Source organism: Streptomyces mexicanus (assembly GCF_902506575.1).
Taxonomy (GTDB): domain Bacteria; phylum Actinomycetota; class Actinomycetes; order Streptomycetales; family Streptomycetaceae; genus Streptomyces; species Streptomyces mexicanus.
The window spans coordinates 2420084-2476803 of sequence record NZ_LR732544.1 but is presented as its reverse complement, the minus strand read 5'-3'; the positions used below and the strand labels follow the sequence as shown (position 1 = coordinate 2476803).

Below are 56720 nucleotides of genomic sequence, written 5' to 3'. Positions count from 1 at the left end.
GGGACGTGGCTCTCCATGAGCATCGTTGCCCGGCCGAACCCCTTGAGCGCCTCCTGCGCCTCCTGCGCCTCGCGCGACGTGAGCCCCCGGGGGCGGACTGGTTCCTGCCTTGCCCGGTCGTATGCCTCCTGCCAGGCAGCACGTGCCTCCCTGCTCTCCAGCAGTGCCCTGCGCATGTCGGCGTGATGCTCTCGGGTCGGTTCGGCGTAGTTGCGGAGCACCGCGGCCGCGTAGCGGCCGTTGGCGGCTAGCCAGTCCGCAAGCCGGCCCGGCAGCCGGGGTGTCTCCCATGCGGGGAACACCAGGTACGCCAGCATTGCCAGGGCCCCGCCGAGCAGGGTGAGCACCACCCGCTCCGGGACCGTCTGCTCCCATGCCTGGCCGCCCATGCCGAGCAGGAAGACGACGTACGCGGCGGTGAAGCACTGGGAGTAGGCGTAGCCGGTACGGATCAGCGTGTACGACAGGCCCGCCGAGACCACCGCCAGCACGCCGGACACATGGGCGTCCGGGCCCAGGCCCCGCACCATCCCGGTGGCGAGCGCGACCCCCGCCAGGGTCCCGGCGAGACGGGCCACCGCACGCGCGTACGTCCGGTGGAAGTCCGGCCGCATCACCATCACCGAGGCAATGGGTGCCCAGTAGCCGTGACCCAGGGGGAGCCGGGCGGCGATCAGATAGCCGAGCGTGGCCACCGCCGCCAGGCGGACGGCGTGCCGGAACACGGGCGAGTCCCGGCGGAGCTCACGGCGCACCGCCCGGACGACGACCGGGACCAGCCGGAACAGTGTCGGGCGTACCAGGAACTGGGCGCTCGCGGGGCCGGGCGGCGTGGGCGTCCTCCCGCGCGCGCAGCCGCTCCCGGCGATCTCCAACGCCTCGCCGAGCAGTTCCACGAGCCGCTCGGCGGCCTGCCGCGCGGGGCCCTCCAGCACCTCGTGCTCCTCGTCGACGCGCAGGACGTCCGTGCTCTCGGGCCGCACCTCGGCGGGGGTGCCGCGGCGGATCGAACGGGCGACCGCATCCAGAACGTCGGCGGCCGCGTCGAGCAACTCCCGCGCGCGGTCCCGCCCGGGTCCCTCCGCCGGGGCGCCAACGTCCGGGTCGGCGAGCGCGGCGACCACCGGCCGAATGCGCTCGGCGAGTCCCCGGGGGCCGTGCAGGACGGGGGGACGGGTGCGGGCCTGTGACGGCGTCACGGCGGCCGCGTCCCGGGCCGTCATCAACGGCTCCGGGTCGAACGGGGCGGTCGGGTCGTGCCGCAGCCGGCGGGCGTAGTCCGCCACGGCGGCCAGGGCGTCGGCGAGCGCGTCCCGATGCGCCCCCCAACGGCGGATCGGGAACAGCAGGATCAGCACGGCCTGCGTCACGCCCCCGAGCGCGATGACCCCGGCGTGCTCCAGGGCTCGCCCGAAGCTCGTGGGAAGGGTGATGGTCACCAGCATGCTGCCGACCGTCGTCGCTGCGACGATCCCAGCGGTCGATCCGACGGCCCACGCCATTCCCGCGGCAAAGGCCCATACGGCCAGCAGTGGGAGGAACGTCACGAGTCGCCCCGCCGCCAGGTAGCCCACGAAGGTGCTGAGCGCCAGACCCGCGCCCGCGCCGAGCGCGATCACCTTGCGTGGACGCCAGGTGCGCTGAAAGGTGGCCCCACCCGCGGAGTAGGCGCCGAGGGCGGCGGACGCGGCATACGCAGGGGAGACCAGCCACAGCGCCGGCCCGATGACGATGGCCACCCCAGCGGCCGTACGCAGCGCGAGCAGGGGTTCCAGCCGCGTCTCCTCGATCGTGAGCCCGGATCGCACGACCTCCCCGAAGGCCCGCAGCCACGTCACGGGTGTGAGCCTAGCCGGAACGCCCTGCCGGGTCGCGTCGGCCGCGCCGCCGCCTCCTGGCGGCGCCGCGCTCGGCGGACTCGCGATCCCGGGCCGACCTACACCCACAAACCGGCACCCTCGCGTACAGGGCGATCGGTGACCACACCCCCCAGCGCCACCTGTTCACCACCAGCTGCAGCGGCTCGACGTCGTCCTCGTGGCCGATCCGAGATGGCCAACGGAGGACACGAAGCGACTGAAGAACGGACCGGCCCTACCAGGACAACACTCGCCCCGTCATCGCCATGATCGGCCCGCCGGAGCACATCGTGCTGCTGTCGCTGCCCATGCTCAGCCTGATGCGCGCCGCCCACCGGCTGAGGGGCGCGGCCCTCGGCGTGATCGGAGCGCTGATCCCGGAGTCCGGCAACACCCTGCCACCCGGGAGGATCCAGTACACCAGCGAGGCACCGCACGTCCGCGGGCGTTTGCGGCTGCTAGGCGGGATGGTCCGCGTCAACCGGCCCTGGCTGTGCTGTTCACCGGCCTCTCCCGAGCGCTCGCCGGCGTGTTCGCCACCGCGGCGCTCGGCTTCATGAGCAGCGACATCTGGGGTCACCCTTTCCGTGGGGCAGCTCCGCGACACGGTGTTCTTCGCCCTGCTGTCGATCCGCACGCCCGTCCGACTACCCGGGCAGTCGGACGCCTGGGCCTGGCAGGCCAATACAGGGAGGCTAATTGGGCCCGACATGCGCATGCGTTCGCGCGCCCCGTCGGCCAGGCTGAACGGGAAGCCCAGGAGCCGGGAGCCCACCCGGCGCCCGCAGCCGGAGGTTGCCGTCATGACCGTGATGTCCATCGCCAGGTTCGAAAGGTTCTTCCGCGCGGCCGCGGGGCTGGACGTCGACAAGAACGATCTCAAGCGCTACAGCGACTTCGTCGACGCCAAGCTCTACGATCTGCTGACCGTCGCCCAGGCCACTGCCCAGGCCAACGGGCGCGACATCATCCGGACCTGTGACCTACCGATCACGAAAGGCCTGCAGGAGAGCATTCACCACTTCCAGAAGATCAACCAGGAAGTAGAACTCAAACCGATCCTGGAACAGCTCGCCACCCACCCCGCTCTGGACCGCACGCCCGACGAGGAGACCGAGGCGGCCTATCCGGACATCATCGGCGGACTCAGCCTGGCCCTGGCCCAGAGCTTCAAGATCCTCCACCCCGACCTGAAAAACCCCCAGACTCAGCACTGGGACGAGGCCCGCGCCGTCTTCGACCTCCTGCTGTGAGTCGCGACCGGACCAGACGGTGCAGGCCACGCCCAAACAGCGTCAGCGCGTTCTGCTTCCTCGGCTGCCGCAACGACCTGCTGGCTCGCCGCAGGCCCTCGTCCACGTCCAAGGTGGTGCCCAAAGCGGGTATGGGCGGTCAGCTGGCCGAGACCGCGGCGGGCACCCACTGCTGGAGTAGATCGCTGTGCGGCTTGCGGGCATCCGCACGATCCCCCGACCGGCTCGTGACGTCAGCCGATCCCGAAGCCCGGCCGATCCGCAAGGGCAAGCTCCAACACCCAGGCTGATCGGCTCACATCTCGGATGTCGGAGAGCTCAGATTGTGGCGGCTCGATCTCGCGGGGATCATCGAAGGCATGGACAGGAACATGTCCGTCGGGTCCGGTGAGCGGCTGCTGGAGGAACTGGTCAGAGCAGCCCAGCTGGCATCACCTGCGGAACTGCCCGTGGTCCTGAACCGGTATGCCGAGGCCATGGGTATAGGCAGGGCCGTTATCTATCTGGTCGACATCCAGCAAAGACTGCTGGTGCCGCTTGTCGAAAGCGAGCCGGAACTGGAGCTGGACACTTCGCTGGCCGGATGGGCCTACCGCACCGACTCTCTCCGAGTGGAAGAAGTCCCCTCCGGCGGGCTGAACGTATGGCTGCCCCTGGCCGACGGAGCGGAGCGGCTGGGCGTCGTGGAGCTGAACATGAGCACCCTGGACGGGCTCAAGCTGCGGCGCTGTCGAACGACGGCGCTGCTCCTCGCACTGATCATCACATCCAAGCGCACCTACAGCGACACCATCGCGCAGCGCATGCGTACCAGGCCGATGCACCTGCCCACGGAGATGGTGAGGGCTTTTCTCCCTCCCCGGTCGATCGGCACCGGGCGGGTCGTTTCGACGGCGGTTCTGGAGCCTGCGTACGAACTGGGCGGCGATGCTTTCGACCATGCGTTCACCGAGGACGTTCTGCACGCCACGGTCCTTGACGGCATGGGGCACGATCTGGCGTCCGGACTTGCCACCTCTGTCGCCATGGCAGGTTGCCGTAACGCCCGGCGCAGCGGGGCAGACCTGGACGAACTCGTGGGCACCATGGACGAGGCACTGGCGAAGTGGCTTCCGGAACAGTTCTGCACGGGTGTCTTCACCCAGTTGCACATGCCCACCGGTGTGCTGCGCTGGTGCAACTGCGGCCACCCGCCCCCGTTGCTCATCCGTCGCCACCGCCTGCTCCGCAATGCCTTGGAGCGGCCACCTGAGCCTCCTCTGGGTCTACCCGCCAGTCTCGGCGGGACCGCCCGTCAGGTGCACGAGGTCAGCCTCGAACCCGGTGACCGAATACTGCTCTACTCAGACGGCGTCGTAGAGTCACGTGACGAGGCAGGCGAAGAGTTCGGCCTGGAGCGCTTCACCGACTACATCATCCGGTCGACCGCAGCGGGGCAGAGCGCCCCGGAAGCGCTGCGCCTGCTCATCCACGCCATCCTCGAGCATCGGCACAACAAACTCAGCGATGACGCCACGATCTTGATGTTCGAGTGGCAGCCTCCTGATCCGTAACGGCAAGAGCCGCAGGGCGCAACTGGGCGCCGGTACTCCGAGGTCCAGACGCTGACGTCAGTGGATGCCGACACTCGGCAACCGCCCGCGACGTAGTGCTGGGACGCATTTTTCGTTGGCCGTTCGTTCTGGGCGCCTCACGGGCTCAGTCCGCAAGGTCGGCCTTGCCGAACAGGATCGCGTAACTGGACGGGAGTTGGCTGATGATCTGATTCAGTTCTCCGCCGGTGACAGCGTCGGCAACCGTGGTCAGGACCGCGCTGGCGTCCCACTGCGCCGTACGCGGCCGGGCATGGGTGCGCTCGGCGACCCGGCGGTAGAACTCTTCGATCCCGAAGCTCTGCGCCTGCTGCGGCGTGGCATGGTCCAGAACCTGTCCCAGCGGGCCGGGCAGCTGGGATGCGAGGTCCTTGACCTCTCCCGGACTGATCCGTTGGGCCAGCACTTCCAGTACGGCCTTGGTGACGTCCGCGGCTTCGTCCTGGTCCTTGTATCCGCCTCGCTCGCGTACTTGGGCGAGGAATCCGTCGTATTTCATCGCTGCTCCTTCTGCCCCGGTCACCGCTGGTCATGGGGGTCGTCCGGTGTGCTGTCGGACCGGCCGCATCCGTCCGTCGGCGCGTAGCTGCCGTTGGCAAGACTCCTGGCCCTGAACTCCCGCTCGGACTCACGCAGGGCACGGCGGAAGCGTCCGGTGCCCCAGGAACGACCGCCCACGGCCTGTTCGAGTTGGTCGCGGCTCGTCGGGCCGGTTTCTTCGAGCGCGTGGGTGATCTGTTCGATCTCGTCGTCGAGGCGTTGTTCGGCCATGGCGGACGTACGGCTTGCCGTGCCCGCGGTGCCGGCCATCCCTGGCGAGTACATCCTGCTGCCCGGTCCGGTGCCCGGGCGGTAGCGGCGGGCTCGGGTGCGCTCCCGCTCCCGGCGGCGGGCGGTGCGGTCGGTGATCCGCTGTTCCCGCTCGTGCGCGGCCTGCCGGACGTGCTCGGGCCGGAGGCGGTCTCGTGCGTCCTGCGGTGCGGGCTCGTTGCGCCAGTCTGCCTCGGCTTCCTCAGCGGTGAGTGGGCGGGCGATGTTCTCCAGGGACTGTTGTTCGGCCCGCACACCGAAGAAGACCTCGGCCACCCCGCCCAGCGCCATGGCTGCCGCTCCGACGAGGAAGCCGATGCCCACCAGGTTGGCATCGCCAGTGTGAATCAAGTGGCCGAACAGCAGCGGGCCGGTGATTGCGCCCACGGCCGTGCCGATCGCGAAGAACAGCGAGATGGACAGCGCTCGGGTCTCCATGGGGAAGACCTCGCTCACCGTCAGGTAGGCCGAGCTCGCTCCCGCGGACGCCACGAAGAAGGTCAACGAGACCAGCAGGAAGAACGACCAAGTCGTCAGGGAGCCGTTGATCAGCAGGGCGGCGAGGACGGCTGCCACGACCGCCGAGCCGAAGTAGGTGCCCGCGATCATCGGTTTTCTGCCAAGGGTGTCGAACAGTCTGCCGAGAAGGAGTGGGCCGAGGAAGTTGGCGATCGCGAAGAGGACAAGGAAGTAGGGGATCGAGCCGGAGCCGATGTCGAAGAAGCCGTTCAGGATCGTGCCCAGGTCGAAGACGATCGCGTTGTACAGGAACGCCTGTCCGACGAAGAGCGCCAGACCGAGAACGGCGCGACGTGGATACCGCCGCAGAGCCACGCCGGCGATCTCCGTGAACGGGATGACGTCGCGCTGCCGTACGGTGACCGCCTCGCCCGGTTCCGGCAGCTCACGGCCGGTCTCCTCGTGCACCTCGGCCTCGATCCGGTCGACGATGCGTTCGGCCTCGTCTTCATGCCCGTGGATGAACAGCCAGCGCGGACTCTCCGGCACATGGCGGCGTACCAGCATGATGCCCAGGCCCAGAACGCCGCCGAGGCCGAAGGCCAGCCGCCAGCCAAGGCCGGCTGCCAGCAGACTCTCGTTGAGAAGCAGCACGGCGACCAGGCTGCCGAGCGCCGCACCGACCCAGTAGCTGCCGTTGATGGCCAGATCCACCTGCCCGCGGTTGCGGGCCGGAATCAGCTCGTCGATGGCCGAGTTGATCGCGGCATACTCTCCGCCGATGCCCATACCGGTGATGAAGCGGGCGAGGTAGAGGTACCAGGCGTCGTGGGCGAACGCGGTCGCGACGGTGGCGAGTATGTAGATGCCGAGCGTGATCATGAACAGCTTCTTGCGCCCGTAGCGGTCGGTGAGCCTCCCGAACAGGAGAGCGCCCGCACATGCACCCGCCACATAGACGGCTGCGGCAGTGCCTATGTCGGCGCTGGTCACGTTGATGCCACTGCCCGGCTCGGTCATGCGGGCGGCAACCGCCCCGACGATCGTCACTTCGAGCCCGTCCAGAATCCAGACGGCTCCCAGACCGATGATGATCCGCCGATGAAATCGGGACCACGGCAGCCGGTCAAGCCGAGCGGGGACCTTGGTCGTGATGACACCGAACTCGGCGGTCCTGGTCATGCCATGCCTTCTCGTTCAGAGCCATGGGCTGTTGCCTGCAGAGGAACAGAACAGGCCGGAATGGGTCGGTCCGAATAGGGTGGTCTTCTGTGCTGCGTTGCCACCTTCTGGGACACCGTTTTCGCTTTCTCCATGAGGGCGACACGATGCTCTGGCACTGTGCCCGTAGGTGCGGAGCAGAGGGAAGCAAGCGATACCCGACGGCCCAGGATGCCGAGCGTTACGCGCGGGCATTCGACCGCGAGGACCAGGCGGACATGGGCCGGCGGGCACCGCTGGGTCTGCTCCCCCTTCGGTTCCTGCGCGCCTGGCGTCTGCGGCGCCGAAAGGAAGCCGGTGGGGAGCCGCGTGCCGCGGCTCCCCCGCCGTGAGGGGTTGCGATACGGGACGTCGTTCATGATCCGCCCCGGGGGTCGAGCCTCGTCGGCCCGGCCGCGGTGCCAGGTGGGTGCCTGGAACCGCGGCGTTCGCGTCTCAGCCGCTGCTCTCGGTGCTCGTCTCGCTGATCTCGATGTGCCGGGGCTTTGCGACCTCGGCCTTGGGGACGGTGATGGCGAGCACCCCGTCCGACATCTGCGCATTGATCTTTTCGGTGTCGACCTCTCCGGGCAGCCGCAGCCGGTACTCGAAGGCTCCGGTGCGGCGGGTGCTCCGGCGCAGGACGCCTTTGCGTTCCTTCTCCTTGATTTCTCCGGTGACCACCAGCTCCTGGCCGTTGGCTTCGACGTTGATGTCCTTGCTCTTGACGCCGGGGAGTTCGATCTCGACGTGGAAGGCGTCGTCGGACTCCGTGACATCCGCCAGGGGTGTCCACGCGACTGCGGGCGTCACGCCTCCCATCGTGGATTCGATCAGTCCGCTCATCTCACTGAGCAGTTGGTCGAACTCCGTCAGCGGATTGCGTGCCCAGCCAAGGGGCCTGTCCTGCATTGCGCCACCCCGGGGGCGCCGGACGGGCGTGGTCATTACCATCGCCTCCTTCTCCTTCTCGTGATCTCCTCGCCCGCTGGGTGTCATCCAAGCCAAGCGGACTCCTTCGGACGGGTGTACGGGGAGCTGTCGGTGCCGCCCGGCGCGGCCGCGTGGCCCAGGTAGCGGTGCACGAAGTGGATACTCATCGCGCCTTCTCCGACCGCGGAGGCCACACGCTTCACCGAGCCGCTGCGGACGTCGCCGGCGGCGAAGACGCCAGGCAGGCTGGTCTCCAACGTCAGGCAGTCGCGGCCCTGGCTCTGCCACAGTTCGGGAACGGAGCACGCCTGCGCCTCCGCGCCGGTGAGCACGTAGCCGCGCGCGTCGAGGGCGAGCGCGCCGGACAGCCACTCGGTGTGAGGGTCTGCGCCGGTGAAGACGAACAGGGCCCGCACCGCGAGGTGGCGGTGCTCGCCCGTATGGTGGTCGACCACGGTGATCGCCTCCAGCGCCTTGTCGCCGAGTGCCTCGGTCATCTCGGTGTGCAGCAGCACGCGCACCCGCGGGTGGCGCTCGATCTGATCGATCAGGTACCGGGACATGTGCGCCTCGAGGCTCGGCCCACGGACGAGCAGATACACCCGCGGTGCGTACCCGGCCAGGAAGAGCACGGCCTGGCCTGCGGAGTTGCCGCCGCCGACCACCGCCACCGGGTCGGTACGGCACTGCTGGGCCTCGTAGAGGGTCGCCGAGTAGTGGACGCTCGCGCCCTCCAACGGTTCGATGCCGGGCACATGGAGGCGGCGGTAGCGGGCGCCGGTTGCCAGGACGACGGTGCGGGCGGTGATCTCGCTGCCGTCGGCGAAGCTTACGGCGTAGTGGCCGCCCCGCGGTTCGAGCCGGGCCGCCTCCGCCGGGACGCTGATCCGGGCGCCGAACTTGCCCGCCTGGAGCACAGCGCGCTCGGTGAGTTCGGCGCCGGAGATGCCGGAGGGGAAGCCGAAGCAGTTGTCGATGCGGGAGGACATCCCGGCCTGGCCACCGGTGGCCATCGCCTCGACCACGGTCGTGCCGAGGCCCTCCGAGGCGGCGTTCACCGCGGCGGCGAGACCGGCCGGACCGCAGCCGACGATCAGGAGATCGCCGTGGCCGTTGCCCGACGGCAGGGGCGGCAGGCCGATGAACCGGGCCAGTTCGGCGTTGCTCGGATTGCGCAGCAAGGTCGTGTCCCGCCAGATCACCAGCGGCGTCTGCTCCGGACCGACCGCGAAGCGGCGCAGCAGCGCCTCGGCCTCCTCGTCCGTCTCCAGATCGATCCAGCGGTGCGGCAGCCGGTTGCGGGCGGCGAACTCGCGCAGCCGCCGGGTGTCGGGCGAATAGCGCGAGCCGATGATGCGGAAACCGGCGCCCTGCCCGACGAGCAGAGCACGGCGGCCCAGGCAGGCGCGCAGCACCACATCACCAAGGATGGAGTCCCGGGTCACCAGGTCACGCAGCTGGTCCATGGACAGGGCGAGAATCTCGCCGGGGTCCCTGACCACGGCGGTGTAGAAGGCCACCTGTCCGTTCAGGAGGCCGAGTTCGCCGATGAAGCGGCCGGGGCCGTGCACGCGTAGCAGGTGTTCATCGGGCGTGCCGTAGCCCTCGACGATGGCGACCGAACCACTGAGGACGACGTAGAACGTCTCGCACCGCTCCCCCTCCCGGATCAGCACGTCACCGGCGTCGACCGCGTGCCGCCGGCCGTGCTGCGCCAGGCGGGCCATCTGGTCGCCCGACAGGCGGGGATAGGCGCCGTAGATGTCGGGCGTCTCGAAGGGGACGCTCTCCTCCGCCTCGTCCGGCACAGGCGCTGCGCCGGGCCGCGTCTCGTCGCCGGACATCACACGAACGCCTCATGGACGAAGCACCACCGCCAGTCCTCGCCGGGCTCCAGCGACGCCACGATCGGATGGCCGTCGGCGGCGGCGTGACGGCGGGCGTGCCGGTTCGGCGAGGAATCGCAGCAGCCGACGTGGCCGCAGGTCAGGCAGAGCCTGAGGTGGACCCAGGGGGAATGCGTGGCCAGGCACTCCTCGCACCCCGGGGCACGCGGGGCGACGGGGCGTACGAGGGCGAGGTGGGGGTCGGTCCGTACGGTCATGGCCGATCACCCTTTCCCGGACGGTTCGCGGCCCGCGATCGACTGCTCCACCCACCGCCGTAGGGCAGGGGCAGGTGCGGCACCCGACTGCCGGGCGATGGTCTGTCCTTTGTCGAGGACCAGCAGCGTCGGTACCGCTTGGACCTCGAACCGCCGCGCCAGGCGCGGGTTCTTGTCGATGTCGACCTTGACCAGCTTGATCGTTCCCGCGAGATCGTCGGCGACCTTCTCCAGCGCGGGGCTCACCATGCGGCAGGGGCCGCACCAGGTGGCCCACAGGTCGACCACGACGGGGACATCGGCCCGCTCGGCGACCTCGGTGAAGTCGTCGTCGCCCGCGTCCACCATCCACCGTAGGGGCTGCTTGCAGTGGCCGCACCTGGGTCGGCCCTCCGCGGCTGCGGGCACCCGGTTGGTGCGCCCGCAGTTCGGACAACTGACGGTTGTCGCCTGCATCGTGCTCATGCCGCCCGCGCTCCCTTCACGTCGTCGGGCTGGGCATAGGTGACCACCAGCTCTCCGTGTTCGGCGTCGACGCGGACCGTCGCGCCGTCCTGAACGTCGCCGCGCAGCAGGGACCGCCCGACCAACGTCTCGACCTCGTGGGAGATATAGCGGCGCAGTGGCCGGGCCCCGTACACCGGGTCGTAGCCCTGGTGGGCGATCACTTCCCGGGCAGCATCGGTGAGTTCGACGGTGATGCGGCGTTCGGCGAGCCGGCGGCGCAGCTCGTCGAACTGCAGCTCCACGATCCGCTCGATCTGCCGCTCGCCGAGCGGTTTGAACAGCACGATGTCGTCGACGCGGTTGAGGAACTCCGGGCGGAAGTGCCCGCGCAGCTCGCCCAATACCAGGGCGCGGGCGTCCGGCTTGATCTCACCCTCGGCGGTGGCGCCGTCGAGCAGGTGCTCGGAGCCGATGTTCGACGTCATGATGATCACGGTGTTGCGGAAGTCGACGGTGCGGCCCTGGGAATCGGTGATGCGGCCGTCGTCGAGGACCTGCAGCAGGGTGTTGAAGACATCGGTGTGCGCCTTCTCGATCTCGTCAAACAGCACGACCGAGTACGGCTTGCGGCGTACGGCCTCGGTGAGCTGGCCGCCTTCCTCGTAGCCGACGTATCCGGGCGGTGCGCCCATGAGCCGGCTGACGGTGTGCCGCTCCTGGTACTCGCTCATGTCGAGGCGGACCATGTTCTCCTCGGAGTCGAACAGGGCCGCCGCGAGGGTCTTGGCCAGCTCGGTCTTCCCGACGCCGGTGGGGCCGAGGAAGATGAACGAGCCGATGGGGCGGCGCGGGTCGCGGATGCCGGAGCGGGCGCGGATGATGGCGTCGGCGACGAGTTTGACGGCCTCGTCCTGGCCGATGACGCGCTCGCGCAGGATCTCGTCGAGGCGCAGCAGCTTCTCGCGTTCGCCCTCCTGGAGACGGGCGACGGGGATACCGGTCCAGGCTGCGACGATCTCAGCGATCTCCTCCTCGGTGACGACCTCCCGCAGCAGCCGGTTCTGTCCCTGCTTGGCGGCCAGTTGCTCCTCCTCGGCCTTCAGCCGGCGCTCCAGGTCCTGGAGGCGGCCGTAGCGGAGTTCGGCGGCGCGGTTGAGGTCGTAGGCGCGTTCGGCCTCCTCCGCCTCGTGGCGGACCTGCTCCAGTTCCTGGCGCAGTTCCTGCACGCGGCGGATGGCCTGCCGTTCGGCCTCCCACTGGGCGTGTTTGGCGTCTGCCTCGCCACGCAGGTCGGCCAGTTCCTTGCGCAGTTCCTCCAGGCGGGCTTTGCTGGCGGGGTCGGTCTCCTTGGACAGGGCCGCCTCCTCGATCTCCAGGCGGGTGACGCGGCGGGTGATCTCGTCGAGTTCGGCGGGCATCGAGTCGATCTCGGTACGCAGCCGGGCGCACGCCTCGTCGACGAGATCGATGGCCTTGTCGGGCAGGAACCGGTCGGTGATGTAGCGGTGGCTGAGGGTGGCCGCGGAGACCAGTGCGGTGTCCTGGATCTTCACGCCGTGGAAGACCTCGAGGCGTTCGCGCAGTCCGCGCAGGATGGAGATGGTGTCCTCCACGCTCGGCTCGTCGACCAGGACCTGCTGGAAGCGGCGTTCGAGGGCGGCGTCCTTCTCGATGTGCTTGCGGTACTCGTCGAGGGTGGTGGCGCCGATCATGTGGAGTTCGCCGCGAGCGAGCATGGGCTTGAGCATGTTGCCCGCGTCCATGGCCCCTTCGGCGGCGCCCGCGCCTACGACGGTGTGTAGTTCATCGATGAAGAGCAGGATGCGCCCTTGGGCGGCCTTGACCTCGCTGAGCACGGCCTTGAGGCGTTCCTCGAACTCGCCGCGGTACTTGGCGCCGGCGACCAGGGAGCCCATGTCGAGAGCGAACACCGTCTTGTCGCGCAGGCCCTCGGGGACGTCGCCGCGAACGATGCGCTGGGCGAGGCCCTCGACGATGGCGGTCTTGCCGACGCCGGGGTCGCCGATGAGGACGGGGTTGTTCTTGGTCTTGCGGCTGAGGATCTGGGTGACGCGGCGGATCTCGGCGTCACGGCCGATGACCGGGTCCAGCCGCCCGGACCGAGCCTCGAGGACGAGGTCACGGCCGTACTTCTCCAGAGCCTCATAGGCCACTTCAGGGTTGGCGGAGGTGACGCGCTGGTTGCCGCGGACCTGGGTGAGCGCGCTCAGGAACGAGTCCCTGGTGATGCCGGCCTGTTTGAGCAGTCGCCCGGCGGCGGTCGTCGAGCCCTCCTCGGCCAGGGCGAGCAGGAGGTGCTCCACGGACACGTACTCGTCCTTGAGGCGTTTGGCCTCCCGTTCGGCGGCATCGAGCAGGCGGGACAGGCGCTGAGTGACGAAGACCTGGCCGGGTGCCGCGCCGGGACCGGTGACCTTCGGGCGGCGGGAGAGTTCCTCGCGCACGGCAGCGCGCAGCTCCTTCGGCTCAGTGCCGGCCTGTTGCAGCAACCGCGGGATCAGACCGTCCTCCTGATCGAGAAGCGCGAGCAACAGGTGTTCCCCGTCGACCTCGGTCTGCCCCATGCGGACGGCCGCGGTCTGGGCCTCCTGCAGGGCTTCCTGGGACTTCTGGGTGAGACGGTTCATGTCCATGGGGGTGTTTCACTCCTCACACCGGCGCGGCGCAGGGCGGCTTCGAGCAGGCTGATGCGGTCCAGCAGGTCCAGCACCAGGCCGATGGATGCGTAGTTGAGGCAGAGTCCGGAGCGCAGCCGCTGGATGCGGGCGAGGACCGCCGGGGCCGTGGGGTCGAACACCAAGTGCCCCGCGGCGTCGCGCTCGGCGTCGACCAGGCCCAGAGCGACGAACCGGCGGATGAGGTCGGGATGGACGCCGGAGCGGCGGGCCACGGTCTGCAGAGAGAGCCTGGGCACCGGCACGATCGCGTACCGGACGCGTGCCGACGCGGGAGCTGTCAGCCGAGACGCCTGGCGCGCCTCGGCGCGTGGGTCACTCATCGTGTCCTCCTGGGGTCGAAGGAGGAGGTGGCGGCGAGCTCCTCGAACAGTGCGCGCTCCCGGTCGCTGAGCCTGGGCGGCACCATGATCCGGAGCTCGGCGTAGAGGTTGCCGTTGGCGCCGCGCGGGTTCGGCATGCCCTCGCCGCGCAGCCGCAGGCGCCGGCCGCTGGAGGAGCCCGCGGGCACGGTCACCTTGGCCGTCGCCCCGCTCGGCGTGGGCACCGGGACCGTCGCGCCCAGTGCGGCCTCCCAGGCGGTGACCGGAAGCTGCACATGCACGTCCCGCCCTTCGAGGCGGAACTGGGGGTGCGGCTGGATCCGAACTCGCAGGTACAGGTCCCCCGCGGAGCCGTCGCCACTGCCCCGGCCGCCCTCGCCCGCCAGCCGGATACGCTGCCCGTCGACGACGCCGGGCGGCACGTCCACGTCGTAGCGCCGCGGCTGCCCGGTGGGACCGGCGAGCGTGACGGTGCGGCGGCCTCCGCGGTAGGCCTCCTCGACGGTGAGCGGCAGTTCGGCCTCCTGGTCGGCTCCGGGGACACGCACCCGTCCGGCGCCCCCGAAGAACGAGCCGAACAGGTCGTCGACGTCGACACCCTCCGCGCCGAAGCCACTGGTGGCGTACCGGACCCGGGGGCCGCCCCCGGTGGACCAGCGGAAGCCGCCGCCGGGTCCCGCGCCGGCACCGACCCGCTCCTCCCAGTCCTCGGGAACCTTGCGGAAGTCCTCGCCGAAGCGGTCGTAACGGGCCCGCTGGTCGGGGTCGGACAGGACACTGAAGGCCTCGTTGATCTCCTTGAACCGCTCCTCCGCCGCGGGGTCCTTGTTGACGTCGGGGTGGTACCTGCGGGCCAGCTTGCGGTACGCCTGCTGGATCTCGTCCTTGTCGGCGTTGCGCGGGACCCCGAGAACCTCGTAGAAGTCGCGTGCCATGGCCGCTCACTCCCGCTTGGCGACGGTCACGGCGGCCGGCCTCAGCTGCCGCTCGCCCTCGCCGTAGCCGGGGCGCAGCACCTTCGCCACGGTGTTCGGTTCGGCGTCGGGGTCCTGGACCACGCCGACGACCTCGTGCCGGGAGGGGTCGAACGGGACGCCGGTCTCGGCGTGACGCTCGTAACCAAGGCGTTCAAGGATGGACACGGCCTGGTCACGCACGGCGCGAACCCCCTCGACGATCGCCCCCGGGTCGGAGCCCGCGTGGTTCAGGGCCAGTTCGAGGTTGTCGATGACGGGAAGGAAGGCCGCGGCCGTGCGGGCGCGTTCGACCGCGCGCTCCCGGTCCAGTTCCCTGGCGTGTCGCTTGCGCAGGTTGTCCAGATCGGCGAGAGCACGCCGCCAGCGGTCCTCGACCTCCTTCAGCGCGGCCGCGTACTCGTCCTCGACCCCGGCCGGACCGGTAGCCGCGTCGGGCCCCGGTTCGGCCTGCGTGGCCGGCGGCGCGGGCTCGGGCAACCCCTGCGGCGGTTGTGCGGCGCCTTCGGGCGGCAGGTCGGACGATCGGTCCTGGGGAGGGATCGGCATGGCGGGTACCTCAGCCCTTGTCGAACTCGGCGTCGATCACGTCTTCGTCGGCGCCGGCACCGCCCTGCCCGGAGCCGTCCGGCCCGGTGGTGTCCGACGGACCACTCGCCGTCGCGGCTTCGGCCTGGTGGGCGGCGAGCCCGGCATAGACCTGCTGGAGTTCGGAGATCAGCGGCCTGGCCTTGTCCACTCCGGCCTCGTTCTTGACGGCGTCGCGGGCCTCTGCCACCAGCATCTCGGCGCGGGCCTTTTCGTGCGCGGGCGCGGCGTCGGCCAGTTCGTTCAGACGCTTTTCGACCTGGTAGGCGATCGCGTCGAGTTCGTTGCGGGCGTCGACGGCCTCGCGGAGTGCCTGGTCCTGGCCCCGGTTGCTTTCGGCCTCCTGGACCATGCGCTCGACCTCGCTCCGGTCGAGGTTGGAGCTCTCGCTGATGGTGATGCCCTGTTCCTTGCCGGTGTCCTTGTCGCGCGCGCTGACGTTGAGGATGCCGTTGGCGTCGATGTCGAAGGTGACCTCGATCTGCGGTTCGCCCCGCGGCGCCGGCCGGATGTCGGTGAGCTGGAACCGGCCGAGGACCCGGTTGTCGGCGGCCCGCTCGCGCTCGCCCTGGAGGACGACGATGTCGACGGCCGGCTGGTTGTCCTCGGCGGTGGAGAAGGTCTCGCTGCGGCGCACCGGGATGGTGGTGTTCCGCTCGATGATCTTCGTCATCACTCCGCCGCGCGTCTCCACGCCCAGCGACAGGGGGGTGACGTCGAGCAGCAGGACGTCCTTGACCTCGCCCTTGAGCACCCCGGCCTGGATCGCGGCGCCCAGGGCCACGACCTCGTCGGGGTTGACGCTCATGTTGGGTTCCTTGCCGCCGGTCAGCCGGCGCACCAGTGCCTGGACGGCGGGGATGCGGGTGGAACCGCCGACGAGGATGACCTCGTCGATGTCGCTCTCGCCGACCTTGGCGTCGGCCATGGCCTGCTGGACCGGACCGAGGCAGCGCTCCACCAGGTCGCCGGTGATCTGCTCGAACGTGGACCGCATGATCGAGTCGGTGAGGTGCTTGGGCCCGGAGGCGTCGGCGGTGATGAACGGCAGGCTGACCTGGGTCTGGGTGACGGAGCTGAGCTCGGTCTTGGCCTTCTCCGCCGCCTCGAAGAGGCGTTGCAGCGCCTGCGGGTCCTTGCGCAGGTCGATGCCGTTCTCCTTCTGGAAGTCGTCCGCGAGGTAGTCGACCAGACGCCGGTCGAAGTCGTCGCCGCCCAGATGGCTGTCACCCGCCGTGGAACGCACCTCGACCACGCCGTCGCCGACGTCGAGGATGCTCACGTCGAAGGTGCCGCCGCCCAGGTCGAAGACGAGGACGGTCTGGTGCTGCTTCTTGTCCATGCCGTACGCGAGGGCGGCCGCCGTCGGCTCGTTGATGATCCGCAGCACCTCCAGTCCCGCGATCCGTCCGGCGTCACGGGTCGCGGTGCGCTGGGCGTCGTTGAAGTAGGCCGGCACCGTGATGACCGCTTCCGTGACCCGTTCCCCCAGCTGCTTGGAGGCGTCGTCGGCGAGTTTGCGCAGCACCAGGGCGCTGATCTCCTCAGGCGCGTACAGCTTGTCACGCACCTTGAAGCGGGCCTCGCCGTTGTCTCCCGGGACGACGTCATAGGCGACGGCCTTGGCCTCGTCGGGGATCTCGTCGAAGTGCCGGCCGATGAACCGCTTGGCCGAGTAGATGGTGCCCTTGGGGTTGAGGATCGCCTGACGCCGGGCCAGCTGGCCCACCAGGCGCTCGCCGGTGTCGGTGAAGGCCACCACGGACGGTGTCGTGCGGTTGCCCTCGCTGTTGGGCACGACGGACGGCTCGCCGCCCTCCCACACGGCGATCACCGAGTTGGTGGTGCCCAGGTCGATGCCCACTGCCTTGGCCATGAGGAACTCCTTCCGCGGCGGTCGACGTCCGTCGGCGACCGTTCATCCTCCGGGCCCTGTCCGCCCGGCTTCGAAACTCGTTCAGCTGGGGGCGGGGTCGCCGCGCGGGCGCCGGCCCCTGGAGGAGGCGCTCTCCCTCTCCGTGTTCGCGCCGGCCCTGCTGTCCAGCCCGGCGACCAGCCGCACAGCCTCATCGGCAACGTCCTCGTCCACCACGACGTCGTACCGGCTGGGCTCCATCGAGCGGACCGAGGCGAAGTCCCGGCGGCCGCCCTGGGCCGCGTGCAACAGCACGCCGAGCAGCGCCCCGACGACCGCCCCGAAGATCAGCCCGTACAGGGCGAGGAGCAGACCGGAGACGACCGGATTCAGCCAGTTCAGCAGCCCGAAGATCCAGCCGACGAGTACGCCGGGCAGCGCTCCGGTGGCTGCGCCGTGGAGGGCGGCCTCGCCGTACCCCATTCGACCGATGACCTGTTCGACCAGGCGCATGTCCTGACCGATGATCGCCACCTTCTGAACAGGAAAGCCCTGGTCGGCGAGGTGATCGACGGCACGTTCGGCTTCCTGGTACGTCGAGTACGAGGCAACGGCCCTGCGGGCCTGCTCGGTCATGGTCACTCCTTCCGCCGACGGACCGCCGAGCGGTCCCGACAGGCCCCAGAGTGGCTGTTCACCCGGTCAACCCGCCTGCGCCCAGCGGGTCGAAAAGCGGCACCGGCGGTCGGTCTGCGAGGACAGGAAGCGGGACGACGATTCGGGTTCGCGGTTCGCGGCGGGGTACCTCAGGGTTCGGCCCGGCACGACGTGACCGGGCACGACGTGCGCGCCGCCGTCGCCATGAGCCAAGTCCGCAACATGCTGCGCGGCATCGCCTGCGACCGCCAGGAGCCCCCCAACGTGATTCTGCGCCGCCTGGACCTGGCCCAACACGCCCTGCTTCGGCACAAGGTAGTTACTGTCCAGGTATCGGGTACATGATCCGCATGGAAGTCGGGCGTGGTCGCTCTTCGGATACGGACAACGGCAGCGGGAACGACACCGCGGACACCTCCGCTGCGGGCGCGCCGAGCCCGGATGCCCTGCTGCCGACGCTCAGTGAGCGAGACCTGAAGATCCTGCGCTACGTCGGACGCGAGTGGGGGCAAGTGCTGGAGGGTCCGGAAGCGTGGCGATCCGCGCTGCCGGTGGATCCCAACCTCGGCGGCTACCCGGACGCCGTGCGCCCGAAGCGTTTCGGTCGCTTCGTACCCCTCACCGGCCTGCCCGCCGTCGAGGCAGAAGAGGAAGCTGAGGCCCCACCGTCGCCGCTCGGACGCGTCGGCCACCACGTCCGGCGGGTGCTGCTGGGCCCTCCGCTCGCGGGCACCGCGATCGCCGCCGAGCGGATGCGCAAACTGGTGGCCCTGCCGGTCCTGTCGGCGGACGCCCTCTCCTCGGTCGCCTACGGCCCCGAGGCAATGCTGGCAGTGCTGGTACTCGGCGGCGCCGCCGGACTGCGCTACTCCCTGCCGATCGCCGCGGTCATCGCCTTCATGATGCTCGCCGTCGGCGTCTCCTACCGCCAGACGATCCGCGCCTACCCGCACGGCGGCGGCTCGTACATCGTGGCCAGCGACAATCTCGGACGGGTGCCAGGTGTGATCGCCGCCGCCGGCCTGATGATCGACTACATCATGACCGTCGCCGTCTCGATCGCCTCGGGGGTCGAGGCGATCACCTCAGCCCTGCCCACGCTCGCCCCGAGCGCGGTGGTGATCGGTGTGGCGGTGATCGTCGTCCTGCTGGTGGGGAACCTGCGCGGAGTACGCCAGGCGGGTGCCGCCTTCGCGGCACCCACGTACGCGTTCATCATCGCGGTCTTCACGCTTGTGGCCGTGGGGCTGGCCGACGCGGCCGGCCGCGGATTCCAGCCCATACCGACGCCCCGGCTTCCGGTCACGGAAGGAGTCACCCTGCTGCTGGTCCTGCGGGCCTTCACCTCCGGATCCACGGCCATGACCGGTATCGAGGCGATCTCCAACGCCGTACCGGCATTCCGCCCGACGGAGTGGCGCAATGCCCGTACGACGCTGACCTGGATGGTCACCGTGCTGATCATCCTGTTCGGCGGCACGGTCGCGCTGGTCCACCTCGACGGGGTGGTGCCGCACGGCAACGAGACCGTCCTCTCCCAACTCGCCCGCCGTACCTTCGGCCCCGGAGTCATGTACGGCTATGTACAGGCGGCGACGGCCGCCATCCTGCTGCTGGCCGCCAACACCGCCTTCAACGACTTTCCCCGCGTGCTGTTCCTGCTGGCACGCAGCGGCCACGCACCGCGCCTGTTCCTGCGCGTCGGCGACCGGCTCGCCTTCAGCAACGGAATCCTGGCCCTGGCGCTGGCCGCGATCGCAATCTTCGCCGGGTTCGCCGGCAACACGCAGTCCCTGATCCCGCTATACGCCGTCGGGGTGTTCCTGGCGTTCACCCTGTCGCAGGCCGGCATGGTGGTGCACTGGCTGCGCCACCGCGATCAGGCCCACTGGCGCAAGAGCCTGGCCTTCAACGCCACCGGCGGCCTGCTGTCCGCCATCGTCTTCGTCACCGCAGGCATCACCAAGTTCACCGAGGGCGCATGGGTCGCCGTCCTCGTGATCGGACTCCTCGTCCTGCTTGCCCTGCGCATCCGCCGCCACTACGACCTCTGCACCCAGGCCCTCGCCCTGCGCCCCCACGTCATCGAACTGCCCCGACAGCCGGCACCGGGTTCCGGACCGCAAGTGCGGCCGACTGCCATGCCCCGTATGGCAGCGGACACCGAGACGGAGGAACTAGAGGAAGTCGAGAGTGAGGAACGCCCGGAGGAGGTCAACCACCTGGTCATCGTGCCCATCGCCCGGCTCGACCTCGCCGGCATGCGCGCCCTGGCATACGCGGCCTCCCTCGGACAACCTCTCCTGGCCCTGCATCTCAGCCCGACCGAGGCCGAGGCAGAACGCTTCCGCGGCTACTGGGCGACCTGGGGCGACCACCTCCCGCTCGAGGTCGTCGTCTCACCCCACCGCGCGATCGTCGCCCCGCTGGTCCACTACATCGAGACCCTCCACCACCAGCGACCCGACCTCACGCTGACCGTGATCCTCCCCGAGATCGTCGTGCGTCACTGGTGGCAACGCGTCCTCCACAACCAGACCGCCCCCCGACTGCGGCGGGCTCTGCGACCATTGCCGAAGATCGTCATCACGACCATCCCATTCCACCTGCCCAGATAGGCGAGCCGCCAAAAGGACGGGAAACCGCCGTAATAGCAGCCTGGCTACAGGGAGCAGGCGGGCTATCCCCCAGCCCTCCAGCACGACTCCACACCCGGTGCCGCCGTGCCCGGACGAGGACAGATATCACGGTGGTCTCGTCGTCGGCGGCATGTCGCGGCCAGCGGCATCTCCGTTCCGCACCGCCCGCCCCGGTCGGCGTGCCGGATGGTCAGCCAGCGGTGCTGTAGCGCAGTACGGCCCCGACGCCGTCCTGCAGGGGCAGTTCCGCTCGCGGTACAACCACCAGCTCAGCGCCGGTGCGTACGGCCGCGCGAAGCAGCAGGGCGTCGGCTGCCTCCTCCTCGGCCGAGCGCACGCCCTAGATGTATTGATCATCAGCGTTGTTGACACTGGGGGGTCTTGAACATGGCGAAGACCTCCGATGTGGTGGAGCTGTCTAGGAACGCACCGCACGGAGGTCTTCGTGTCCCACCGTAATGCCCGGCTGACTGTTCACGGCAGGCGGCTGCTCGTCGAGCGTGTCCGTTCGGGCCGTCCTGTCGCTCATGTGGCCGCCGAGATGGGCATCTCGCGGGCCACGGCGCACAAGTGGATCCGCCGCTGGCGCAGTGAGGGCGAGGTGGGGCTTGTCGACCGTTCCAGCAGGCCGCACCGAACGCCGCACCGCACCCCGGCGGCGGTGGAGGACCGGGTGTGCCGGCTGCGGCGGGACCGAAAGCTCGGCCCGGCCCGCATCGGCCCGGTACTGGGCCTGCCCGCCTCCACCGTGCACCGCGTCCTGACCCGCCACGGCCTCAACCGCCTGGCCTGGCTGGACCGGCCGACCGGCGTCGTGATCCGCCGCTACGAACGCGACCGCCCCGGCGAGCTGATCCACGTCGACGTGAAGAAACTCGGCCGCATCCCCGACGGTGGCGGCCACAAGGTCCGCGGTCGCGACGCCGGCCGGCCCATCCGCGGCATGGGCTTCGACTACGTCCACTCCGCCGTCGACGATCACACCCGCCTCGCCTACAGCGAGATCCACGCGGACGAGAAGGTCGCGACCTGCGCGGGCTTCCTCACCCGCGCGGCCGCCTTCTTCCACGCACACGGCATCACACGCATCGAGCGCGTCCTCACCGACAACGCCTGGGCCTACCGCAAGGGCCTGGCCAGGAAAAAGGCGCTCACCGAGATCGGCGCGACGGGAAAGCTGACTCGCGCCTACCGCCCGCAGACCAACGGCAAGGTCGAACGCTTCAACCGCACCCTGCTCGACGAATGGGCCTACCTGCGGCCCTACACCAGCAACGACGAACGCAGTGCAGCCCTGTCCGACTTCCTCCACGTCTACAACTACCATCGCTGCCACACCGCCCTCGGAGGCCAGCCACCGATCAGCCGTGTGAACAACCCTGCGGGTCAATACACCTAGACGGTGAGTTCATTGTGGGAGAAGGCAATCTGCGTCGGCTCGGGCCCCGTCCACAACCGCACCGTGAGGAGTCCCGACGCGTCGTTGGCCAGCAGCGTCTGAATCTGACGGCCTTGTGCGGCGCGGATCACGGCGAACAAGCCCTCGCGGGGCGCCCCGTCCCGTGACCGCCTCGCCAGATACAGTCGCCGTGGAAGCGGTCGCCTTCGCTGATCCCAGGACATCCGGCTCCCCGGTCGCGGGCCAACTACTCAACCGCGTTTGTGACCTGTCCCGCGGCGTGCTGCCACTCATCTGCCGGATGGCCGTAGGAGGCCAGTGGCTCCGGGGCGACAGCACTGGTGGGCCAATGGCCCGGCTGAAGGTAGGCGGCAATCGAGTCGTCCTGCTGTACCTCGGTGGGCACGTACTCGTCACCGTCCGCCTCGGGAAGCCGTTCCCGGCAGATGACCACTGCCAGGTACGCGATGTCCGGGGCGTGCTGCACGGCCAGCGGCATGGCATCGGGGATCCGGCTGTAGCGGCCGGTGTCACGAGCGGGCGACCGCGGCAGCACCTGCGCCAGGAGCAGTTCCCCCGCTGCCGCGAACAGCGCCTGACCGTGCCGTCCGGCCACATCACCGTCAGCCCCTACCGCATCAGCCAGCACCTTCGGGGTTGCGGGGCCAGCTCCCTCTGCTGCGAGGGCATCCCGTGCGTGCCTCCAGCGCAGCCGCTCGACGAGCCCCTTAAGGGTGACGGACAGGGGCAGGCGTGAGAGTTTCGGGGTCGAGGCGTTCTGCCAGCGCGTCGCCGAGCGCACCGACGCTCGTCCCCGCACGGCCGAGTGGGACGCCAGCGCGGTGCTGTCCAGCCTGGCCGGCGCGGTCTCCGGCGGCGAGCTGAACCAGATCATCAGCCAGCTGCCGTCCGGCTACGCCACCCTCTTCGGCAGGACTGACCTCGCTGGCCGATCCGGCCAGATAGTGGGCGCCCGCGGCTCCGCGAAGGCAAGCCCCGGGCGCCGGACCGTTCGGTCAGGGCTGGTTCATGAGGCAGTCCTGGACTCCGCAGGGAAGAAAGTGATCAAGGTTGCGGTGTCCTCCGGGTCCACCACTCGGACTGCTGCCCCAGCGGCGTCCGGCGTAGAGACGTCGACCTCCTTGGGGTGGGGGACCATATGGCGGAGGACGACCGGGTAACGCGCTGACTGACCCCCGACGGCGACGACCACCACGTCGTCCTTCGGATCATAGGTGAGATAGGAGAACGGCAGCCGCTCCGCTTCGTGCTGGCTTCCGATCGAGGGACCCACCACTTCAATGGTGACCAGTTCACCGCTGTGTGCATCGGTGACCTCGTCGAGCATGGACCGCCATCCCGCGCGGTCGGACATCGAGGTGTCGGCCATTGTGTGTTCCTTCCTCCGTGCACCTTGGATAGCTTCTGTCGTCAGTCGTCTCCACGATGCTGTCCCACGTGGCCACCGTCCGTTCCAGTGCTCTGCCGGTGCGGCGGCGTCTGCTTCCCTCAGGGCGACGAGCCGTCCGACGGACAACGTCCGTCCTGCTTTCCGATCCTTGGTTCGAGGGGACACCGGTACAACTCGGCTCCGGGCCGATCGGCCAGAGGCGTCAGTGGTCCCGGCTTGAGCTCACCATGAAGAGTGCTCCGTCAGGATCGCGCAGCGCCGCCTCGTGTTCGCTCTCCGCGAGGACGTCGCCGCCGTGCTCTCGTGCGGCTCGGGCACACCCCGGCACGTCTGCCACCACGAAGTGGACCTGCCAGTGAGGCCGGAGCGAGCGGTCGGGCGCTGTATCCACCGCGCCAGATTCGATGCGCGCCACGACGGAACCCTGGCTGCGCAGCACCACCTCTTCCCCTTCGTACTCCACCTCGCAGCAGCCAGAGCGACCCGAAGCCCAGCCGAGGATCTCGCCGTAGAAGATCGCTGCATCGAAAGCGTCGCGAGTGTGGAGGGTGACGAACACCGGTGCAGCCTGCCGCCACGCCTCCCACTCGGTGACGAGCCTGCCCTGCCATACCCCGAAGATGGCCCCGTCGCGGTCAGCGAGCAGTGCCGCCCTGCCGGGCGCAAAGGAGAGCGGCCCCACGGCCACGGTCCCGCCACGCTCCCGGACGCGGGCGACCGTCTCGTCCGCGTCTGCGACGGCGAAGTATGGCGTCCAGGCCACCGGCATATGCCAGACAGTGGCCATCCCTGCGACCCCCGCGACGGGTATCCCGTCCGCCAGCGCGGTCAGGAAGCGGTCACCCAGTCTGGCAGTGCGCCATCGCCAGCCCAGTACGGCACTGTAGAAACGCTGCGTCGTGTCGAGATCGCGGCTGGTCAGGCTCACCCAGCACGGTGCGCCGAACACGGAACCCGTGTGCACGACGTTCGTTCCAGTGGAAGAGCGTGTCGTGCCATGTTCCATGGGCATCGCACCCCGGTTTCCATGCAGGCAGCGAGCGATCTCACTCAAGTGTCCGGCCAGAGCTCTGGCCCCGCACATTGTCTGCTCTCAGCCTCGTCCGTCCCGGTCGGCCATGCCCCTTGCTAGCGGCTTCGCAACCACACCCATCCGGCGGACATCGCCCGCCTGGCGCCTCTCGTTGTTCTCCCGTGGCAGCACAGCGACCTGGCACAGGAGTGCCGTACACGGAACTGCGGGAGCGGCTGCAGAGTGTCCTGGCACTCAGCGAGCCCGCGTTCATGGGGCGGCTGGGTGTTGCCGGGGATGACAGCCCTACGGAGGACGATTCTCCGCGCTTGGAGGGGCGCGCGAAGATCGCGACGCCGTCGGACGCTGACATCTCCGCGTGAAGCCGCCCTTATGGCGGGTTTGAGGAACCCTCTTGGGGGCACAGAGGTCCGACTCGCTGTGCGCTCCTCGGCCGGGTCGGCCGCCTGTCCGGGATGCGATGGAGATCCTCGCGTGTGCACTGCTGCTAACAGCGGTGCCTGGCGGACCGTCCCATAGCCGGCCGGCAGGTTCGACTCGGTCTGCCAGCACGTCGTCTCGTGTGCAGCAAACGACAGTTGCGGGCGCCGGGGGCCGGGTGAGGGTGCACTTTTTCCGGCGCTGTCACCGGTTCCCGGCCCGCCTGCCGTCCAGCAGTCCGTGCAGGTGCGCGGCGGCGTTCTCGATGTCCGCGTATTTCTGCTGTCCGGCGCGGACCTCGGCAGAGAGCACACCGCAGCGGTGGACGCGCTCGAAATCGCCGTAGGGGAACTTGTACCGGCCCTTGGTCTCCTCTCCCATCTCGTCATCGATGCCCAGGTACCACCTGGCGTACGCCTTGAATCCGTGCTCCTCGAGGTAGGCATTCTCGTCCGCTGCCGAAGGCTGGTGCTCGCTCCACTCGTCCCGGTCGTCCAGGACGATCCGGCCCTCTTCGGTCAGTTTCTTTGCGTGGTTGTACGCCGTCGCGTTCAGTTTCACCGTCATGCCGTTTACCGTCCTATCGACAGTCGTGTTCAGATGTCGGCTGCTGCCGCCCGGATATCCTGTCGAGCCTGCCCCATCAGCTCGTTCAAGTCGCCGACGTCAGGATTGAGTTCCCGCGCGCGCGGGGCGATCTGCTGCAGCCATGCCGCAGTGGCCAGGGCCAGTTCGGCGGCCTCCCGGGTCCGCTCCTCGCCGAGCAGTTTCTCGATCTTGAAAGCAATGCTCGCGAGCGTGTCGTCATCGGTGGCGGGCACCAAGTAGGGCTCCAGGCTCGGCGGATACGGTGTCCGCTCCCGGTACTCACGCATCGCGGTCACGACCGCGGGCAGCGCGCTGTACCTGTCGAGGAGGCCCATGAAGACGTACACGCGGGCCACCAGCCGTGGCAGGCCGGGGTGCCGATCCAGCCAGGCCATCAGCTCGCGCTGGTCACCGACGTGGTCCATGATCTGCGACATCTCCTCCGCGACCTGGTTGGGCCAGGTCCAGTGGAAGGGCAGCAGCCGCGCCACCTGATGGGCGAGCGCCGCCTCGCCCTCCGCGTCCAGCGTGCCGGCGGCGAATTCGGCGACCTTCCTGTGGTCCAGTCCGTAGTCGGCCGGCGCCGCCCGGTCCTGTGAGCTCTGTGTCGAGTCGTGGCGCAGACGCAACAGCTGTGTGCCGATCTTGCTCAGTGTCCGGGTCCGCATTGTTCCTCCCAGCTCGCGATGTGTTCTTCATCGTCCGGAACGGCCGAACGACCAGCTCCTGCTCGGATCCACACGACCGTCGCACCACACCCGCAGTTCGTCGGACCGCAGCGAACGCAGCAGACCTCCCAGGCGTCGGCGCCCGGGCTCCCGGGCAGTCCTCGGTGTGCGAGACCCGCGGGCGTCTGTTCCAGTCGGTTCATGAGTCGTAAGGTCCGGCAAAGGGAGCGCAGGCCGACGGCGCAGTGCTCCATGGCGTTCAGACCGCTGCGCAGGACCAGCCTGGTGCCGGGTGCCGGACGTCCCCGCGGATTCAGGCGCAGTCTCTCCTCGGCCCTGGCCAGGGCCGCGTCCACATCGGCGGTCTGGTGATCCAGTCGCCGCGCCTCCTCCAGCCAGGCCGTCACATGGCGGGCGGAGGCGCCGTGTACCAGTTCGTCGCCGATCCGCAGGAGCAGCAGCCGCAGCCGTGCCGCGAGGTCCCTGGTCGCCTCGCCGGCAGGCCCCACGTAGACGGGCGGGGCCACAACCGGGTTGAAGGACGCCCACGGTCACGCCTACCAGGGTTTCGATGACGCGCCCGAGCGCCTCGGTCCGCTGCCCGCCGACGCCGAGGACGAGCATGTCCGTGACGGCGACCTCCTTCCCCAGGGGGCCAGATGCAGCAGGGGGCCGAGCTGGAGGCAGACCAGGACGAACAGTCCGAGGCTCCACCAGGTCAGTCCCACGGCGTCCGTGAAGCCGACGGCGATCAGCACGCCGGCGATGCGCCGGATGCCGAGAGTCGACGTCGCGTACAGCGTGACCTGCACGACGAGCAAGGCCGTCAGCGGAGCCAGCAGGGGCTGCGCATTGCCGGACAGCCACAGACCGGCGAGGTAGGCGAGGGCCGTGGCGGCGGTCGACCAGCGTCCGGACGACGACGCGTTCCTGCGCCGCCGGACTAGGTCCACCACCGGGGCCGGGGAAGTAAGCACAGTACCGGCCAGAGCTCACGCGCTGCGGTTCCGTTGAGTGCCGGATGCTCCGCCTGGCTTGCCGGGCCGGTCCGGCGGCGCGTAACGGTCGTCCGGCAGGTGGCGGACGCGGGACTCCCCGACGGCCTCCCGCAAGGCCCCTGCGAAGCGCCCGGGTCCCCACGACCGGCCATGGACGGCCTGCTCGAGCCCTTCGCGCGTGGCGGGCCCGCTCTCTTCGAGGGCCCGGACCAGTTCCTCGATCTCCTCGTCGAGGCGCTGCTCGGCCATGGCGGAGGTGCGGCTCGCGGCGCCTGTGGTTCCGGCCATCCCCGGCGAGTAGAAGGAACTGCCCGCGCCGACGCCCGGACGGTAGCGCCGCGCCCCGGTGGCTTCTCGCGCCCGGCGGCCGGCCGTGCGGGCGGCGATCCGCTGGTCCCGCTCGCGCGCGGCCTGCCGTATGTCCGCAGGGCGGAGGCGGTCGCGTTCGGCCTGGGGCGCCCACTCGCCCCGCCAGGCCGCGTCGGCTTCCTCAGCGGTCAGTGGCCTGGCGATGTTCTCCAGGGACTGCTGTTCGGCCTTCACTCCGAAGGCGACCTCGGCCAGCCCGCCGAGGGCCATGGCCGCCGCTCCGATGAAGAAGCCGGTGGCCACGAGGGTGGTGTTGCCGCTGTGAATGAAGTGTCCGAACAGCAGCGGCCCGGTGATGCCGCCCACGGCGGTGCCGACGGCGAAGAACAGGGAGATGGACAGGGCTCGGGTCTCCATGGGGAAGACCTCGCTGACGGTCAGGTAGGCGGAGCTCGCTCCGGCGGACGCGACGAAGAAGGCCAACGAGACCAGAAGGAAGAACGACCACGCCGTCAGCGAGCCGTTGACCAGCAGGACGGCAAGGACCACCGCCACGGCGGCCGAGCCGAAGTAGGTGCCCGCGATCATCGGCTTGCGGCCCACGGTGTCGAACAGCCGACCGAGCAACAGCGGGCCGAGGAAGTTGGCGATCGCGAAGATGGTGAGGAAGTACGGCACCGAGCTGGAGCCCACCCCGAAGAACCCGCTCAGGAGCGTGCCCAGGTCGAAGACGATCGCGTTGTACAGGAAGGCCTGGCCGACGAAGAGGGCAAGGCCGAGGAGGGCGCGTCGCGGGTACCGCTGCAGGGCCACTCGGGCGATCTCGGTGAACGGGATCACGTCACGTTGCCGGACGGTGACGGCCTCGGCCGGCTCGGGCAGGTCCTGACCGGTCTCCCGGCATACCTCGTCCTCGATCTGGTCGACAATGCCTTCGGCCTCATCCTCGTGACCGTGGATGAACAGCCAGCGCGGGCTCTCCGGTACATGGCGGCGGACCATCATGATGCCGAGACCAAGGATGCCGCCGAGGCCGAAGGCCAGTCGCCAGCCGAGGCCGGCCGGGAGCAGGTTCTCGTCGAGGAGCACCAGGGCGGCCAGGCTGCCGAGGGCGGATCCCACCCAGTAGCTGCCGTTGATGGCCAGATCCACCTGCCCCCGGTTGCGGGCGGGGATCAGTTCGTCGATGGCCGAGTTGATCGCCGCGTACTCCCCGCCGATGCCCATGCCGGTGAAGAACCGGGCGAGATAGAGGTACCAGGCGTCGTGGGCGAAGGCGGTCGCGACCGTGGCGAGGATGTAGATGCCGAGCGTCAGCATGAACAGCTTCTTGCGCCCGTAGCGGTCGGTGAGCCGGCCGAAGAGCAGGGCACCGACGCATGCGCCCGCCACGTAGATCGCGGCGGCCGTGCCGATGTCGGCGCTGGTGAGGTGGATGCCGCTGTTCGGTTCAGTCATGCGTGAGGCGACCGCGCCGACGATGGTCACTTCGAGCCCGTCGAGAATCCAGACGGTGCCGAGGCCGATGACGATCCGCCAGTGGAACCGGGACCACGGCAACCGGTCGAGGCGAGCGGGGACCTTCGTGGTGATGACACGGACTTCGGAGGTGGTGGTCATGCCGCCGCCGCTCCCACCTCGGGACACGGCCGATCCGCCGTACGGGCGAGGCACCGGACTCGCGCCCCGTGTCCGGCGTACCGTCCCTCCTTGTGCTGCGCTGCCGTCTTGTCGGACACCGGTTCCGCTTCCAGAGCGAGGGCGCCACCATGCACTGGCACTGCGAGCGCGATTGCGGGGCGCATGGCAGCAAGCGGTATCCGAGCGCCGAGGACGCGGAACGTTATGCGCGGGCGTTCGACCACGAGGACGCCGAAGACCTCGGGCGACGGGCACCGTTGGTAGGGCTCTTCCCCTTGCGCCTGCTGCGTGCTGTGCGGCTGGCACGGGCCAGGAGAGCCGGTTCGGCACCCAATGACAGACCCCCGGCGCCTTGAGACGTTGTCCTGCGCAACGGCATTCATGGCGTCACCTCGATCTCTGGCCAAACGGTCCACGGGGTGACGGCATATTCCATTTTATGACATTCTGCGCGGCTCGGTGGACATTCCGCTGCTGGTATCTCCCTTCGTCCGTCCAGTACAAGAGGCGAAGCCGCCATTTGATCCTGCAGGCGGAAGCGCCCGGACGAAATGCTCGACACTGTGAACACACGACACAACACGCGTCCGCTGCTTACGTCGTCGGCACGGTGACGGCGAGCGGTCCGTGCCCTGACGCACGGACCAACCGCCGACGACCAAAGGAATGCGAGGGCCCCCGGCACGGGACGCGAGCCGCGCCACGGCACTGGGCGCCTTTCCGGACAGTGGCGCTGCGCTCGCTCGGTCCGCAGATCTTTGCCGGTCGTCCCGCGCTTCGGCGAACTGCGGACCATGGGGACGAGCAGATCCGGGCGGCGAAGCGTGGGGACTCCGGTGCTCAGACTGACCTGCGAGCCAGCGGGCCAGCCGCTGACGGGAGGGATGTGGAAGATGTCCGATGGTACGGCCACCAGGCCCGCGGCGTTCGTCTTCGACCTGGACGGGACACTCGTCGACAGCGTCTACCAGCACGTCATCGCCTGGCAGCAGGCGTTGAACGAGATGGGCATCGGCCTGGCGATCTGGCGGATCCACCGGAGGATCGGGATGAGTGGTGGCCTGCTCGTCCAGGCCATGATGCGCGAGACCGGCGTACGGCTGACGCCGAAGGAGGCCGATGAACTGCAGAACGCCCATCACCGCCACTTCGAAGGCTGGACGAACGCCATCCGGCCGCTGCCCGGAGCCGCCGAGCTTCTTCGGACGCTGACGGACTGCGGCGTCCCCTGGACGATCGCCACCAGCGCCCGCCGGGACGACGCCGCACCCATGTTCGCCAGACTCGCCGTGCCGCATGACGTGCCAACGGTCACCCGTGAGGAAGTCAGCCGCGCCAAACCGGACCCCGATCTGTTCCTGGAGGGCGCGGCGCGGCTCGGAATCCCCGCCCGCGACTGTGTCGTCGTCGGAGACAGTGTGTGGGATCTGCTGGCTGCGCGGCGGGCGGAGGCACTCGGAGTGGGGCTGCTGTCCGGAGGATACGGGCAGGACGAACTGGAGCGGGCCCAGGCGTTCCGGGTGTACGCCGACCCCCTCGATCTGCTGGGGCACATCGACGAACTCGGCGTCCGGGACACGCACGGCGCCTGACCGCGACGTACCCCTCCCCGGGCGGTCCGGCACCCGGGGACGGATGAGGATGGCGGCACTGCTCAGGAGGCTGGTGCGGTTCCGCCGCCGGCCTCGCTGGTCTTCACGCGCACCACCACGTCTGCCGCCTCTTCCAGGCTGTGGTCCAGGTTGTTGAGGAACCGCGTCAGGCGGCGGCGAATGTGTTCGATTCGCTGTCCATGGGGCGTTCCGGCGTCTGCATGCCCTGCGGGGCGGATCAGTGCTGGTCGAGTTGGTCCTGGACCGACGGCTTGGGGACGTCACGCAGGTGCTGCGATTGGCCGGGGCGGCCGCTGTGCCGGGCCTGCTTTGCGCTGCGTCGCCAGGTCGGATGCCGGGTCGACGCGCACCGACCTGGCCATCATCCCGGTTGCCGTACTCGTCCGGGGGGAATGGCGTGAAGCGCCTTGACCACTTCCTCGGGCGCTCCGGCATTCTCGACGGCCTTGACCAGCTCCTCATTGTCCGCAGGGAAGTTGACGTCCTGCAGCGCGTCCAGCACGTCCCGTACGCTGGTGGAAGACATATCTCCTCCTCAGTTTTTGTCCCGAGGCACTTCGTACCCGTGCCCTACCTGTGGCATTCCCGGGAAACCGACTGCTGGCGATGTCGAAGCATTCCGGGGGGAATCCTGTGCCCGACGCCCGAATCCAGGGGAGATCACAATGTCCGGCAATATCGAACGTGCCGCCCTGCGCACCGCGGCTCAGGCCGCCGAGCAGATCCTGGTGAACGCCGCCGAGCAGGCCGAGCGGCAGCACCCGCAGGACCCGTACGCCCAGCGCGTCGCCGAGGTCGGGATACTCACCGGTGCGTTGAGGGTCCTGCTGGACTCGGTGCGCCCCTTTACCGAGGAAGGTGAAGAAGGCGGGCAGTGACTGGCGCACAGCGACGCGTTCATCCGGCTCGTCAGCTGGCGGGCCCATGTGCCCGAGAGGCAGGCTAGGGAGCTGAGCGGGGCCACGATGCTGACGTTGGCCGAGCAGATCACGGGCGGCGAGGCCAGGCACTTGGCCAGCGTCCTGCCCGCAGAGATCGCCCCGCCCCTGGTCCCACCGGAGGATGTCGCCCAGAAATTCGGCGTTGCCGAGTTCGTCCGGTGAGTGAGTGAGCGTGCGGGCGTCGATGAGGCCGTGGCGCGTGGGTGTTGCGGCGCCTTTCATGACTCCGGGAGAGGCCGGCCCCCACGACAGGGTGACCTGCGATTCCCGCGTGCCGCCTGGCGTGCGGTGGCTGCTCAGTCACGCCCCACTATGGTTTCCTCCATTCCCGTGTCGAACAGGACCAAGGTCAGCGCCGACATCGCCCGAAACCGCTGCGCGAACAACCGGCGCCGGTCGATGTCGACCTTGAGCTCGCCAGCGAGCTGGTGTTCGGGTCACCGAATTCAGCTCTGTCTTGGCCGTCTTGGCCTTGTCCGGAGCCGCGAACTTTCTTGTGCCCCGTGGCACACCCTCTTTCCTGGCCGGCGGTTCGGGTGCCGCCGACCGGCTACGGCAATACGGAGGCCAGTGAGTTCGGCAGACCGGATTTGAGGTGGTCCCACTCGCCTTCGCTGACGTGGCGTTCCAGAACTTCCAGCACGGTGCGAACGACTCGTTCGATGCCGCCGCTGACCGAGTAGGGAAAGTCGTCCCGGACGCGTTGGAGGAATTCCTCGCCGCTCAGCTTCACTGGTGTCTCGGACGGCTTCCATCCGTCGTAGTAGATGCCGCGGATCAAGGTCGGGAGCTGCGCCCCGAAGTGCGCGGCCCCGTCGACGGAGAGCCGGTCTCGTAGCCCGTGCAGGACGGCGCGCAGTGCGGCGTACGACTGCTTCCGGCGTTCCTTGGGCCAGCCGTTGGCCTCCTCGATTTCCCTGAGGAGCCGGTTGGCCTTGTCCACCATCGTGTCGAAAGAGGAGAAACCCGTTTCGGTCATCTCATGGCTCCTTTCGTTCCCGAAGCGCCCGACGGTTCTGGACTGTTGTCCTGCACCGCCGGGCTCCTCGGCTCAATGACCGCCGCTCCCGTTGATCTCGGTGATCCGAATGTGACGGGGCTTGGTGACCTCCGCCTTGGGGACGGTGACCGTGAGCACACCGGCCGACATATCCGCTGTGACGTTCTCGGCGTCCTCCCTCCGGGCAGTCTCAGCCGGTACTCGAAGGCACCGGTCCGGCGGGTGCCATGGCGGGGGACGCCCTTGCGCTCCTTTTCCTTGATCTCTCCGGTGACCACCAGGTCCTGTCCGTTGGCCTCGACGTCGATGTCCTTGCTCTTGACACCAGGGAGTTGGATCTCGACCTCGAAGGCGTCGTCGGCTCTGTGACGTCCGCGAGTGGGGGTCCACGCGGCTGCGGACGCGGCGCCGCCCACCGTGGACTCGAGCAATCCGCTCATGCGCCATCGCTTGCCCGACCCACGAACGCAGGACGAGCGCAGGTGCCGCGCTGGCCTTGCCGGCGAGCGTCTTGCCCTGGTCCAAACGACGAGGAGGGTCATCATCGCCTGCACCTCGAAGCCGCCGACTGCCCCATGGATATTGTTGATGTCGACCTTGATGGGCTTGATCCGTCCGGCGAGGTCGCGGGCGACCTGTCGAGGGCGGGGGGCTTGGTCATGCGGCAGGGGCCGCACCAGGTGGCCCACGCCGGGTTCCTACCGGTGCACAGGGAGATTCTCGAGCACTCCCCAGGGTGACGAACCGGGTGGCTCCACGCCTGCGCCTGGCGAGTCAGGAATGCACAGGTCCGGTCGCCCCACGAGTACGAAAGAAAGGAGCCACACATCTCGGGTAAGCCGGCCCCTGAGCGGGTACGCGAAACACCGCTCGCCTCCCTGTAGGGTTGGAGAGAACGGAGTGATCCTATGGTCGGCAGCCGGGCGCACAACCTGTACCGCCGGCGCTCCGACCGGGAGGGCAGCCTTCCGCGGGGCAGCGCCGGGCGGCACCCCTGGGCCGCGCGCAAAGAGCCTCGCCCGCTCGCCCCAACCCCAGCCGACCATGTCCCCCACGAACTGATGGCGCTCTCCCGCGCCCTGTTCGACACCCCGGACGAAGGCGAGATCCTTCGCTTGGCCATGGACCACGTAGCCGCCGCGGGGCCATACAGCGCCGAGGCCGGATACCTCAAGGTGGGCGACGACCTGGTCCCCAGCCCGAGTAACGGGGAGATCCATGCCCCGACCGTGGACTGCAGGGTGCGGGAGCTGGCCGGGCAAGACGGCCCTGTGACCGTACCCGGCCGGCCCTGGGGCCGGGCCCTGGGGCTCCGCGGACTTGAGAGGCTCCACGGCTACCTCGTGGTGACGTCCCGCTCCCGGCCCACCGAGGCCGAGTACTCCCTGCTCGTCACGCTCGTCCGGCACACCGCCGCTGCACTGTCAGTCGCCTTCGCACACCGCCGCCAACGCGAGGACGCGCTGGAACTGCACCGGCTGAGGGAGGAACGCACAACCCTCCAGCGGCAGCTGATCTCTGTGGTGGCTGAGCTGGGCTACGAGCGAGCCGTTCACGCTCTCATGGCCGACGTCGCTGCCTCGGGCGGCGGCGAGGAAGCTGTCACCCGCGCACTGCACGGGCTTACTGGGCTTCCCGCGCTGCTCGAGGACCGCTTCGGTCGACTGAGGTCCTGGACCGGTCCCGATCGCCCCGCCCCCTATCCGGAACCGGACCCCGTGCGCCAGGACGAAATGCTGCACGCCGTCGCCAAAGAGGCCGGGCCGGTGCGGATAAGGGACCGGCTGATCACCCTGATCCGCCCGCACGGCGAGATCCTGGGTGTGCTGGCGCTGGTCGATGCCCGGGACGAGGCCGACGAGCACACCGTACTCGCGCTTGGATACGCCGCCGCGTCGCTCGCCCTGGAGCTGACGCACCTGCGCAATTTGGCCGAAGTGGAGCTGAGGCTGCACCGCGAGCTGGCCGACGACCTCCTGGAGGGGACGGACGAGCCGAGCGCCTACGCCCGGTCCGAGGCAGTCGGACACGATCTGCACGGCAGCCACTACGTCGCCGTGGTGCAGTGGTCGAACCGGACCGCCGACGATTCCTTCGCGCAGACCGTGAGTCAGGCGGCCGTTGCGGTGGGCATGCGCTCGCTGCTGACTCGCCGCTCCGACCACGTCGTCCTCATCAGTGGCGACAGGCCGCACGCCCGCGCGTTGTACGAGGCGCTCGCTCGGGAGACCGGGACACGGTCCGGGACGATTGGGGTGAGCGCCCGTTGCGACTCCCTGGACGACATCCCCCACCGCTACCAGGAGGCGCAGCGCGCCCTGGAGGTGCGCCGCCAGTCCCGCGAGCGCTACGGCACGACGTTCTTCGACGAGCTTGGCCTCTACCGCATTCTGGGACCCGGCAACGATTACCGGGAACTGGAGACGTTCGTCCACGAGTGGCTCGGGCAGCTCATCGACTACGACTCCCGGCATCACGCGGCCATGGTGGAGACCCTGTCCCGGTACTTCGACTGCGGCGGCAACTACGACGAGACCGCCGAATCCCTCGCGATCCACCGCAGCACGCTGCGCTATCGGCTCCAGCGCATCCGCGACATCAGCGGCAACGACCTCGCGAACGTCGAGGACCGGCTGAACCTCCAGGTGGCGACCCGAGTGTGGAAGATCGTGATGGGCGGACACGGCTGACGCCTCGCTGGAACTCCTGTGGGAGTGGTGTCAGCAGCGCCGCAGTGGGTGGGCCGGGCGGCGGAGGCTGGGCCGCTCTGCGGATGCCGGGACGGCCGACGGCGACGCCTCCCTGGAGTCGGGTCACCTCGGGTTTCCACGCCCGGACCCGCTCACACATGCTGATTCGCCCCATGCACGGCAAGCCGTGGCACCCGGGTCGTCTGTGGTTCACGTCGAATGCGCAGAGTCGCCACCCGATTTCGGCTGCGTCGGCGCTCTCACGGTGTGGCTCTTGGCCTGTGTGCAGCACGACGAGCTCAACCTGGCCGGCGAGGCCCTGCAACACCACGGTGCACGGAGGCGTCAAGCCGTGGGTGGTCGTAGTCACCGCCGTCCGTGGGCGGGCGCGGGCCGGATCGGCGTGGCAGGCTTGCAGGGGATCCGCGCCGTTCGTCGCAACACAGCAGCGAAGGAGGACGACGCATGGATGAGCAGGAATTCGTCCGTACCGTCGCCGAGCGCACCGGACTGAGCCGGCAGGAGGCGGCGGACCTGACCTGGGCCACGCTCGAGACGCTGGCCCACAGACTGAGCCCGGGGGAGGCCAGGGACCTGATCACCGAGCTCCCCGAGGGCCTCGCGGAGGCGGTGCGCCGGGGAACCACGGACCGCATCGAGCGCTTCGGCCACTACGACAGCGTGCGGCGTGTGGCCGAACGCACCATGCTCAAGGAGGAGGAAGCCGACCGGGGTGTGCGAACCGTACTGGCCGTGCTCCGCGAGGCGATCAGCGAGAAGGAGTTCAACGACCTGATGTCGCAGCTCGGAACTGACTTCTCCCAGGCCCTCGAATCCGCCGGGTGATCCGGGGCCTTCGGTACGGCGCCCGTGTCACGGCGCCGGCGGCCCGGATGCTGCGTGTGCGCCGGGGCACGGTGGGTGACACTCGCGGATCGCCGGTCCCTCGCGGCCGCCATGGCGCGAGGCGCACGAAGGTGTGGTCATGACGGCTGACGTGCCCGAGACCTCCTCGGCAGATCCGTGCGTGTCGTGCTGTTGGCCGACCCCGGTCTGCCCTCGGAGATCGCGCGGGCTCTCGCCTCCCGGTTGGCCGATCATCTCCGCCGGGCAGTGCGTGCTCGGGGCGGATGGCAGGTCGACACGATGACCGCCCCGCTCAGCGTGAGTGAGTAGGCCGATGTGTGCGACATCGCCGATGTCGTCGGAAACCACCTGGACGGTGCCGAGTGGGACGTGGCGATCTTTCTCGCGACCTTCCGCGGCGGGCCCGGCTCTACCCGATCAGCGTCGAGGCCGACACCGCGCTCCGTGCCGCGCTCGTCCTCCTTCCCGCCCTTGTGGTTCGCCGCCTTCGGCGTCGGGTGCGGCAGGCCGTCGCGGATGTCGTCCGAGAGCCGGTCGCGCACGAGGAGACGTCCGGGCGCCTGGAGGTGATCGGCCGCCCGCGCGAACCGGTACCGGACACCCGTCCCGGCCCCGAGCAGCCCCGGCGCTACGTCGTGCCCGGCCTGCGCGGCCGCGCCCGACTCGTCGCCGGCACGGTGTACGCCAACGGCCCCTGGCGGCTGTTCGCTCCCTCTCCCGGGCCCTGGCGGGCGTGTTCGCCACGGCTACGATGGTCCTGTTCATCACCAGCGCCACCTGGAACCTCGCCACCGCACTCGGCGCCGTGCAGCATGCCGTCATCACCGCCCTCGGGATGATCGGCGGGGCCTTCGGCACAAGCCTCGGCGGGGACGAGGCCTACCAGGCGGCAGGACAAGGGTTATGAGGCAGCCCGACGCGGACACGAACGGCAGGAACCTGCGGCCCGTCCTGGCGCCGACCCGGGGTCTGCCACGTCGGCACCCGCCTGGAGGACGGCGACTGGGACATCAGCGTCTTCTTCACCGACCTGCCGAGCCGGGCGGAGCACAACCCGGTCCGCACCGAGTGCGACCCTGAGCGCAGGGTCGCACTCCGGGGCGGGCGCACCGTGCCGGAGGACGCGAGTGCACTGGAGGTGTGTGATGAGTGCTGACCGCTCCCACGAAAGCCGTGATGGTCACGTACTGGTCCTCGATGCCGGCTCTTCGAGCCTTCACATCGCTCTGTTCGCGGCGGACGGTGAACGGGTGGCGGATCGAGACTCCTCGGAGCCCCCGGGGCCTGCCGCGGCGGTGGAACTGCGGAACTTCCTCAGCGAGGTGCCCGCTCCTGCGGCGGTTGGTCACCGCCTCGTCCACAGCGGTCCGCACCTGACTGGACATACGCTGATCGACGCACGCGTACGGGCTCTGCTGACGGACGTCGCCGATCTCGCGCCGTTGCACGTGACCCCTGCCTTGCATGTGGTCGATGCCGCACGAGAACTCCTGCCCGACGTTCCTCACGTCGCCTGCTTCGACACTGTCTTCCACAAGGATTTGCCGGCACAGGCGCGCACGTACGCCGTGCCGGAGCGATGGCGAGCCGAATACGAGCTGCGCCGGTACGGCTTCCACGGGCTTTCCTACTCGTGGGCACTGCAGAGGACGGCGCAGGCCCTGGGCCGACCCGTCGACAACCTCCAGGTCGTGCTCGTGCACATGGGCGGCGGCTGCTCGGCCTGCGCCGTCCGGAACGGACGCAGCGTGGACACCACCATGGGCCTCACTCCGCTGGAAGGCCTGGTGATGAGTCGGCGCAGCGGCAGCCTCGACCCCGGCGCGCTGCTGTGGCTGCAGCGGCGGCACGGTCTGAGCACGGACGAATTGGATGACACACTCCACCGGCATTCCGGTCTGCTCGGCCTCTCCGGTACCTCGGGAGACACCCGGGACCTGGTGCGCGCCCGCGCGGAGGGTGATGCCGCGGCCGCGTTGGCGCTGGCGACGTTCACACTCAGCTGCCGCAGGGGCATCGCCTCGATGGCCGCCTCGCTGGACCGGCTGGACGCCTTGGTCTTCACCGGGGAGATCGGCGAAGACCAACCCGAGGTACGCGAGGAGATCTGCTCGGCCCTGACTGTTCTCGGTGTACGAGGCGGGCTGCTCGTCCCCGAACTGGAAGATTTGATGCGGGAAGGCCACCGACGCATCGATCAGGCGGTGAGAGGTGTCCCGGTCCTCGTGGTCGCAACCGGCGAGACGCAGCAGATCGCCGCCGAGACCCGACGGGTGCTCGGCGACATGTGACTGGCCAAGGCAACTGCCGGCACATCCACACTCACCTGGCCCGCGCAAAGTGAGTCACGAACCACCGCCCCCATGATAGGGCGTCAGCAGACTCGAAACCGACGCGCTGCCAGCACAAATGAAGAAACGCGGCTGGAGTACCAGTACCCCAGCCGCTGTTTGTACCAAGCGCGCAGTGCCTGACTGCTTGGACCCCCGGCCTTCCGCTCAACCATCCACCTGCTGTCTTCGTGGCCTCCTCGGGCGTCGTCGGCAGAGAGAACGGCCGCTCGCCCCCAGGGCCATGTGCCCCTGGATCCGCTCGGGATCGGAGGCAACCGCACACACCGTCACCGGAACTTCCCGGCTGCCCGGCTGCCCGCGGTGCGTCACCGGTGCAGGGACTCGGCGACGGCCAAGTCCTCGAGCACGGTGACGCACCAGGCGAAGTGCTCGTCACCGCCGCCCGGCGCGAAGGCGTCGCTCGTGGCCATCGCATAGGCGGCCCGGTACAGCAGGAGGTCGTCGACCGCGTAGCCGAACTCGTCGGCGAACCGCGTGGTGAGCTGCCGGGTGATCTCCGGGGCGTGCTCGGTGCCCGCCGGGAAGATGGCCGCGGCCACGGCGGCGTCGAACCGCGGGTCCCCGCCCGTGGACAGGAAGCCGTAGTCCACGAGGGCGAGCGGCCGCAGGTCGTCGTCCACCAGCACGGTCTCCGGGAAGACGTCACCGTGGACGACCACCTCATCGGTACGGGGCAGCGAGCGCAGCTTCCGAAGCAGCCGGGCGCGCGTGTCGTCGAAGTCACGGACATGCGTGGAGAGCCGGTCCGCGCACCGGCTGACCCGCCGGTCCACCAGGCCCGCCAGGGCGGATCCGAAAGTGGTGTGGCCTTCCCACAGCGGGCGTTCCTCGTCCAGCACAGGAAGGTGCTTGACCTCGTCGACGTCGTGGGCGTCCGCGAGGGCGCGCAGCACGCCGACCAGGCAGTCGACCGCTTCGGGCAGCACCTCGTCCGGGTCGTCGGTGCGGATCCTGCCTGCCAAGGGCTCGCCGGTCAGCTCCCGCTCCACGGTCATCGGGACACCGTCGATGTCCTCGACGGCGAGGATCTCCGGGGAGGCGAACGGCAGGTGCGCCGCGGCATCGGCGTAGAAACGCTGCATCCGCCGCAGTTCGGATCCCCGTCGGCGCTCCCACACCTTGGCCACCGTTCCGTCCCCGAGTCGGTAGACAGCTCCCTCCACCGCCGCCTCGACGGGCCCGGCGTCGGGATATCCGGCGTCGACGAAATGTCGTACGCGCCGGGCCGTGGTGTCCCGTATCGCATCGGACATCTCGTGCCTCCTTCCGCCCCGGCGTGAACGACCGGCCGGTCGGCGGGGCTGACGCCGGGACCATCTCCCACGGTAGGCCCCTCGCCCGCGCGACACCCGGTGACGGAGCGCTGCCGGGCGCCGTGCGGTCCCCCACGCGTATACGGCGGAACAGTGCCGGCGGATCCTGCGTATCCGGAGCCGACAGTGGCTGTTCCTTCGTACACTTGCGGCCGTCGCCCGCCCACGGGCACCAAGCACTGCGGCGGCCGTCGGCCGCAGCCCCTACCGCTAATCCGGCCGGGCCCGGGACGCAGGCCGAACTCAACCTTGGATCGGCCTGGAGCGCCGGCGCACCGCCGTGTACGCGCCCCCCTGGCTGCGGCTGGTCCAGCCTGGTGCGTGCCCTGCTGGTGCTGCGTGTGGCGCGCCGGCAGCTGCTCCGCCTGGAGGCCGAGGAGAACCTCGCCCCGGCCGGGCCGCTCGGAGCCGGCGGCGACGCCGACCGCGCGGCCCGGCTGTCAGCTGTCCAGCTCCTCCTCGATCGGCGGTTTCGGCACATCGCGCAGATGCTGGGACTGTCCCGGCCTGCCGCCTTCGCGGGCCGGCCTCTTGCATGACGAGGCCGGACCCGCCGCGTGCCAGGGAACCGAGATGGACCAGATGCCAGTCCTGCGGATAGCCGTCGACCGAGCTGTACTGGCACATGGGGGCCACCCAGGCCCGATTCGGAAAGGTCGTGCCGCGGAGGGTGAGCGGCGAGAAGAGACGGCTCATCGAAGGCCTCTCAGGGGGGACGTAGTACGCCGGGTGCCCCGCAGCCGTCGAGCCGTGACGGCCTGGGCTCCTGCGGGTGCCCCTCACGGTGGCTGCACCCGAGTACCCGGCCGCTCGTGGCAAAACCACGGCCAGGGGTGCTCACCCACGCGGATGTCCCGGTACGTGGCAGTCCCGGGCCGTGGCCGGGTCAGGCGGCATACCGCCGACGACGTCGACGCGCGCCGACATCGCCGCGATCGTTCGGGAAGAGAGTCCGTCATCGGTGCGGTCACCGGGCCGCTTGCCGCGCCCCGCACTTCTGATGAGCGTGGGCCGGCAGAGCAGCCTGGGACAGCGGGACGCTCAGCCTGGCCCCATAGACGGCGCACACGAGAACGAAAAGCGTCCCCCGTAAGGAAGCAGGGCATCGCCGCAGCTCAGCGGTCGACCGGCCACCGTGCTTTTCATCCGCCGTACGAGACCGTGCAACGCCTCGGTGTGTACCCTCACCGTTCGAATTCTCGGTACGCCGGGTGCCTCCCGAAGTGGTGAACGCCTGCTGCCCGTTCAGGGTTCTGGTCCAACTTCGTGGTGCGCTACTCCCTGTGACTGTTGCTCTTGCTGGTAGGTCTCTTGAGATCGTCCGGAGACAACCGGTGCCGACCGCCTTCGGGCTGATGGTTCTGGCCTGTGCGCGAGGTACTGCTCCGGCTGCAAGAGCTGCCCTTCCTGGCGGATCCGGGGATCAGGGTGGAGTCGGTGCAGGACGATGGCGAGGTGATCCGAGTGGGTGTCAGATGCCTGAGGGTTGGAGCTCGGTGCCCAGGCTGCGGAAGCTGGTCCGGGCGGGTGCACGGCTCTTACCTGCGTTTTCCAGCTGGCCTCCTCATGCCAGGACGGCAGGTCCCTTCGATGCCTGCCCCGGCGGGCTGCGGCCGCCGGTCACCTCGCCTGCCCGGTCAGCAGAATCGGGTCGATGGTCGGCTGGGCCAGCTGCTGGCGGCCTGCCAGGACGGCGGCGGCGGGGATCACGGTGAGGAACCGGTCCCGGTTTTCCCGCCCTCGGTCAGTGGCGGTCCTTTCTCAAGGGCCGGGCGGCTCGGGGCTGGCTGCGGCTGTCCGGGGTGCTTCCGGAGCATCTGCGGCGATCAGCCGACTGTTCTCGATCATCAGCCGCTGGTTGACGTTGCGGAGTGCCTGCATGGCGGTCTCTGCTTGGCGGCTGGCTGCGAGTGCGGCGTCTCGTTGCTCGCGCAGTCCCTCCAGCTCCGTGTCGCGCAGCGAGCGGGCGTTCAGGCCGTCGCGGAGGCGAGCACCCAGGTAGTTGGCGCGTAGCGTGCGTAGCTCGTTCTGAACTTCGTGAATCGTTCGTTGTAGGGCGGCGTTCTGTTCTAGGAGCATGCGGTTCTCGACTTCGAGGGCTGCCTCCTTGCGGGCGGCCGCTGCTGCCGCCGCCCGAGGCTGGTCTTGGGCGAGGTGGGCGCGGACGGACTCGGCTTCGGCTTTGAGGTCGCGGTGGCGTTGAAGGTACTGCGGGTTGACGGCTGCCCGCCTGGTGATCTCCGCATCGGATAGGACCTGGCGGCTCTTGCGCATCGCGGCCAGGACGTCAAGGACCCGCTGCCGGCACTGTTCGCTGTCGGCACGGCGCCGCTGAACGGCGGCCGCCCTGCCAGCATCGAGGACCTCGACCCGAGCGGCAGGGATCGTCGCCTGGCCAGGCTTCTTGCGTGAGGAGGCCGGGCGCGTCATCCCGTCGTCGATTCGGTGACGATCGGGTCGACGGTTGGCTGGTCCAGGCGCTGCCGTCCGGCCAGAACCGCTGCTACGGGGATGACGGTGAGGAACCGGTCCCTGGTGTGGAGCCAGGACTCCACCGTGGTCCGTTCCTCGGGGGTGAGGGAGCCGATGTCGGCTTCGCATTTGCCGACGAGTTCGTCGATCTGCTGGATCTCCCTGCGCAGCAGCTCCAGGTTCGCCGCGCTCAGCGGCCCCGCGGCAAGAACGCTGCCGTAGGCGCTCTCCAGCGCGGCGAGCTGCTCCGCCTTCCCGGCGCGCAATTGGCGCAGTTCGGGCAGGTGGGTGAAGTCGGTGGTGTAGAAGGTGCAGGAGAAGCAGCGATTGTACACCGGGCAGCCGTGTCCGTCGGCGCGGACGTTGTTCATCTCGTGGCAGCGTCCCGCGGGGACGGGCACCGAGCCAACGCCTGCGCGGATCCGGTCGGCAAGGTCATCGTCGGGGGTGCGGGCGCGGATCCGGCCGCCGGTGAGATCGAACTGGTACTTGGCTGCGATGGCGCGCACCGCTTCCACTCGCCGGGGGTGCGAGGGCCGGTAGTAGACCTGTGTGGTGGAGGGGTCCTGGTGGGCCATGAGGACTTGCAGGATGTCAAGCGGGACGCCGGCATCGGCGCGGAGCTGGGCGTAGGTGTGCCGGAAGGCGTAGGGGAACACCCGTGCCGGGTCGAAGGGCTTCCCGTCCTCGTCGGTTACGGCGAACTGGTCGAGCCAGGTCTCCAGCCAGTAGCCGATCGTGCCGCTGTCGTACGGCCGCTCGCCGAGCGCGTTGGCACGGGAGCGCCGAGGGGTGGGGAACAGCACCATGCGGGTGGAGCGGGGCCGGCCGTCTTCGTGGAACAGGTGCGGGGACTCGCGCCGCAGATGGTCCTGCTGGCGGGTGATGACCTCGGCGTCGCTGGGATGGAGCGGGAGTTTGTGCCGTCGGCGGACCTTCTGCATCCAGTACGCGAGGAAGGGGTAGGACCGGCGACGCACCGTCCCGTCCGGGTCCTCCACATCGATGTCGTGCCACTCCAGGCAGTCGAACTCCAGGTGGCGGAGCTCCCACGGCCGTCGGCCCACGCGCATGGCCAGCTCGACGCAGTTGCGGCGGTTCCCAGCCGGGAGCAGGGCGAGATTGCGCCCGTCCATGAGCTGGAGGAAGACCTGTTCGGGCAGGGCGTCCTGGGAACGGCCCTCCAGCTCGCTGGCCGTGTCGTCCCGCTCCGGGTAGGGCGGCACGTCCATCTCCAGCAGATGGACGTCCGCAGCATGGTTGTCCGCGAGCCATGCCCTGCCATGCTCGAGGACCTCACGCAGCACCTTCACTAGCTCGTAGTGGCGCACCGGGGTGACCAGCAAAGGCTCGGCGCCTCGGCGGGATGGCAGGAGGCGCTCGGCGACGACCTGCCGTACCGGGTCGTCGTCGTTGAGGAGCTGGTAGTCGCTGGTGTCGCGGGCTCGGTGCGTCAGCCAGCGCAGATAGGCAAGCATGCCGGCACGGCCGACGTCCCCCGGCCTTCGGCCCTCGCCGGGCAGGGTGCGAAGGAACATCGCGAACCACCGGGACGCGTAGCCGACGAGCATCAACCGTGCCGAGGAGGCGCCGCCGGCGGCGAGGCGTAGCAGGTACTGCTGGGCGAGGTGCGTGACCCAGGGCGCGTGGACGTCCCGCAGATCAACGCTCCCGCCCTTGTAGCGGGGGTTGAGGATGTGCAGTCTGACCAGGGTCCGGGTGTGCTCCGTGGCCGGGTCGGCCTCAAGGAGCGGTAGGGTCCGCTGCCACAGCCGCAGATACGTCGTCGTCGCACCCTTGGCTGGCAGTTCCGCGGCGGCCAGATCGTCGACCGCGTGGTCGCACAACCAGCGCACCGCCGACTTGACCTGTGCGGGGCTGATCCGGCCGCCCTGGCGGAGCTGGGCCTCATACCCGCGCAGCACCTGCACCACGACCACCGGCGCAAGATCGGTGAGCGGGACCACGTCGACGGACGTGTAGATGGCTGCTGCCGTCAGCGCCCACGTCTCGCGATCGGGCGTCCCCGCGTTGGACCACTGCCGCTGGTGCGGCAGGCACAGCCGGCTCCGCCGCACTACGGCCATGCGCGGGCACACGCGGACCAGGCACTTCCCGAAGCCCGGACGAGGGGCGCGGCCCCGGGCGAGGTACTCCTCGACGGTAAGCCCGAGCACCCGGCGCTCGGAGGCACAGCTCTTGCACAGGCCGCTGGCCTCCGCGGCACGGTCGCAGCCCACCCGGCACTGATGCTCGGCGTAGGTGCGGCGGGCGGACGGGGCGGGCGGGCTTGCGCCCCCGCCGTCGATGTCGCCGGGGGCGCCGGCCTCCCGCCAGTCGGACGCGCAGCGGTGGCACAGCCACGGCCAGCTCGTGGCCGGCCGGTCGCACCCGGTGTGCCGGCAGCGGCGCAGCAAGTGCCAGTCGGCGCCCAGGGGGAAGCACAGCTGGAGCGGGGAGCGGTCGAGGCCGTGCCGGGCCAGGTAGTCCCAGTCCGGTTCCCATTCGGTCGCGGGGGCTGGAGCGGGCAGAGGTGCAGAAGTCGTCATGCTGGTCCGAAGATCTTGTCGTTCACGGCCTGGGCGGCGTGAGCGACCCGGGCGTCGGAAGGGTTGCGGTACACGTTCTGGCTGGCCACGTCACGGTGGCCGAGCAGGCGCTGGAGGACGTCGCACGCGACATCGAGATCGGCTGCGGTCTCGCCGAAGGTATGCCGCAGCATGTGCGGATGGATGTGCCGGATGCCGGCGTCCCGGGCGAGATCCGACACAAGATCCTGAACCCGCCGCGTGCCGAGGACCTGTCCGCCCGGCTCTCCCGTGGGACCCGGAAACGACACGAAGGCCCAAATAGCCTTGCCCGCCCCGGGGATCGTGAGGCGCTCGCGCATCCAGTCGGCGTAGAGCATCACCACGGGGCCGGGCACAGGAACGACAACGGTGCCGCGGTTCTTGTTCGCCGCCCCGCGCGGGTGACCGTCACGCTTCTTCAGGTGCAGGTGAGGGCCCAGACTGTAGGGACAACCCGGGACGGTACTGCCGACCGGGACGAGGTGAATGTCCTCGCGAAGCAGGCTGACGACCTGGCCGACGCGCAGCGCGCACGCGCCGAGCAAGGCGACGATGCAGCGGTCGCGGGAGGTCTGCGCAGCGCGCAGGAGCGCGGTGAACTCCTCGTGACTGGCGGACGGTGCCCGCCCGGAGGCGTGGCTCGGCCGCGCATCGACACGGATGCGTGGCTCCAGGACGAGTCTCCCCGTCGCCGGGTGCGGAGCGGTGACGAACAGGGCGTCGACCGCCTTCGCGCTAATCCGTCGGAGGTCGGCCAGGTGCAGGTAGAAGCCGTGGATTGCCGCCAGGGCGGGGGCGAGCGTGGAGTCCTGAGGGAGCCGCCCTTGGCCGCGGCCGCTCGTCAGCCGAGGCGTGGTCCTCAGCTTCATCAGGTAGTGCGAGAGTTCGGCGGCCGCGTGTTCCCGCGACAGGTCGTGCTCGCCACACCAGGCGTGGAAGCGCTTGAGGTGACCTGCGTACGTCTTCGTGGTCGATTCCGCGCGGGCCCGGCCGAAGCGCAGGTGGCAGAGGAAGGCGTCCACGTCCTCGACGACCATCAAGGTGGGCCCGGCAAGAACCGTCCAGTAGGCCAGCGTGTCAGTGACCTCGACCCGCAGGATCTCGGCAGTTGGCCTGTCTACAGCGAACACAAGCGGAATGTAGCAGCTCAATCACTCAGCGGAGTAATCGGAATTTGGGGCCGTGCGCAAGTGCATCAAAGATCGGATGGATGATTCGCCTCACTGGATTGGCCGCCCGCGAACGGTACGAGTCAGTCGAAGCTCAGACTCGGTTCGCAGAAGGGACCAGCCGGTCGAACACTGAGGTGAGCACGGCGACCTGTGTCGGGATACCCAGGGTGAGCACCCCCACCAGTCGGCCTGCCGGCGGAGCGGCGACGTCGATGAGGCCGTAGGCGAAGCGGACGGCGGGCCACGAGCCGCTGTAGTGGTGGGCGCGGACGAAGGCCTTCGCCTGGTGGACCAGCTCGTTCGGCATCTCGCGGACGCGGTAGCGGGCGGGATCGAAACCGCCTTCACTGGCCGGCCTCCAGCTGTGCCGGCGGTTCTTCCACCGCTGGCAGACGGAGCCGAGATCGAGCGGCGGTTGTTTGTACACAGACATCACAAGGGTCCTCTCGAGTCGGTGAGTCGGTGAACTGCGCCGGGCCGGGGTTGCCGCCCCGGACCGGCACGGTCGGCGATAGGTCAGGCCATGACGGGGAACATCAGCTGACGGGGGGCGTGCAGGACGCCCAGGACCCGTTCACGCCAGCGCATCGCCCAGTGCACGCAGTTGGAGCAGCTCTTGTGCTTGCCCTCGCACTGGGGCAGCGGTGCGGACCAGCGGGCGTCGCGCGACCAGGCGAGGGAGTCGGCGGAGGCCAGGTATTCGGCGCAGGATTCGAGGGCCTGGGTCTTCAGACCGAAGCCGTGCAGGCGCAGCCCGGCGGCGGCCACGGTGGCGAGCACGGCTTCGACGTCCTTGACCGACTTGCGGCGGCAGACGGAGCCGACCCCGACCAGCGGGTAGTCAGCCAGCCGCACGCCGCGCTTGTCATACAGGTCCAGGCAGGCTTCGTAGTCGGCCGGCCGCCAGCCCTGCACGGTCGGGATGATGTCGACGCCGGGCTCCTCGGCCATCAGGTCGACGAAGTTGCCCACGGTGCGGTCGATGTGCTCGCGCACCGACAGGCCCGTCTTGGCAATCATGTCGGGTTCGCACATCCAGTCCTGCGGCCCGGCCCAGACGAGCAGGCCGATCTCGTCGCGATACCGGCGTAGCTCCCGGACGTAGGCGTGCGGACTGACTGTCCAGCCGCCGTGGTCGCCGAGTTCGGAGAAGGCGCCCGAGTCGCACACCCAGGCCTCTGCGGCGCGCGGCAGCGTCGCACGGCCGGTCAGCGTGGAGCGGGAGATGCACATCGGCACGCCCCATGTGGAGAGCCACTTGGCGTGGTGCCCGCCGATCCAGAACGTTGGCCCTTCGGCCGGCGAGTCGCTCGGGTGGAAGCCGAGACCGTACTCGCAGCGGCAGATGCAGCTGCCCATGGTGCAAAATCCGCAGTCCAGGCACTGGTCGTGGTAGCAGTGGCCGCAGGCGTAGCGGGTGGCGGGCGTGCACGTGCAGGTTTCGGCGTCTACCGGCGGCGTCAGCATCCGGGAGGCTGAGGCAGTAAGTACAGCGTTCACGGGAGGGTCCTTCGAGTTGGTGAGCGGACGCCGGGCTCGGGGTTGCCGCCCCGAGCCCGGTAGGGCGGATCAGTGGGAGAGGGGCTCGCCGGTCTGGCCGTGGCAGATCACGGTGAAGGCGGGGTCGGCGCATCGGGCCGCGAGCTGTGAGCCGTTCCAGTCCTCGGCCTTGACGGACTGCACCAGGTGTCCGACGGGACACAGGACCAGGACCCGGCCGTAGGTGGTGCTGCGTACGACCGGAGGACCGCAGTGGGGCAGAGGGCCTGGGCGCCCGGACAGCTGGCCGAGCACCTCGGCGGCCCGCTCTTCGCAGACCTCGAACAGGTCGAACTCGTCCTCGGCTGCGTCCACGCGGCGGTGAGAGTCGGCAGCTGCGGTGCGCGCCCGGTACACCTCGGCCAGGGCGTACGCGGCCTGCCGCTCACGGGCGACGGCGAACAGCGGTTCCATCTGTGCGCGCTGCTCCTGCAGAACCTTGGCGGCGGCCTCCGCGATCTTTGGTCGTACCGCCCGGACCGATGCGAGGTAGTCGTCCTGGCGGCACAGGACACGGGCCAGCTCCCACCGCTCGCCGGCGGCCTGTTTGAAGGTGGCGGTGAAGGTCAGCGGGATACGGAAGTGGGTGTCGACGCGCACGGCGACTCCCAGCAGCGGACCGGGGTCCATGTAGTCGGCGAACTTGGGACAGAGGGTGAAGAGGGCGGGCCGGCCGCCGACCTCGCCGGAGACCCGGAGTTCGGGGGGACCAGCGCTGTGGTCGTAGGCGGTGAAGGGGTGCGGGGTCGGATCGGTGGAGTGCACGGCGGAGCCTCCTTGGTGGCTGCAGTCGGGTTGGTGGGTGGCCGGTCCGGGGTTGCCGCCCCGGACCCGGACGCGGGGCGAAACGGGCAGCGCCGCGGGTGCCATCACGTCCCGGTGCCTGCGTTAGGCGTCCGCGCTGGGTGGGGCGCCGCGCTGCCATGGGCCGAGGACGGCCCGCGGCTCGCTCACCCCTCGTCGGCGTTCGCGGCGCGCGGCCATCAGCAGATCGAGGATCCGCCGGCCCTTGACCTCCGCCTGGTGGCGCAGGGCTGCAGGCAACTGGGCGGGGAGCATCACCCGCTTCGCCCGCAGGTCGATCTCCAGCGTGATGGTGCGCACCAGGGTGCAGGCATTCTCCCGGCCGGCGTACAGATGCAGCCGCGCCTCGACCCGGTGGTCGACGGGGGTGAGCTGGACGTACTCGTTGCCCCAGGCGCGGTCCTCGACGTCGGGAGAGATGCGCACCCGGGCGGGCACCGTGCGGCCGGTGGGCACTTCGCGGTCGTTGAGCGGGGCGGTGGGGTCCTTCTCCCGGCGCGTCACGTGCTCGTGGAAGGGGTACCAGCCGGGCCCGTAGACGACGGCTTGGGCGTCCAGAACATACGCCCAGTTGCCGAGGTCCAGTTTCACGCCGTACGAGTAGCGCTCGTTCTTCGGGGCGACATGGAGGTCCAGGGACGGCCCTTCGCCGGACGGCCGGGCCGGGGCGCCGCAGGGGAGGGCGGGCAGGACGGCGGGGGTGAACGTCGTGCGGGTGTTGCCCAACTCGTCTGGGCCGTGCGCGCCGTCGCTGACCACCTTGCGGACCAGGCGTGGGACGGCGCGGTCACGCGCGGTGACGCGCAGCGCGACAGCCGATCCCTCGACGGCGATCAGCTCCTGGAAGTCCCAGTCGGGCCGGGCCGCGCGCAGATGGTGTTGGACCTCGCGCAGCGCTCGGGAGATGCGGCGGCCGAGCGGGTCTTCCGGGTCCGGGCGGCGGGTTGAGGGCAGGATCAGGGCGGCGTCTGGGTGCCACTGGTCGGAAAGGACCTGCCACGCCCCGGGCTCCAGCAGGGAGGCGACCTCATCGGCGAGTTGCCCGGCCCCCGTCAGCTCGTGCAGGACGGCGGCGGTGAGGCGGGCGGTGGACGGCGCGTCCCACGGGCCGCCCAGGACCAGGCTGAGCCCGCTGCCCGGGCTGCCCAGAGTGACGCTGAGCCGCCTGCCCTCCAGCCAGGCCTCCGCATGCCCGAACTGGATGAGCAGCCCCGGCTCGCCGGGCCGCTGGAAGGCAGCTCCCGTGGTGAGCATGCGAGCAACGTCCTGAAGGGGCGGATGGGCGTCGCGGGCGTCGGGCAGGGCCGGGGCGTAGCGGGTGACCGTGTCGAGGATGCGCGACGTGACGGGGGTCGGGGTGTGCGCGCTGATGCGCGCGGTGCAGATTCGGGCGGGGCCGGTGGGCGACGGCGCGAACAGGGCGGCCTCAAGCTGGCCGTGCAGCTCGCGCGTGCGCAGGGTCAGCCGGTAGCCGCCGGGCAGGTCGGCGCGGGTGCGGTCCCGGCCGTGCAGCTGGTGTTCGACGATGGTGTCGGAGATGGCGTAGGTCGGCGAGGCAGGCTCGAACTCGTACAAGGTGCAGCCCTCCACAGTCGGCAGTCGGCGCAGGGTGAGCGGGGGCGGTCAGCGGGTGATGCGAGCCCGGGCGCGGTCGGCCTGGACGTGGACGGCATCGGCGTGCGCAGCTGCGCGTACTTTGTCGGCCCACTCGGCGGCGCGCTGCGCCAGTCCGGCGAGGCGCACCAGGGCGGCGTCCTGGTGGCGCCGGGCGCGGTCCATCAGCGCTGCGTGCTCGGCGGTCAGCTCCTCGGCGGCGTACGCGGCGATCGCTTCTGCCCCGTGGCGGCGGGTGACGCGTCCGAAGGGGCAGGCGCCTTCCTCCTGCTCGATGACGGCGAGGTCGGCGGCGGGCCAGCCGGTTTCCTCGTCGCGCGGTCCGAGCTGGATGTCGAGCACGCACACCGCGTCCGGATCGTGCAGGCCGTCAGCGTGGTAGCGGATGTGCGGCCGGGGCACGGGCCCGGTCTGGCGCTCGGTGTGGGAGCGCCACAGTTCGGGGGAGGGGTCCTGCTCGTCCTGGTAGAGGTGGTGAAGGTAGGAGACCAGGGCGGGCAGCTGCCATGCGGGGGAGCCGAACGGCGCGGCCGGCATGGCCAGCCCGGTGCGGGCGATCAGCCCTGTGTGGTTGCTGACGGCGGCCTGGGCGACGAACAGAGTGGCGTTGAGGCGGAGTTCGGTGCGGAGCATGACGAGGCCTTCCGGGCGGGCAGCGCGCAGAGAGGGAAGGGGGGAAGGGGGTAGGGGGCCCGGGCCGGGCCGGTCAGGTCCGGCCCGGGCAGCAGGTCAGGACGCGCCCTCGGAGTCCTCGGCGCTCACGGCGTCCGGGGTGTCCTCGGAGTCCTCGGCGGTCTGGTCGTCGGTGTCGCAGGCCTCCGGCTCGCCCTCCTGGTAGGGCTCGTCGTCGACGATGGCCTGTTCGACGCTGGAGAGCGGGTAGCCGATCTCGGCGAGGAACGACAGCCATGTGCGGGCGTCCTCGCGGATCTCCCGCAGCTCGTACACCGACGAGCGGGCGGCGTTGTCGGTGCGCCAGGTCCGCACCTCACCCATCCGCTTCTCGAACGACGCGGCCAGCACCGCGAAGTTCAGCAGGGTGAGCTTGGCCGGGGTCGCCGACATGGCGCGCTCGGCCGGGTTGTCGTAGCCGGTCAGCTCCTTGACCAGGTCACGGCGGCCCGCGTCGCCCACCCACTGAGCCACCGGCTTGGGGCAGGAAAGGAGCTGCGCGGTGACGAACGCGGCGAGCGGCTTGGGCGCGGTCTTGCGGCCGATCAGGTCCTTCAGCCACCCCTGCCGGGCCTTCTCGGCGGCACGGTAGGCCTTGTTGCCCGCCTTCACGTACTCGCGGGACGGCTCCGACGGCTTGGCCTCACGCGTCGCCTGCGGCTGCTCCCCGACCTGGTCACCTTCCGTCTCGGGGGCGTCCTCCTGGGGCGGGCGGTGCCCGTAGCGGTCCGGGTCGGTGCAGAAGTACTCGACCTCGCCCGGCTCGCGGGGGTTCTCGGCCCAGGTCGCCACGTGGCCGGGGCAGGCGGCGTGTGCCTCGCTGCTCAGGGGCTCGCCGTCCGGGCCGGCCAGCTCGCTGAGCGGTTCGGCGGTCTGAGGAAGGTCGCCGTCCTCGGCCAGCCGCACCCCCGCCGCTTCCAGCTGCGGGCGGACCTGCTCGCGGGCGCGCTGCTCGGCGCGGTCGTCGCGCTCCCACTGCACCTGGAACTCGAAGCGGTTCTTGGCGTAGGCCTCCAGCAACCGCTCTACGGCGGCCGGGTCGTCGTCGAACTCGCCCAGCACGGCGAGCACTTCGAGGTCGAGGTCGTATGCACCGGCTCCTGCGAGCAGGGAACGGGTCCGCTCGCCGACTGCCTTTGCGGTCCTGACGGCGCGGGAGACCTCGGTGCGGGACCGGCCGGTGAGCTGGGCGACCCGCGCCTGCTTCATGCCCGCGTCGACCGCGCCGAACAGGGCATCGGCCTGCTCCAGCTCGGTCAGGCCTCGGCGGTAGTTGTCGTCGTTCTCGATGAGCTGGTCGATGAAGTCCTCGCCCGCCTCGCGCAAGGAGGGGTCGAGCACGTACGCGGGGACCTCGATCGCGTCCCGCTCTTCCTCGGTCTGCTTGGTGGCCCGGGCGGCGTGGTAGCGCCGGTGGCCCATCTTGAGCTCGTAGGTGTCCTCGCCGAGCGGGAGGACAACGACGGGGACTTTCACGCCGTTGGCCGCGACGGACTTGAGGAACTTCTCGTCCAGGTTGAGGTCCTGGCGGACGTTGTTCTCATTGACGCGGATCTGGCCGAGACGCAGGGTGACCCGCTGCATCGGTGCCGTTGTGGTTGCGATGTCGCTCACGGATTGCTCCTTGTGCGATCGGGTTGGTGTCGAGCAAGTTGCCGCTTGCTCTCAAGAATCAATTATACGCTCTTTTGGGAGGAGGGCAAGGCCTTTACTCCTGGTCGGCGGCGGTGTGGTGCTGCCGGATCGCCGCCGCGATGGTTGCGGCGAGCGCCTCGATCCCCTCGGGCGTGTCCACCCTGCGGAACGAAGCGATCTCGCCGGTGGGGTCGAGGTTCGCCGACAGGCACAGCTCGTCGTGGTCGTCGACGTAGAGCGTGTACGTGTCGCTGTCGGGGGCGTCCAGGCGGCCGTAGGTTTCCCAGGATCCGGCGCCGGCCGTCCAGTCGCCGCCGAGGATCTCGGCGACACGAGCGGCCACGCTTGCGGGTGTGGTGGACATCGGGCGTGGGTCCCTTCGGGTGGGGCCCCGGGGCGTTGCGCCCGCGGGTCTGGCGGCGTTGATCGGGCAAGTCAGCGCAGGTCGCGGCTGCGTCGAACACGGGAGACGCGGGCACCTCGTACGCGGGATCGCTGAAGCGGGAGTCCGCAGGCGATGCACTGACGGGCGGTGCTGTCGTTGTTGGTGTCACAGTCGCGGCACTTGCGGGTCGTCGCGGTCATGGTGGCCCTTCTGGTGCTTGATCGGGGTGCCTGAGACGCCGTTGAAGTAGCCCTTCGGTGGTCACGGGCAGGACACCGGACGGGGCCGACCATGACGGCGACCAGAAACCCCGACCACGGATCACTTTTCCGTTACACCGTGGCCCGAGGGGCGGGCAGTGCCAGTGCCCCTCGGGCGGCGGGGCTCAGTCCTCGTCGGGCTGCATGATGGTGATCACGGGCTCGCCCTGGTCGCCGGGCCCGATCACGCAGACGAGCTGGACCGGCCGGGCCTGCGTGGTGCGGCCGTCGCGCGGAACCCGCAGCAGGTCGACGGTGACCCGGTCGCCGTCCCCTCCGCTGCGCCGGATCGCGTGGTGAGTCATGGTCAGCACGTCCCACAGGCGGCCACGCTCGTCCTGCGGGGTCTGTCGCTCGCTGTCGCCGTCGTTCCAGGCCACGCAGCCCTCCCATACGGCGCTCGTGAGAGCGACCGGAACGCGGAAGCCGGCCTCCCGGGCCAAGTCGGCGTCAGCGGCCACCAGGACGCCGTCCGCCAGGGCCTGAGCGCGCGTGTAGGCGTGGATGATCTCGCCCGGGTCGGCCAGGGGGACGGACCGCATGGCGTCGTCGCTGACGGTGAGGTCGCCGGTCACAGCGGCGTCGTGCAGCACCGAGTCGATGCGCGACAGCACGTCATCCTCGCGCGCCGCGCGCCCGGATGCGGGCTGCTGTGGCGGGGAGCTGGGGCTGGTGGGCGAGGTGGCGGCGGCCTCCTCGGCCATCACGGCGTGCACCGCGAGCATCGTCGACAGGCCGTTCGCCCTCTCCGTGTCCCCGGCGGCCTCGGCCTGGGCGCGCGCCTGCTCGAATTCGTCCCGGATCTGCTCGTGGCTGTAGCCCTGAGCGAGCTTGACGCGCACGGTCTTGCCCGCGAGATCGACTGCCAGGCCGGGCAGATGGCCCGGCAAGCTGCCGCGCTCCTCGGCTGCCCGCCTCCGGCGCGTGACGGTGCGGGCGGCGCGTTGGTCCGGCGCTGCGGCCGGGCTGGACTGGCCGGCGTGGCCGGCGGGGGCCGGGCGCGCCTCGGACGTCTCGGGCGCCTCGGCGGTCAGGGTGTAGAACTCGTTCGAGTGGACGTGAACGGTCCACTTCTGCCCGGGGGTGTCCTCGGTAAGCCGGGCCCGCGGCTTGGCCTCCCATGCCTCGAATGCGCGAGCCGGGTCGACCGGCACCATGTTGCCGGTCGAGGCGTCGTAGGCGCGGCAGGACTGGGCAGCTGCGCGGATCTGTGCAACCCGGTTGGTCCAGTTCCGGCGGATCGTGGTCATCGTGCGTCCTCCTGTAGGAGCTGGTGACGCTAGCGAGTTGCCGCTCACTAGCAAAATCAATAATACGCTGTCATGGGGCGGGGGTCAATGCCTCGGCCGTATCAGTCGACACCGAAGACGCAGTCGCCGTTGACCGTGATCCGGACCGGGATCGTTCCATCCGGGCTGATCAGGTCGCCGGGTACCTCGCCGGTGTCCAGATGGACGGACACCACCAGGCCTTCACCGCGCTTCCAGTAGGAGTAGACCTGGGTCCCGCCGTTCTCCAGGCACGGCAACGTCGACCGGTCCTTGCGTCGCTGGTGCAGAAACCGCGCACGCCGGTTCAGCATGTCCGCGCGGCGTTGGCTCATCCGCATAGCTGTTCCTCCTCCAAAGGGGGGCCGGTCCGGGCATCCGGACCCGGACCGGCCCGGGAGGCTGGGTGTGTCAGGACGGGGAGTTGGCGGCCTTCGCCTGCTTGGCCTGCCAGGCTTCGCGCTCGGCGCGCCGGTAGGCCTCTACGCCGTCCACGGTCAGCCGTGCGACCCGGACGGCTTCCACCTCGGCGGGGTGCTGCTCGGCGAACTCGTCGGCCCGGCCGTCCGGTGTCCAGCCACGCGTCAGCCAGTCACGCACCCAGTCCCGCGCCGACCGGCTGCGGTCCCGGCCGCGCTGCACCAACACGCTGCCCTCCTCGCCTCCCTGGGCGGTGCCGACGGCTACGGCGAGGGCTCCACGTGCGGTGTCCAAGGCGGCGTGGGCGTTGAGGTACGCGCGCGTGTACGCGGGCCGGTGTCCCTTGCCGTGCCGCTCCTCGCCCCACCGGTCGTAGGCCTCGTGGAAGGGTTCGCCGGCGTGCCCGTGCTCGGTGTGCCAGGCCACCCATGCGCGCTGGGCGTCCTCGAACATCTGGATCAGGCGCCCGTATCCGGCGGCGGTGGGCTCCCGGCCTTCGGCGGCAAGCCGTGCGCGCCACGCTTCCTCTTCGGCCTGCAACTGGCGCTCGGCCTCGGCGATTGCCGTCAGGGCGAGCGTCTCGGCCTCGGTCGCGCGCGGTGCGTCCTTGACCCGCTCCAGTGCGGCGCTCACCCGCTTGCCCGCGTCCAGGACCGCATCCCGCTCCGCTGCCAGGGGCCGCGCGTCCTCGCCCCCGCTCGCCCGGTAGCCGCGCTGGGCCCGGGTCAGAGCGTCGACCGCGTCTCGGTGCGCCTGCTCGGCGTCTGCCAGAGCTGCTCCAGCGCGCTCGGCGGCGGCGCCGGTCACCTGGTCGTGCTCGTACCGGGTTTGTGCCGCCGTCTCGGCAATCTTGGTGACGGCGTCGGCGAGCTGGCGGTGCCACTCGGCCGCGTCGCGTCCCCACACGGTCCGGCCGCTGGCTTCGTCCGCGCGGTTGACGGCGCGCACGTCGCGCACCCACGCGAGCACTTCGCGGAACGCGGCGCCGTGGCGGCCGCCCCGTTGGGAGGCTGAGGCCCAGTAGCGGGCGCCGTCCCACACGCACCGGGCGGTGAAGTGCTGGGTGCCGGTGCGCACCGGGAACTCGCCGGACACCTCGACCGCCTGTACGAGGGTGCCTTGCATGAGGTTGGCCGTGACGGTCACGTCCCACCCGTTCGCGGTCGCTGCCTCGACCAGGGTGCGCGCGTTCTTGGGCAGGCCGGCGACCGCGTCCGCCGGCGGCGCGGCGGGAGGGGCCGCGGGGGCGTCGCCGGACGGCTCGGGCTCCCGCGGGGCGGTGGTGGCGGTCGGGTCGGGCTCGGGGCCGCGGGGCGGCTGCACACCGGGGCAGGCACCGCCGTCGGACTCCCACGTATCCGACGTGCCCGGATCGGACGGCACGGCGTCCACTGCTGCGGCCACGACCGGCGCCGACTGCGTCCCGGGAGCGGGGAGCGGCTCGACGGCCACCCTACGCACGACGTCGCCGTGCGACCACTCACCCGTGACCCGGTACCCGCGTGCGGCGATCAAGTCGGCGATCCGGTCCAGGGGGATGGCTTCAAAGCTGGGGTAGTGGCACCCCTCGTCGTTCCACACCGTGGCGCGGTCCCACGGCGTGCCGGTGTGGTCCTGGCCGCAGCCGCATTCCAGGCGCAGCGCTGCACCGTTGCTCCGCGTGTAGGTGAGCACCGCGTAGCGGGCGGTCAGGGTGCAGGTGAGCGACCGCACCCAGCTCTCGTACACCGAGTCGAAGACGCCGAACGTGAGGATCTGCGACGAGATCACCCACCGGGCGAACGCGGCACCCTCCTCAGGTGTGCGTCCCTCGGCCACGGCGTACGCGGCGAGATCTTCGAGATAGGCGGCGTTCGACGTGAGGTAGCCGGTGGGGAGCACGGACAGGACCGGCTCGCTGCCGGGGGCGGCGTTGTCGCCCTTGGGGGCGAGCAGGCAGTCAGCGCCGACGTAGTCACGCCCGACGCACCGCGAGGGGTACAGCGTCACGGGAACGGCTGCCTTCTTGATCCACGGGCGCAGCATGACGGGGACTTCGCCTGCCGGGGTGACGGCGATGGAAGCGGAGACGACCTCTGCCGTCACGGGCTGCGCGTCCCGCTTGCCGTACACCGACATGGACAGGTCCGGGGCGGTCGGCTGCGTGCGGGCGGTGGGCGCCTCGGCGGCCACCAGGTCTCCCACGGCGCGCCAGGCGATGTCCTCGGCGGCCGTCTGGCCGTAGCGGGTCAGCGTGGCGCCGTCCCAGCGGTACCCCCGGGCGGTGAGCCGCCAC

Annotated in this window: 49 protein-coding genes and 5 pseudogenes (1 of these 54 cut by a window edge); 16 read left to right on the top strand and 38 right to left on the bottom strand. The window is 70.0% G+C overall.

Going from position 1 to position 56720, the window contains the following annotated elements:
* Positions 1-1838 carry the 5' portion of an FUSC family protein gene (locus GV126_RS11090; RefSeq protein WP_159664910.1) on the bottom strand. Its footprint begins 337 nt before the window's first position, so the window shows 1838 of its 2175 coding nt (coding positions 1-1838); its start codon is at positions 1836-1838; the stop codon falls past the left edge of the window.
* A gap of 287 nt (positions 1839-2125) precedes the next feature.
* Here GV126_RS11090 and GV126_RS11085 point away from each other — a divergent pair, with 287 nt between their 5' ends.
* The 4 genes and pseudogenes from GV126_RS11085 to GV126_RS11075 all read left to right on the top strand — a co-directional run bounded on the left by GV126_RS11085 (position 2126) and on the right by GV126_RS11075 (position 4665).
* Complete coding sequence (locus GV126_RS11085) at positions 2126-2419, top strand: hypothetical protein (RefSeq protein ID WP_159664907.1); 294 nt, start codon at positions 2126-2128, stop codon at positions 2417-2419.
* Between the two features lie 243 nt (positions 2420-2662).
* Positions 2663-3112, top strand: a complete 450-nt coding sequence (locus tag GV126_RS11080) for a DUF1931 family protein (RefSeq protein WP_159664904.1) — start codon at positions 2663-2665, stop codon at positions 3110-3112.
* Between the two features lie 125 nt (positions 3113-3237).
* A pseudogene (locus tag GV126_RS37640) lies at positions 3238-3396 on the top strand (ISNCY family transposase); the annotation flags it as partial.
* 75 nt (positions 3397-3471) lie between these two features.
* Positions 3472-4665: a PP2C family protein-serine/threonine phosphatase gene (locus GV126_RS11075; protein ID WP_159664901.1), complete on the top strand. Its 1194-nt coding sequence runs from the start codon at positions 3472-3474 to the stop codon at positions 4663-4665.
* A gap of 145 nt (positions 4666-4810) precedes the next feature.
* Here the strand turns inward: GV126_RS11075 and GV126_RS11070 are convergent, their stop codons facing one another.
* From GV126_RS11070 to GV126_RS11015, 12 genes are all read right to left on the bottom strand, one after another.
* The gene (locus tag GV126_RS11070) at positions 4811-5203 is read right to left on the bottom strand and encodes a DUF2267 domain-containing protein (protein ID WP_159664898.1); all 393 of its coding nucleotides are present in this window, start codon (positions 5201-5203) and stop codon (positions 4811-4813) included.
* Positions 5204-5223: 20 nt separating this feature from the next.
* A complete protein-coding gene (locus tag GV126_RS11065) occupies positions 5224-7155 on the bottom strand; it encodes an MFS transporter (RefSeq protein WP_159664895.1) in 1932 nt (643 codons plus the stop codon).
* A gap of 474 nt (positions 7156-7629) precedes the next feature.
* The gene (locus GV126_RS11060; RefSeq protein WP_185948146.1) at positions 7630-8121 is read right to left on the bottom strand and encodes an Hsp20/alpha crystallin family protein; all 492 of its coding nucleotides are present in this window, start codon (positions 8119-8121) and stop codon (positions 7630-7632) included.
* Between the two features lie 47 nt (positions 8122-8168).
* A complete protein-coding gene (locus GV126_RS11055; protein WP_159664893.1) occupies positions 8169-9950 on the bottom strand; it encodes an FAD-dependent oxidoreductase in 1782 nt (593 codons plus the stop codon).
* Positions 9950-10210, bottom strand: coding sequence for a UBP-type zinc finger domain-containing protein (locus GV126_RS11050; protein WP_159664891.1), 261 nt, complete (start codon positions 10208-10210; stop codon positions 9950-9952). The genes GV126_RS11055 and GV126_RS11050 overlap by 1 nt, the downstream gene beginning before the upstream one ends.
* A gap of 6 nt (positions 10211-10216) precedes the next feature.
* A complete protein-coding gene (gene trxA, locus GV126_RS11045; protein WP_159664889.1) occupies positions 10217-10675 on the bottom strand; it encodes a thioredoxin in 459 nt (152 codons plus the stop codon).
* Entirely contained in the window at positions 10672-13311 is a 2640-nt protein-coding gene (gene clpB / locus GV126_RS11040; RefSeq protein WP_159664887.1) for an ATP-dependent chaperone ClpB, read from the bottom strand. Before clpB ends, trxA begins: the two co-directional genes overlap by 4 nt.
* On the bottom strand, positions 13302-13676 hold the full coding sequence (locus GV126_RS11035; protein ID WP_202036245.1) for a chaperone modulator CbpM: 375 nt from the start codon (positions 13674-13676) through the stop codon (positions 13302-13304). The genes clpB and GV126_RS11035 overlap by 10 nt, the downstream gene beginning before the upstream one ends.
* Positions 13673-14611, bottom strand: coding sequence for a DnaJ C-terminal domain-containing protein (locus GV126_RS11030; protein ID WP_159664885.1), 939 nt, complete (start codon positions 14609-14611; stop codon positions 13673-13675). Before GV126_RS11030 ends, GV126_RS11035 begins: the two co-directional genes overlap by 4 nt.
* Before the next feature lie 6 nt (positions 14612-14617).
* Entirely contained in the window at positions 14618-15199 is a 582-nt protein-coding gene (locus GV126_RS11025; RefSeq protein ID WP_159664883.1) for a nucleotide exchange factor GrpE, read from the bottom strand.
* A 10-nt stretch (positions 15200-15209) separates the two neighbouring features.
* Positions 15210-17114, bottom strand: a complete 1905-nt coding sequence (gene dnaK, locus GV126_RS11020; protein WP_159664881.1) for a molecular chaperone DnaK — start codon at positions 17112-17114, stop codon at positions 15210-15212.
* An 81-nt stretch (positions 17115-17195) separates the two neighbouring features.
* Complete coding sequence (locus GV126_RS11015; protein ID WP_185948147.1) at positions 17196-17729, bottom strand: general stress protein; 534 nt, start codon at positions 17727-17729, stop codon at positions 17196-17198.
* On the opposite strand from GV126_RS11015, the gene GV126_RS37285 reads away from it, so the two are divergent.
* From GV126_RS37285 to GV126_RS11000, 3 genes are all read left to right on the top strand, one after another.
* A complete protein-coding gene (locus GV126_RS37285; protein WP_328707333.1) occupies positions 17658-18095 on the top strand; it encodes a SpoIIE family protein phosphatase in 438 nt (145 codons plus the stop codon). The genes GV126_RS11015 and GV126_RS37285 overlap by 72 nt on opposite strands.
* A 5-nt stretch (positions 18096-18100) precedes the next feature.
* Positions 18101-20368, top strand: a complete 2268-nt coding sequence (locus GV126_RS11005) for an APC family permease (protein WP_159673530.1) — start codon at positions 18101-18103, stop codon at positions 20366-20368.
* A 466-nt stretch (positions 20369-20834) separates the two neighbouring features.
* The gene (locus GV126_RS11000; RefSeq protein WP_159664879.1) at positions 20835-21788 is read left to right on the top strand and encodes an IS481 family transposase; all 954 of its coding nucleotides are present in this window, start codon (positions 20835-20837) and stop codon (positions 21786-21788) included.
* A 247-nt stretch (positions 21789-22035) separates the two neighbouring features.
* Here GV126_RS11000 and GV126_RS10995 read toward each other — a convergent pair whose 3' ends face one another.
* Positions 22036-22437 (bottom strand): hypothetical protein, encoded by a 402-nt coding sequence (locus GV126_RS10995; protein WP_159664877.1) that lies wholly within the window; start codon positions 22435-22437, stop codon positions 22036-22038.
* A 106-nt stretch (positions 22438-22543) separates the two neighbouring features.
* On the opposite strand from GV126_RS10995, the pseudogene GV126_RS10990 reads away from it, so the two are divergent.
* A pseudogene (locus tag GV126_RS10990) lies at positions 22544-22735 on the top strand (DUF2267 domain-containing protein); the annotation flags it as partial.
* 80 nt (positions 22736-22815) lie between these two features.
* Here GV126_RS10990 and GV126_RS10985 read toward each other — a convergent pair.
* The 6 genes from GV126_RS10985 to GV126_RS10960 form a co-directional block, all read right to left on the bottom strand.
* The gene (locus GV126_RS10985) at positions 22816-23178 is read right to left on the bottom strand and encodes a DUF5335 family protein (protein ID WP_159664875.1); all 363 of its coding nucleotides are present in this window, start codon (positions 23176-23178) and stop codon (positions 22816-22818) included.
* 223 nt (positions 23179-23401) lie between these two features.
* Positions 23402-24205 carry a VOC family protein gene (locus tag GV126_RS10980; protein ID WP_159664872.1) on the bottom strand — a complete coding sequence of 268 codons (804 nt, stop codon included), beginning with the start codon at positions 24203-24205 and terminating at the stop codon, positions 23402-23404.
* A 651-nt stretch (positions 24206-24856) separates the two neighbouring features.
* Positions 24857-25219 carry a hypothetical protein gene (locus tag GV126_RS10975; protein WP_159664869.1) on the bottom strand — a complete coding sequence of 121 codons (363 nt, stop codon included), beginning with the start codon at positions 25217-25219 and terminating at the stop codon, positions 24857-24859.
* Positions 25220-25248: 29 nt separating this feature from the next.
* The gene (locus tag GV126_RS10970; protein WP_159664866.1) at positions 25249-25908 is read right to left on the bottom strand and encodes a hypothetical protein; all 660 of its coding nucleotides are present in this window, start codon (positions 25906-25908) and stop codon (positions 25249-25251) included.
* 557 nt (positions 25909-26465) lie between these two features.
* A complete protein-coding gene (locus GV126_RS10965; RefSeq protein WP_159664863.1) occupies positions 26466-26864 on the bottom strand; it encodes an aromatic acid exporter family protein in 399 nt (132 codons plus the stop codon).
* Between the two features lie 36 nt (positions 26865-26900).
* Entirely contained in the window at positions 26901-28835 is a 1935-nt protein-coding gene (locus GV126_RS10960) for an MFS transporter (protein WP_159664860.1), read from the bottom strand.
* A 914-nt stretch (positions 28836-29749) separates the two neighbouring features.
* Between GV126_RS10960 and GV126_RS10955 the strand changes: the two genes are divergently transcribed.
* Positions 29750-30448, top strand: a complete 699-nt coding sequence (locus GV126_RS10955) for an HAD family hydrolase (protein WP_159664857.1) — start codon at positions 29750-29752, stop codon at positions 30446-30448.
* Between the two features lie 382 nt (positions 30449-30830).
* Here GV126_RS10955 and GV126_RS36350 read toward each other — a convergent pair whose 3' ends face one another.
* Positions 30831-30995 (bottom strand): DUF2795 domain-containing protein, encoded by a 165-nt coding sequence (locus tag GV126_RS36350; protein WP_236569949.1) that lies wholly within the window; start codon positions 30993-30995, stop codon positions 30831-30833.
* A 139-nt stretch (positions 30996-31134) separates the two neighbouring features.
* Between GV126_RS36350 and GV126_RS10945 the strand changes: the two genes are divergently transcribed.
* Both GV126_RS10945 and GV126_RS10940 read left to right on the top strand, forming a co-directional pair.
* Complete coding sequence (locus GV126_RS10945; RefSeq protein ID WP_159664854.1) at positions 31135-31347, top strand: hypothetical protein; 213 nt, start codon at positions 31135-31137, stop codon at positions 31345-31347.
* On the top strand, positions 31348-31572 hold the full coding sequence (locus GV126_RS10940) for a DUF2267 domain-containing protein (RefSeq protein WP_272910356.1): 225 nt from the start codon (positions 31348-31350) through the stop codon (positions 31570-31572).
* Positions 31573-31960: 388 nt separating this feature from the next.
* On the opposite strand, the gene GV126_RS10935 is transcribed toward GV126_RS10940, so the two are convergent.
* From GV126_RS10935 to GV126_RS37275, 3 genes and pseudogenes are all read right to left on the bottom strand, one after another.
* Positions 31961-32389, bottom strand: coding sequence for a DUF2267 domain-containing protein (locus GV126_RS10935; RefSeq protein ID WP_159664848.1), 429 nt, complete (start codon positions 32387-32389; stop codon positions 31961-31963).
* Positions 32390-32461: 72 nt separating this feature from the next.
* Positions 32462-32560: a hypothetical protein gene (locus tag GV126_RS37280; RefSeq protein WP_328707332.1), complete on the bottom strand. Its 99-nt coding sequence runs from the start codon at positions 32558-32560 to the stop codon at positions 32462-32464.
* Positions 32561-32646: 86 nt separating this feature from the next.
* A pseudogene (locus GV126_RS37275) lies at positions 32647-32850 on the bottom strand (Hsp20/alpha crystallin family protein); the annotation flags it as partial.
* A gap of 468 nt (positions 32851-33318) precedes the next feature.
* Here GV126_RS37275 and GV126_RS10925 point away from each other — a divergent pair.
* The 4 genes from GV126_RS10925 to GV126_RS10910 all read left to right on the top strand — a co-directional run bounded on the left by GV126_RS10925 (position 33319) and on the right by GV126_RS10910 (position 38258).
* The gene (locus GV126_RS10925) at positions 33319-35100 is read left to right on the top strand and encodes a PucR family transcriptional regulator (RefSeq protein WP_159664846.1); all 1782 of its coding nucleotides are present in this window, start codon (positions 33319-33321) and stop codon (positions 35098-35100) included.
* 465 nt (positions 35101-35565) lie between these two features.
* Entirely contained in the window at positions 35566-35946 is a 381-nt protein-coding gene (locus GV126_RS10920; protein ID WP_159664843.1) for a DUF2267 domain-containing protein, read from the top strand.
* A 754-nt stretch (positions 35947-36700) separates the two neighbouring features.
* Positions 36701-36874: a hypothetical protein gene (locus GV126_RS10915; protein ID WP_159664840.1), complete on the top strand. Its 174-nt coding sequence runs from the start codon at positions 36701-36703 to the stop codon at positions 36872-36874.
* 238 nt (positions 36875-37112) lie between these two features.
* A complete protein-coding gene (locus tag GV126_RS10910; protein WP_159664837.1) occupies positions 37113-38258 on the top strand; it encodes an acetate/propionate family kinase in 1146 nt (381 codons plus the stop codon).
* 368 nt (positions 38259-38626) lie between these two features.
* On the opposite strand, the gene GV126_RS10905 is transcribed toward GV126_RS10910, so the two are convergent.
* Positions 38627-39574, bottom strand: a complete 948-nt coding sequence (locus tag GV126_RS10905) for a phosphotransferase family protein (RefSeq protein ID WP_202036247.1) — start codon at positions 39572-39574, stop codon at positions 38627-38629.
* Between the two features lie 377 nt (positions 39575-39951).
* On the opposite strand from GV126_RS10905, the gene GV126_RS37635 reads away from it, so the two are divergent.
* On the top strand, positions 39952-40173 hold the full coding sequence (locus GV126_RS37635; protein ID WP_419796081.1) for a hypothetical protein: 222 nt from the start codon (positions 39952-39954) through the stop codon (positions 40171-40173).
* A gap of 1222 nt (positions 40174-41395) precedes the next feature.
* Here the strand turns inward: GV126_RS37635 and GV126_RS10895 are convergent.
* The 13 genes and pseudogenes from GV126_RS10895 to GV126_RS10835 form a co-directional block, all read right to left on the bottom strand.
* Positions 41396-42064, bottom strand: coding sequence for a hypothetical protein (locus GV126_RS10895; RefSeq protein ID WP_159664828.1), 669 nt, complete (start codon positions 42062-42064; stop codon positions 41396-41398).
* The gene (locus GV126_RS10890) at positions 42061-44655 is read right to left on the bottom strand and encodes a site-specific integrase (protein WP_159664825.1); all 2595 of its coding nucleotides are present in this window, start codon (positions 44653-44655) and stop codon (positions 42061-42063) included. Before GV126_RS10890 ends, GV126_RS10895 begins: the two co-directional genes overlap by 4 nt.
* Positions 44652-45806, bottom strand: coding sequence for a tyrosine-type recombinase/integrase (locus tag GV126_RS10885; RefSeq protein ID WP_159664822.1), 1155 nt, complete (start codon positions 45804-45806; stop codon positions 44652-44654). Before GV126_RS10885 ends, GV126_RS10890 begins: the two co-directional genes overlap by 4 nt.
* Before the next feature lie 133 nt (positions 45807-45939).
* Entirely contained in the window at positions 45940-46281 is a 342-nt protein-coding gene (locus GV126_RS10880; protein WP_159664819.1) for a hypothetical protein, read from the bottom strand.
* Positions 46282-46364: 83 nt separating this feature from the next.
* Positions 46365-47348 carry a deazapurine DNA modification protein DpdA family protein gene (locus GV126_RS10875; RefSeq protein WP_159664817.1) on the bottom strand — a complete coding sequence of 328 codons (984 nt, stop codon included), beginning with the start codon at positions 47346-47348 and terminating at the stop codon, positions 46365-46367.
* Between the two features lie 69 nt (positions 47349-47417).
* Positions 47418-48152, bottom strand: a complete 735-nt coding sequence (locus tag GV126_RS10870; RefSeq protein ID WP_159664814.1) for a hypothetical protein — start codon at positions 48150-48152, stop codon at positions 47418-47420.
* 123 nt (positions 48153-48275) lie between these two features.
* Positions 48276-49766 carry a hypothetical protein gene (locus GV126_RS10865; protein WP_159664811.1) on the bottom strand — a complete coding sequence of 497 codons (1491 nt, stop codon included), beginning with the start codon at positions 49764-49766 and terminating at the stop codon, positions 48276-48278.
* 48 nt (positions 49767-49814) lie between these two features.
* Positions 49815-50438 carry a hypothetical protein gene (locus GV126_RS10860; protein WP_159664808.1) on the bottom strand — a complete coding sequence of 208 codons (624 nt, stop codon included), beginning with the start codon at positions 50436-50438 and terminating at the stop codon, positions 49815-49817.
* Between the two features lie 1476 nt (positions 50439-51914).
* A pseudogene (locus tag GV126_RS37630) lies at positions 51915-52061 on the bottom strand (hypothetical protein); the annotation flags it as partial.
* Between the two features lie 124 nt (positions 52062-52185).
* Positions 52186-52476: a hypothetical protein gene (locus GV126_RS10850; protein ID WP_159664802.1), complete on the bottom strand. Its 291-nt coding sequence runs from the start codon at positions 52474-52476 to the stop codon at positions 52186-52188.
* A gap of 406 nt (positions 52477-52882) precedes the next feature.
* Positions 52883-54007: a DUF6573 family protein gene (locus GV126_RS35715; protein WP_201299827.1), complete on the bottom strand. Its 1125-nt coding sequence runs from the start codon at positions 54005-54007 to the stop codon at positions 52883-52885.
* A 101-nt stretch (positions 54008-54108) separates the two neighbouring features.
* Positions 54109-54360: a hypothetical protein gene (locus GV126_RS10840; protein ID WP_159664799.1), complete on the bottom strand. Its 252-nt coding sequence runs from the start codon at positions 54358-54360 to the stop codon at positions 54109-54111.
* Between the two features lie 76 nt (positions 54361-54436).
* Positions 54437-56720 (bottom strand): annotated as a pseudogene (locus tag GV126_RS10835) (hypothetical protein); the annotation flags it as partial.

What these genes read in the sequence shown, in the direction of transcription:
- GV126_RS35715 (WP_201299827.1), bottom strand. Translation starts at nt 54,007, where the DNA reads ATGACCACGATCCGCCGGAACTGGACCAACCGGGTTGCACAGATCCGC.
- GV126_RS11050 (WP_159664891.1), bottom strand. Translation starts at nt 10,210, where the DNA reads ATGACCGTACGGACCGACCCCCACCTCGCCCTCGTACGCCCCGTCGCC.
- GV126_RS10985 (WP_159664875.1), bottom strand. Translation starts at nt 23,178, where the DNA reads ATGGCCGACACCTCGATGTCCGACCGCGCGGGATGGCGGTCCATGCTC.
- GV126_RS10920 (WP_159664843.1), top strand. Translation starts at nt 35,566, where the DNA reads ATGGATGAGCAGGAATTCGTCCGTACCGTCGCCGAGCGCACCGGACTG.
- GV126_RS11060 (WP_185948146.1), bottom strand. Translation starts at nt 8,121, where the DNA reads ATGACCACGCCCGTCCGGCGCCCCCGGGGTGGCGCAATGCAGGACAGG.
- GV126_RS10905 (WP_202036247.1), bottom strand. Translation starts at nt 39,574, where the DNA reads ATGTCCGATGCGATACGGGACACCACGGCCCGGCGCGTACGACATTTC.
- GV126_RS10955 (WP_159664857.1), top strand. Translation starts at nt 29,750, where the DNA reads ATGTCCGATGGTACGGCCACCAGGCCCGCGGCGTTCGTCTTCGACCTG.
- GV126_RS10980 (WP_159664872.1), bottom strand. Translation starts at nt 24,205, where the DNA reads ATGGAACATGGCACGACACGCTCTTCCACTGGAACGAACGTCGTGCAC.
- clpB (WP_159664887.1), bottom strand. Translation starts at nt 13,311, where the DNA reads ATGGACATGAACCGTCTCACCCAGAAGTCCCAGGAAGCCCTGCAGGAG.
- GV126_RS10850 (WP_159664802.1), bottom strand. Translation starts at nt 52,476, where the DNA reads ATGTCCACCACACCCGCAAGCGTGGCCGCTCGTGTCGCCGAGATCCTC.
- GV126_RS11080 (WP_159664904.1), top strand. Translation starts at nt 2,663, where the DNA reads ATGACCGTGATGTCCATCGCCAGGTTCGAAAGGTTCTTCCGCGCGGCC.
- GV126_RS10895 (WP_159664828.1), bottom strand. Translation starts at nt 42,064, where the DNA reads ATGACGCGCCCGGCCTCCTCACGCAAGAAGCCTGGCCAGGCGACGATC.
- GV126_RS11030 (WP_159664885.1), bottom strand. Translation starts at nt 14,611, where the DNA reads ATGGCACGCGACTTCTACGAGGTTCTCGGGGTCCCGCGCAACGCCGAC.
- GV126_RS11065 (WP_159664895.1), bottom strand. Translation starts at nt 7,155, where the DNA reads ATGACCAGGACCGCCGAGTTCGGTGTCATCACGACCAAGGTCCCCGCT.
- GV126_RS11085 (WP_159664907.1), top strand. Translation starts at nt 2,126, where the DNA reads ATGATCGGCCCGCCGGAGCACATCGTGCTGCTGTCGCTGCCCATGCTC.
- GV126_RS10970 (WP_159664866.1), bottom strand. Translation starts at nt 25,908, where the DNA reads ATGCGGACCCGGACACTGAGCAAGATCGGCACACAGCTGTTGCGTCTG.
- GV126_RS10960 (WP_159664860.1), bottom strand. Translation starts at nt 28,835, where the DNA reads ATGACCACCACCTCCGAAGTCCGTGTCATCACCACGAAGGTCCCCGCT.
- GV126_RS10890 (WP_159664825.1), bottom strand. Translation starts at nt 44,655, where the DNA reads ATGACGACTTCTGCACCTCTGCCCGCTCCAGCCCCCGCGACCGAATGG.
- dnaK (WP_159664881.1), bottom strand. Translation starts at nt 17,114, where the DNA reads ATGGCCAAGGCAGTGGGCATCGACCTGGGCACCACCAACTCGGTGATC.
- trxA (WP_159664889.1), bottom strand. Translation starts at nt 10,675, where the DNA reads ATGAGCACGATGCAGGCGACAACCGTCAGTTGTCCGAACTGCGGGCGC.
- GV126_RS10945 (WP_159664854.1), top strand. Translation starts at nt 31,135, where the DNA reads ATGTCCGGCAATATCGAACGTGCCGCCCTGCGCACCGCGGCTCAGGCC.
- GV126_RS11035 (WP_202036245.1), bottom strand. Translation starts at nt 13,676, where the DNA reads ATGAGTGACCCACGCGCCGAGGCGCGCCAGGCGTCTCGGCTGACAGCT.
- GV126_RS11025 (WP_159664883.1), bottom strand. Translation starts at nt 15,199, where the DNA reads ATGCCGATCCCTCCCCAGGACCGATCGTCCGACCTGCCGCCCGAAGGC.
- GV126_RS11075 (WP_159664901.1), top strand. Translation starts at nt 3,472, where the DNA reads ATGGACAGGAACATGTCCGTCGGGTCCGGTGAGCGGCTGCTGGAGGAA.
- GV126_RS10840 (WP_159664799.1), bottom strand. Translation starts at nt 54,360, where the DNA reads ATGAGCCAACGCCGCGCGGACATGCTGAACCGGCGTGCGCGGTTTCTG.
- GV126_RS10935 (WP_159664848.1), bottom strand. Translation starts at nt 32,389, where the DNA reads ATGACCGAAACGGGTTTCTCCTCTTTCGACACGATGGTGGACAAGGCC.
- GV126_RS11055 (WP_159664893.1), bottom strand. Translation starts at nt 9,950, where the DNA reads ATGTCCGGCGACGAGACGCGGCCCGGCGCAGCGCCTGTGCCGGACGAG.
- GV126_RS11070 (WP_159664898.1), bottom strand. Translation starts at nt 5,203, where the DNA reads ATGAAATACGACGGATTCCTCGCCCAAGTACGCGAGCGAGGCGGATAC.
- GV126_RS10910 (WP_159664837.1), top strand. Translation starts at nt 37,113, where the DNA reads ATGAGTGCTGACCGCTCCCACGAAAGCCGTGATGGTCACGTACTGGTC.
- GV126_RS10975 (WP_159664869.1), bottom strand. Translation starts at nt 25,219, where the DNA reads ATGACGGTGAAACTGAACGCGACGGCGTACAACCACGCAAAGAAACTG.
- GV126_RS36350 (WP_236569949.1), bottom strand. Translation starts at nt 30,995, where the DNA reads ATGTCTTCCACCAGCGTACGGGACGTGCTGGACGCGCTGCAGGACGTC.
- GV126_RS37280 (WP_328707332.1), bottom strand. Translation starts at nt 32,560, where the DNA reads ATGTCGGCCGGTGTGCTCACGGTCACCGTCCCCAAGGCGGAGGTCACC.
- GV126_RS10880 (WP_159664819.1), bottom strand. Translation starts at nt 46,281, where the DNA reads ATGTCTGTGTACAAACAACCGCCGCTCGATCTCGGCTCCGTCTGCCAG.
- GV126_RS10925 (WP_159664846.1), top strand. Translation starts at nt 33,319, where the DNA reads ATGGTCGGCAGCCGGGCGCACAACCTGTACCGCCGGCGCTCCGACCGG.
- GV126_RS11005 (WP_159673530.1), top strand. Translation starts at nt 18,101, where the DNA reads ATGGAAGTCGGGCGTGGTCGCTCTTCGGATACGGACAACGGCAGCGGG.
- GV126_RS10860 (WP_159664808.1), bottom strand. Translation starts at nt 50,438, where the DNA reads ATGCTCCGCACCGAACTCCGCCTCAACGCCACTCTGTTCGTCGCCCAG.
- GV126_RS11015 (WP_185948147.1), bottom strand. Translation starts at nt 17,729, where the DNA reads ATGACCGAGCAGGCCCGCAGGGCCGTTGCCTCGTACTCGACGTACCAG.